Genomic DNA, 56309 nt, shown 5'->3' with positions numbered 1-56309 from the left:
CTGATCATGGGCGCTGGCCGCGTAGGCACCAGCGTGGCGGAGAACCTGGTGTCCGAACAGAACGACATCACGGTCATCGATTCCGATCCGGTCCAGCTCAAATACCTGCAAGAACACTTTGACCTGCGCGTCGTCCGGGGCGACGGCTCGCAGGTGTCGGTGCTTGAAAACGCCGGCGCCGCCGACACGGACCTGCTCATCGCCTGTGCGGCCTCCGATTCCGCCAACATGGTCGCGTGCAAGATCGCGCGCCAGCTTTTCAACATCCCCCGCCGCATTGCCCGCATCCGTTCGGCCGAGTTTCCCGAGCATCCGGAGCTCATGAGCGAAGAGGGCTTCTGCATCGACGCGCTCATCAGTCCCGAGCGCAGCGTCACCACCTACCTGCACAGCCTCATCGAGTTCCCCGAAGCCCTGCAGGTCGTCGAATTTGCCGAGGGCCGCGTCAGCGTCGTCACCGTGCGCGTGGGGCACGGCAGCCCGATGGCCCATTCGTCCGTCGACAAGCTGCGCGATGTCTGGCCCGACGTGAAGGCGCGCGTGATCGACGTGCTGCGTGGCGGGCGCCCGCTGCGGGCGGGCAGCGGCACGGTCGTCGCGCCGGGCGACGAAGTGGTGCTGGTGGTGGACTCGGACCATGCCCGCCGCGCCGTCAGGAAGCTGCGCGACGCCGAACGGGCGGTGCGCCGCGTGATGATCGCGGGCGGCGGCAATATCGGCCTGCGCCTGGCGCGCCAGCTCGCCGAGGAAAAATACAGCGTCCGCATCATCGAGCACGACCTGAAGCGCTGCGAATACCTGGCGACCCAGCTCCCGGACAGCGTGCTGATCCTGCACGGCAGCGGCACCGACGAGGCCCTGCTGGAGCGCGAAAACATCGAAGACATGGACACGTGGCTGGCGCTGACCAGCGACGACGAAGACAACATCATGTCGTCCCTGCTCGCCAAGCGGCTGGGCGCGCGCAAGGTGATCGCGCTGATCAACCGCCAGGCCTACGGCGAACTGATGCAGGGCAGCCATATCGACATCGCCGTGTCGCCCTCGCAGGCCACCATGAGCGAACTGCTGCGGCACGTGCGCCGGGGCGACGTGGTCGCGGTGCACCGGCTGCGCCAGGGCGTCGCGGAGGCGCTGGAAGCCATCGCCCACGGCGACCGCTCCACCTCCAAGGTAGTCGGCCGCGCGGTGGGACAGATCAGCCTGCCCAAGGGCGCCAGCATCGGCGCGCTGGTGCGTGGCGAAGAGATCATCCTGCCTGACGCCGACACCGTGATCGAAACCGACGACCACGTCATCGTCTTCGTGCCCTCGCGCCAGCAGATGCCGCGGGTGGAAAAGCTGTTCCAGGTCTCGGCGTCATTTTTCTGATGCGCCGCGTGCTCCCACCCATGCGCGGCCCCCGCGCAGCCGGCTAAGCCTCCATGAAGCGCGTACTGGCCACCTTGTACATCCTGGGCCTCACCATGGTGATGTTCGCCCTCACCATGCTGATTCCGGTGTTCATCGCCTATATGGGGGCGGATGGGGCGCGCGATGCCTTCCGCGACGGGTTCCTGATCTCGATTGGCATCGGCGGCGGCCTGGTCGCGTTGACGCGGCCCCATCGCAGCGAATTGCGGGCGCGCGACGGCTTTGTCCTGGTGTCGGCGGTGTGGGCCGGGCTGCCGTTGCTGGCCTCCATCCCGCTGATGCTCTACTTCCATCGCGCCGGGCTGCCGCTGTCGTTCACCAGCGCGTATTTCGAGGCCATGTCGGGGCTGACCACCACCGGCGCCACGGTGCTGACCAACCTGGACGCCTTGCCGCCGTCGATCAACCTGTGGCGCGCCACGCTGGTCTGGATCGGCGGCATGGGCATCCTGGTGCTGGCCGTGGCCATTCTGCCCCTGCTGGGCGTCGGCGGGCACCAGGTGGTCCGGGCGGAAACCCCGGGCCCCATGAAGGACGAGCGGCTGACGCCGCGCATCGCCAGCACGGCCAAGGCCCTGTACGCGGTGTATTTCGCGTTTTCGATCCTGTGCTTCCTGGCCTATCGGCTTGCCGGGCTGTCCTGGTTCGAGGCGTGGTGCCATATGGCCACCACCATGGGGCTGGGCGGCTTTTCCACCTGGGACGACGGCTTCGCGCATTTCGATTCCGTGGCGGTGGAAATGGTGGCCATGGTCTTCATGCTGATCGCCGGCATCAATTTCGCCACGCACTTCAACGCCCTGCGGCAGCGCAGCCCGCGCGCCTACTGGCGCTGTCCGGAATCCATTCCCTACCTGGTCATCGTGCTGGGGGCCGGCCTGGTCATCTCGGTCTTCCTGTTCTTCAAGGGGGTCTATGCCGACCCGCTGGAGGCGCTGCGCTATGGCATGTTCAACACCATCTCGGTGGCGACGACGACCGGTTACGCCAATACGGACTATGCGCAGTGGCCGCTGTTCGCGCCGCTGACGATGCTGCTCCTGTCGGGCTTCTCCACGTCGGCCGGGTCCACGGGGGGCGGGATCAAGATGATCCGCGCCATCCTGCTGGTCAAGCAGGCCCGCAATGAACTGGTGATGATGCTGCACCCGCATGCCGTCAGTCCGGTCCGGATCAGCGGAAGGGCGGTGGAGACGCGGACCATGTCGTCCGTGCTGGCCTTCATGCTGTTCTACGGGATGACCATCGCCGTGTTCACCAGCCTGCTGCTGCTGTCGGGCCTGGATCCCATCACGGCGTTCTCGGCCGTGTTCGCCACCGTCAACAACACCGGGCCGGGCCTGGGCCCCGTCGGGCCGATGGGCAGCTTTGCGGTGCTGTCGGATTTCCAGATCTGGGTCTGCACCTTTGCCATGCTCATCGGACGCCTGGAACTGATGACGGTGCTGGTGCTCTTCACGCCGATTTTCTGGCGCAAGTAAGCGCCGGTAGCCCCCCGGCAGCCTTGCCGGTGCCCCGCAATTTTGTAGGGGATAACCCTATAAAGGGTTATCCCACCCCGTCTCGAAACCCCCTTGCAGACTGGCCTGCGGCGCCTCGCCGCCCGGGAACCCGCGTCAATCCTGTGTTGTAAGCGCTTGCTCACTTTTCTTCAGAGGGCAAAACGGGATGATTCGCGATGTTGCACACAAATGTCACGATTTTCAATCGTTTTGCCACAAAGCTGCGGCTATCATGCGTTCACAAGCCGCCGTCTAGTGCCCCCCGGGAAGTTGCCGGGCTTCAAGGTCGAACGGCGCATACCCTCATCAAACATTCAAAGGAGTCCGAGATGGAACAGATCCCGTTCATTTCGTCGGCCCCCAACACCCTGGGCATCGAACTCGAGCTGCAACTGATCGACCCCCGCAGTTTTGACCTTGCTGCAGCCTCTGACGAACTATTGGCCCAGATGGCCAACCATCCCATTGCCGACCGCGTCAAACCGGAAATCACGCGGTCCATGATCGAACTGAACTCCTCGGTGCACGAGCACCCGATGGGTCTGCTGACCGAGATGCGCGAGATGCGCGATGCGCTGGTCGAAGCCGCCGATGCCGTCGGCGTTTCCGTGGCCGGCGGCGGCGCCCATCCCTTCATGCGCTGGCAGGAGCGGTCCATCTCGGATACCCCGCGCTTCCAGTACCTGGCCGAAATGTATGGTTACCTGGCGCGTCAATTCACGGTGTTCGGCCAGCACATCCACCTGGGCGTGAAGAGCGGCGACGATTCCATCAAGCTGCTGCGCCGCCTGTCGCCCTACGTGCCGCATTTCATTGCGCTGTCGGCCTCTTCGCCCTACTGCGAGGGCGTGGATACCCTGTTCTCGTGCTCGCGCCTGAACGCGGTCAACAGCTTCCCGCTCGCCGGCCACCTGCCGCCCGAGGTCAAGGACTGGTACCAGTTCGAAGCCCATATTTCGCAACTGCGCGCGTTCGGCCTGGCCGAAAGCATCAAGGACCTGTACTGGGACATCCGTCCCAAGCCCGAGTACGGCACGGTCGAGATCCGCGTCTGCGACACGCCGCTCACGGTCGAGCGGGCCTGCCAGGTGGCCGCCTTTGCGCAGGCGCTGGCCGTCCTGCTGATGCGCGAGGAAGACCCCGGCGACAGCGCCTGGCTGTCCTATCGCAGCAATCATTTCCAGGCCTGCCGCTTTGGCCTGCAGGGCAGCTACGTGATGCCCGATGGCCAGCGGGTGCGTCTGATGGACCATCTGCGGGCGCTGTTCCAGCGGCTGATGCCGGTGGCCGAAGAGCTGGGCACGGGCGACATGATCGCCGCCCTGCGCGACGACGCCATGCGGTCCGGCAACGATTCCCGCTGGCTGCGCAGCCAGTACCACCGGCTGCGCGACCTGCCGCTGGTGGTGGAAGCCATGTCGAACGCCTGGCGCGGCGTGGCGGCGCCGGTCGCGCCGCCGGCCGAGCCCACGGCAGTGCTGCGCCGCCGTATCCGGGCCACGTCGGAGCCCATGCAGAGCCTGGCGGCGTCCGAACCGGGCGTCAGCGTGCCCGAACGCCTGCACTAGGGGTCAGACCTCAGGTAGCAGGTATCCGGTCTGCCGGGCGCGGCCCCCTGTTCAGGGGGTTCCGCGCTGGCGGCCCCCGATCGCGCTGATGGACAGGCGGGTTTCGCCTGCCACGGTCCGGTGGGCCGCCGCCCTCCAGGCATGGCCGTAGGCCACTTCGATGCTCAAGGGGATGAGGCCGTCCGCGTTGCGTTGCGCTTCCAGCGCCGCGCACAGGCGGTCGCGCCAGTCCCGGCCCACCAGTGCGCCGCGGCGTCCTTCGGCGGGGTTGCCGCCCAGCGCGCGCACGTCCTGCAGCAGCTTTTCCGGGCTGCGGTAGGTCAGCGTGAGGATCTCCTGGTCCATGACCGGGTCCGCAAACCCGTTTTCCACCAGCAGGTCGCCGAAGTCGTGCATATCCACGAACGAGGGCGTGGCGGTGCGCAGGCCGGCGTCGGCCAGCGCCTGGCGCAATTCGCGCAGCGTGGCGGGCCCCAGACAGGAAAACATCGCCAGGCCGCCCACCTTCAGGATGCGGCGCCATTCGGCCAGCACGGCGTGCGGTTCGCGATGCCAGTGCATGGCCATGTTCGACCACACCAGTTCCAGCGATTCGGGCGCGAGGCCCGTGCGCGCCAGGTCTGCATTGACGAAGGTGGGCGCGGGCGGGCCGCGGCGCGCCAGCTTGCCGATCCAGGCCGAGAGCCCGCCGGGCGCATGGCGCTTGCGCGCGTGGTCGAGCAGGGGCTCGCAGTTGTCCAGGCCGGTGTAGGCCGCTTCGGGATAGCGTTCGCGCAGCAGCGGCAGGTTGTCGCCGGCGCCGCAGCCGGCGTCCAGCAGGGCCTGGGGCTGGACGCGGATGTACTGCAGGCGGCCGAGCATGCGGCGCGCCACTTCGCCATAGAGGAACTGGGCGTCGGCCAGGTCGCCGCGGCGCGCGAACTGGCGCGGCACGTCGGCGCTGACGAGGGGCAGGGAGGGGGGCGTTGCGGTTTCTGGCAGGGACATTTCGGTCGCGCCCGCGGGATCGCCCGGGGGCGGAGCATGGTGTGATGAGGGATGGCACACATTATTGCGCATCCCGGCGGCAGGTTCCGATTGCCCCTACTGGACATGGGGCGACGGCTGCTGTCGCGCGCGGGCGGCGACTGTCCCCTGTGCGGCGCCCGCGTGGCGGGGGCGCGGCTGTGCCCGGGGTGCCAGGCCGACATCCTGGCCGCCCCGTCGGGCGCCGGCGCGCGGTGTCCGAGGTGCGCGCTGCGTCTCCAGGCGGGCGGCTCGGCTTGTGCGGCGTGCCTGGCGCGGCCGCGAGCCTTTTGCCGCACGGTGGCCGCGTTCGACTACGCGCCGCCGGCCGACACGCTGATCCTGATGCTCAAGACGCAAATGCGGCTCAGCATGGCGCCCGTGCTGGCGCGGTTGATGGCCGAAGTGTTGATGGCCGATGTGTTGCGGGCCGATGTGTTGCGGGCCGAAGGCGCGCACGCCCTGTCGCCGCCCGGCCTGCTGCTCGTGCCCGTTCCCGCCAGCCGCGCGTCGCTGCGCCAGCGCGGCATGAATCCGGCCGCCGAGATCGCCCGCAGCCTGGCGGTCGAGCTTGCGCTGCCCCCGCCGCGCCACCTGCTGACGCGGCGGCGTGACACGCCTCGCCAGGCCACGCTCGATCGACGGGCGCGGCAGCAAGGCACGGCGGGCTTGTTCGTTTGTCCGCATCCGCTGCCCGGGCGCCATGTGGCGGTGGTGGACGACGTCATGACCACCGGCAGCACGGCCGACGCGGCGGCGGCCGCCCTTCGGGCCGCGGGTGCTGCCAGCGTGACGGTGCTGGTGGCGGCGCGCACGCCGTGAGGCGTCCGGGCGGGGCGGGCGGGGTGGGCGCACCGGCCGCGGCGCCCGCCGCTTCCGCTGCCACCCCGGCCGCTGCACAGGCATCCGCACTGGCCGCCGCACCGGCCGCCCCACTGGCCGCCGCCGGCAAATCGGCGACAATCACGCACCTGCGGCCGTTCCCTGGCCGCGGGCCATTTCACGTCTGCATCCGCCATGTTCCACGTCATTCTCGTCTGCCCGGAGATTCCTCCCAACACCGGCAATGCCATCCGCCTGTGCGCCAATACCGGGGCGCAGTTGCACCTGGTGCGTCCCTTGGGATTTGAACTGGATGATGCCCGCATGCGGCGGGCCGGGCTGGATTATCACGAGTGGCAGCCGGTGCGCGTGCACGACACGCTGCAGGAGGCGCTGGACGATACGGGGGCGGCCCCGTCCAGCATCTACGCGTTGACCACCCATGCCCAGCGCAGCGTGGCCGACGTCAGTTTCAAGCCGGGTGATGTGTTCGTGTTTGGCCGCGAAAGCGCCGGCCTGTCGGAGGAGCATCAGGCGATGTTCCCGCCCCAGCAGCGGCTGCGGCTGCCGATGCGCGCCGGCCAGCGCAGCCTGAACCTGTCCAACGCCGTGGCGGTCACGGTATTCGAAGCCTGGCGCCAGCAGGGCTACGAAGGCGGCGCGTAGACGCCGCCTCCGGTCAGGCGCGGGCCCGGGCTCAGTCCAGCGACAGCTGCAGCTTGTCGATCACCTGGTCCCAGCGCGCCTTTTCATTCTTGATGCGGGCGGTCAGGGCTTCCGGCGTGGACGCCGCGGGCGTGAAGTACTGCAGCGCGAACTGCTTGCGGACGGCGTCGCTGTTGATGATGCGCGCCATTTCGCTGTTGAGCCTTTCGACGATGGGCGTCGGCGTGCCGGCCGGCGCCAGCACGGCGTTCCACGAGATGGCTTCGAAGTCCGGGTAGCCTTGCGAGGCCATGGTCGGCACGCCGGGCAGGGCGTCGCTGGGCTTCAGGCTGGTCACGGCCAGGAGCTTCACCTTGCCGTCGCGCGCCTGGGGCACGGCGATGGCGGGCACCATGAAACCGGCCTGCACGTCCCCGCCGATGATGGCGGTGATGACCTGCGGAAAGCCGGAGTAGGGGATGTGGGCCAGGTCGACGCCCGCGCTCTCCTTGAACATCTCCATCGCCAGGTGGGCCGAGCTGCCGGGGCCGACCGATCCATAGTTCAGCGAGTTGCCGCGGCCTTTGACCAGCTTGACGAAGTCCTGGACGTTGTCGACCTTCAGGCTGCCCGGCACCACCAGCACGTTGGGGCTGGTGCCCACCAGCGAGACCGGCTCCAGGTCGTTGAGCGGATCGTAGCCCAGCGTCTTCTTGTAGAGCGTGGGCGCGGTGACCAGCGGGCCGTTGATCGTGTAGAGCAGCGTATAGCCGTCGGGCTTGGCCTGCGCCACGAGGCGCGTGCCGATGTTGCCGCCCGCGCCCGGCTTGTTGTCGATGACGATGGGCTGGCCCAGCGCCTGCGACAGCGGCTCGGAGATCGTGCGCGCCAGGATGTCGGGGGACGAACCCGGCGGGAAGGGCACGACCATGTGGATCGGCCGCTCGGGCCAGTCGGCATGGGCGGCCGCGGGCAGGATGGCGGCCAGGCTCAGGCACAGGCCACGCAGCAGCGGGCCGACCCGGAACTTGCGGGTTTGCGTCATGAAGGATGTCTCCTCGGGGTGGGTGTCGTGTCTTGTTGTCGGTAATGGATGAGAGGCGCGCCCGTCAGGCGGCGCCGGACGCCTGGTCCGAGCCGGACCCTTCGTAGCGGGCATCCCGCGCCAGCAGGGCCGAGACCGCCGTCATGGGCGCCACGCCCTCGAACAGCACGGCGCACACGGCTTCGGTGATGGGCAATTCGACGTTGATGGCGCGGGCGCGGTCCAGCGCGGCGCGCGCGCAGCGCACGCCTTCCGCCGTGACGCCGCTGGCCAGGATGTCGGCCAGCTTGCGGCCCGCGCCGATCTCCAGGCCCACGCGCCGGTTGCGCGAAAGGTCGCCGGTGGCGGTCAGCACCAGGTCGCCCAGGCCGGTCAGGCCGGCGAAGGTCTCGGCCTGCGCGCCCAGCGCCACGCCAAAGCGGGTCATTTCGGCCAGGCCGCGGGTGATCAGCGCGGCGCGGGCATTGGTGCCCAGCGCGAGGCCGTCGCAGATGCCGCAGGCGACGGCGATGACATTCTTCAGCGCGCCGCCAACCTCCACGCCGATGAGGTCCGTGCTGGCGTAGACGCGCAGCGCCGCGCCGTGGAAGGCGGCGGTGGTGGCGTCGCGCAGGGCGGGGCTGCTGCTGGCGACGGTCAGGGCGACGGGCAGGCCCTGCGCGACTTCGCGCGCGAACGACGGGCCCGACAAGGCGCCGCCGGTCGCGCCGGGCAGCGCCTCGCGCATGATTTCATGGGGCAGTCTGGCCGTGTCGGCTTCAAAGCCCTTGCACGTCCAGACGATGGGGGTGTCCTGGAGTCCCAGCGCGGGCAGCCGTTGCGACAGCGCCTCGCAGAGAGACGTGAGGCCCGCGACCGGCACGCCCAGCACGATCAGGCGGCGCGCGGCGTCGTCCTGCAGGGTGCGCAGGGTGGCGTCCAGGTCGGAGGAAAACTGCAGCGTCTTGGGCAGGGTGATGCCCGGCAGGTAGCGGGCATTCTCGTGGGTGGCGGCCATGGCGGCCGCTTGCGCGGCTTCACGCGCCCAGAGCTGGGTGGGGTGGCGGCGGCTTGCGGCCGCCGCCAGCGCGGTGCCCCAACTGCCCGCACCCAGGACGGCGACGCGCAGGCGCGGCTCGGCGGGTTGGTTCATGGGGCGCCGCGGCGTGCTTACTGGCGGGTGGCGCCGGGGGGCAGGATGATGCCCGAGTCGCCTGCGCTGCCGTTGGCGGCGCCAGCCTGCTGCTGTTGCAGTTCGGCGATGCGCTGCTCGTACAGGGCCTGGAAGTTCACCTCGGTCAGGTGCAGCGGGGGCATCGAGGTGCGGGTGATCGCATCGGCGATGTTGGCGCGCAGGTACGGATACAGCATCGTGGGGCAGACAATGCCCAGCAGCGGATCGAGCTGCTCTTCCGGAATGTTGGCCGCTTCGAAGATGCCGGCTTGCGTGCCTTCGACCAGGTACACGACCTTGTCGTTGATGCGCGTGGTGACGGTGACGGTGACCGTGGTTTCGAACACGGTTTCGGCCAGGCGCTGCCCGCCCACGGTGATGCTCACCTCGACCTGGGGCGCTTCCTGCTCCAGGAACACGTGGGGCGCGTTGGGCATTTCCAGCGAAAGGTCTTTCAGGTAGACGCGCTGCAGATTGAACGAGGGCGCGTCGTTGCCGCCTTCTTGCTGGGTGTTTTGGTCTTGATCAGCCATGAGTGTTTCCGTTGGTGGGAGGGCAAAAAGGGGCGATTAGCCGTTCAGCAGGGGCGTCAGTCCACCCGAGCGGTCCAGGGCCATCAGGTCGTCGCATCCGCCGACATGGGTTTCGCCGATGAAGATCTGGGGGACGGTGCGCCGGCCGGTTCGTTCGATCATGATGTCGCGTTGGGACGGCTCGCGGTCGATCTGGATGATTTCCAGATCGTCCACGCCGCGCTGCTCCAGCAGCGCCTTGGCGCGGGCGCAATACGGGCAATAGTCCTTGCTGTACATGACAACTTTGTTCATAGGGCGCTCCTGGGGGTTACAAGAAGAGGAAGATGGGGGCGAGTCGCCCCGATTCAACCCTTCTGGGTGACCGGCAGGCTGGCCGCCGACCAGGCGCGCATGCCGCCTTCGAGCGGCACCACGTCGGTAAAGCCCTGGGCGCGCAGCTTGGCGACGGCGCGGGCCGAGTCGCGGCCGTTGTCGCAGACCACCACGAGCGGCTTGTTCTTGGGCAGCGAGCTGGCCTTCTGCTCGATGTCGGCCGCCGGCACGTTTCGTGCCTGCGCGATGTGGCCGGCCTGGAATTGTTCGGCGGGACGCACGTCGACCCACACGGCATTGCGCTGGTTGACCATCTGGATGGCTTCATTCGTGCTGATGGCGGACCCCGTCCGGCCCTTGCGCAGGGCGGGAATGATCAGCATCACGCCGGAGACCACGGCGACGGCGACAATGAAAATGTTGTTTTTATCGAGCAAGAATTGCAAAAGATCCACGGGGTTTCCTGTAGTACGTCGGCCAGCGTACGTCGGCCAGCCTGGTAGGGGCGAACCCTGATGCGCCGCGTCCGGGAAGTGGACGCGGTGCGCCGGGGCAAAATCACGGGCAAAATCACTCAATTATAAAATGAGCGCATTCCTTAACCATCCTCCAACTTTAACCCGCGCGGCGGGCGCCCCAAACCATGCATAAACTCGTACTGATGCGCCATGGCGAAAGCCAGTGGAACCTGGACAACCGATTCACCGGCTGGACCGACGTCGATCTCACCGACACGGGCCGCGAACAGGCCCGCAAGGCCGGCGAACTGCTCAAGAAGGAAGGCTACACCTTCGACCTGGCCTACACCTCCGTCCTCAAGCGCGCCATCCGCACGCTCTGGATCGCGCTGGATGCCATGGACGCCATGTACACCCCGGTCGGCGTGAACTGGCGCCTGAACGAGCGCCATTACGGCGCCCTGCAGGGCCTGAACAAGTCCGAGACGGCCGCCAAGTATGGCGACGAGCAGGTGCTGATCTGGCGCCGCGCCTATGCCATCGCCCCGGAGCCGCTGTCGCTGGACGATGAACGCCACCCGCGTTTCGACAGCCGCTACGCCAAGATCCCGGCGGATCAGCTTCCCGCCACCGAGTGCCTGAAGGACACCGTGGCCCGCGTGCTGCCGTTCTGGAACGATTCCATCGCCCCGGCCATCCGCTCGGGCCGCAAGGTGCTGATCGCCGCCCATGGCAACAGCCTGCGCGCCCTGATCAAGCACCTGGACAACGTCTCGGACGACGACATCGTCAACCTGAACATCCCCACCGGCCAGCCGCTGGTTTATGAATTGGATGATGACCTGCGTCCCATCCGCCACTATTATCTCGGCGATGCCGCCGAGATCGAGGCGGCCATGGCCGCGGTGGCGGCCCAGGGCAAGGCCAAGAAGGACTGATATCTCTATGCGTCGCACGGCGGGGTTGTTGTTGGCGGTCATGCTGGCCGGAGCGGCGCTGCCTGCGCGCGCCGCGCCCAGCGACCTCGCCGGGCGCCAGTCCGACGCCGAAAAGCAGCAGGCCGCCTTGCGCGACCGCATCGAGAACCTGCAAAAAGACATCGACCAGCGCGAGGCCGCCCGCAAAGAGGCTGCCGACGCGCTCAAGCAGTCGGAATCGTCCATTTCCCGGATCAACCTGCGCCTGAAGGAACTGGCCGACGCCAACCGCCAGGCCACGGCGGACCTCGCGTCGCTGGAAAAGCAGATCACCGTGCAAGAGGCCGTGCTGGCCAAGCGCCGCATCGAACTGGCCGACCAGCTACGCACCCAATACACCAGCGGCCTGTCGCCCTGGACGGCGCTGCTCTCGGGCGACGATCCCCAGGTGCTGGGCCGCAACCTCGGCTATCTGGACTACGTGTCCCGCGCCCGGGCGGACGCCGTGAAGGCGCTGCGGGCCGACATCGACCGGCTGGCCGCGCTGCAGGCGCGCGCGGACGACCGCCGCGCCGAGATCGAAAAAGTGGTCGCCGAGACCTCCGAACAGAAAACCGCCCTGGTCGCGCAGCAGAAAGAGCGCGCGACCCTGCTGGCCCAGCTCGAGGGACAGATCGCCGCCCAGCGCGCCGAAGCCAACAAGCTGGGGCGCGACGACCAGCGCCTGTCTCGCCTCATCACCGATCTGGACGCGGCCATCGCCAAGCAGATCGAGGAAGCCCGCAAGGCCGAAGAAGCGCGCAAGCGAGCCGAGGAGGTCCGACGGGCCGAGGAAGCGCGGCGCGCGGCCGAAGAAGCCCGCCGCGCCGCCGAAGAGGCCAAGAAGCGCGCCGAGGCCGAACGCCGTGCGCAGGACGCCCGCCGCAAGGCCGAGGCGGACCGCAAGGCCGCCGAAGACGGCGTGCGCCGCGACAGCGAAGCCCGCGAGGCCGCCCAGGCGCGCGAGCAGGTCGAGGCGGCGGCCCGCCAGAATCGCGGCCCGGTGGCCGTGGCCGACCCCGACGCCGCCGGACTGCGTCCGGCCGAGCAGCGGCAGACCCGCATCGGCGGTCCGGCCGATACGCCGACTCAGGCAAAACCCGCTGATCCCCCCAAAAAGGTGGAACCGATCGAGGGCGGCGCCACTCCAACGCGCAGTGCTTCGTCGCAGCAGTCAGCCAAGGCGGCCCCCGTGGGCGCGGGCAACGGGCTGCGCCACGGCCTGGCCATGCCCGTCCGCGGGCAGATCCAGGGCAGGTTCGGGGTGGACCGTCCGGATGGCGGCGTGTGGCGGGGCGTGGTGCTGCGCGCGGCCGAGGGCACGCCCGTCAAGGTGGTGGCCCCGGGCACGGTGGTCTACGCCGATTGGCTGCGCGGCTTTGGAAATCTGATCATCGTGGATCATGGGCAGCAGTACCTGACCGTCTATGCTTACAACCAAAGCCTGCTCAAACGGGTGGGCGATGCGGTGGCGGGCGGCGATACTATTGCTACGGTAGGGGCAACCGGCGGCCAAGTGGAATCCGGCCTATACTTTGAAATTCGCCATCGTGGCGCTCCTGTGGACCCGGCCCAGTGGCTGGCGCAGTAGATTCACGCCGTCTGTCTCGACGCGGCCGGCAAATGATATGTCGTTGGTAAAAACCGTTGGTAAAAACCGTTGGCACATTGCCAAACCCATCGGCGAAAACACAATTCGGGAAGTGTGCATGGGCACTCGTAAGTTTCGCGGTTTCGGTCTGATTGCCATCGGTGCGGTGGCGGGTGTGTTGCTGAGTGTGGGCGTGACTGCGGTCGCCCAGCGCGGCAGTCCCCTGCCGCTGGACGAGCTCAGGCAACTGAGCAATGTCTTTGCCGCCATCAAGAACAACTACGTCGAAGCCGTCGACGACAAGACCCTGATCGACAATGCCATCTCCGGCATGGTGTCGAACCTGGACCCGCACTCCGCCTACCTGGATGCCGATGCGTTCCGCGAAATGCAGACCGCCACCCAGGGCGAGTTCGGCGGCCTGGGCATCGAGGTCGGCGCCGAAGACGGTTTCGTCAAGGTGATCTCGCCCATCGAGGACACGCCCGCCGCCCGCGCAGGCGTCATGGCCGGCGACCTCATCATCAAGATCGACGACACGCCCACCAAGGGCATGACGCTGAACGACGCGGTCAAGCTCATGCGCGGCGCGCCCAAGTCGCCGATCACCCTGACGATCATGCGCGCCGACCGCCCGCAGCCCATCGTGGTCAAGATCGTGCGCGACATCATCAAGGTGCGCAGCGTGCGCAGCAAGATGCTGGACAACGGCATCGGCTACGTGCGCGTGGCCCAGTTCCAGGAAAAGACCGGCGCGGACCTCGCCAAGCAGCTCAAGGAGCTGGGCGCGAAGGAACCGCCCAAGGGCCTGGTGCTGGACCTGCGCAACGACCCGGGCGGCCTCCTGACCAGCGCCATCGGCGTGTCCGGCGCATTCCTGCCGCCCGATACGCTCGTGGTGTCCACCGACGGCCGCACGCCGGACGCCCGTCACAAATACCTGGCGACGCCTTCGGAATACGCCCGCGGCGAAAGCAACTACCTGTCCGGCCTGCCGGCCTGGACCAAGACCGTGCCCATGGTGGTGCTGGTCAACGTGGGTTCGGCCTCGGCGTCCGAGATCGTGGCCGGCGCGCTGCAAGACCACAAGCGCGCCAAGGTGCTGGGCAACCGCACGTTCGGCAAGGGCTCCGTGCAGGTGATCCTGCCGCTGTCTGAAACCACCGCGGTCAAGCTCACGACCTCGCGCTACTTCACGCCCAGCGGCCGTTCCATCCAGGCAACCGGCATCGAACCGGACTACGTCGTGGCCGACACGGCCGATGGCGACCTGTTCCGCCTGCCGCGCGAAGCCGACCTGCAGCGCCACCTGTCCAACCAGCAGACCACCAACGAAGTCAAATCCAGCGCCGACCAGGACAACGTCGAACTGCCGGCCAAGGTCTTCGAATTCGGCGGCAAGGACGACTTCCAGCTGCAGCAGGCCCTGAACCTGCTGGCCGGCAAGCCGGTGCAGAAGGGCTCGGCCCGCGCCCAGGCCAAGGCTGACGCCAAGGCCGGCGGCGGAGCGCCCCAGCGCATGACGATCACGCCGACCGGAGTCGAGCCCAGCAAGAACAAATGAACGACGAGCAACTGCTGCGCTATGCCCGCCACATCCTGCTGGACGAACTCGGGATCGAAGGGCAGGAAAAACTCCTGGCGGCGCGTGTGCTCATCGTGGGGGCGGGCGGCCTGGGTTCGCCCGCCGCGCTCTACCTGGCCACCGCTGGCGTGGGCGACATCACGCTGGCCGACGACGACGTCGTCGAACTGAGCAACCTGCAACGCCAGATCCTGCACACCACCGCCAGCGTCGGCCGCCCCAAGGCCGAGTCCGGCCGCGACATGCTGCACGCCTTCAACCCGCAGACCCGGGTCCATGCCCGGGTCGAGCGCCTGAAGGACCAGGCCCTGTCCGATGCGGTCGCGCAGGCGGACCTGGTGCTCGACTGCACCGACAACTTCACCACCCGCCACGCGATCAACCGCGCGTGCGTGCAACACCGCAAGCCGCTGGTTTCCGGCGCCGCCATCCGCTTTGACGGCCAGGTCAGCGTCTACGACCTGCGCGACGACAACGCGCCGTGCTATCACTGCCTGTTTCCCGAGGCCGACGAGGTCGAGGAAGCCAACTGCGCCACGATGGGCGTGTTCGCCCCGGTGGTCGGCATCATCGGCAGCATGCAGGCCGCCGAGGCGCTCAAGCTGCTGTCCGGGGTGGGCGAAAGCCTGTCCGGCCGCCTGTTGTGGCTGGACGTGCGCACCATGCAATGGCGCAGCGTCAACGTGCAGCGGGACCCGGAATGCGCCGTTTGCGGCCATCGCGGACAGGCCTGAAACGCGGCCGTATTGCACTTGGGGACAATACTAAAGGCCTGAGATACCTGCTATAACGCCAGCCAGCCTACTGAAATCGGGTAGATGGCCATGGACATGACGGCGTGGATACAGGACTGAAGTTCAGCCTGCCCAAGTGGCGGCTCACGCGTTGGCTGACACATACCGGGCACGACACGCCGGCGGACATCCGCGCGGCCCTCATCGCCAGTCTCTTCGGCACGCTTCCCATTTTTGCCGGCGGGGTCATCAACACGCTGATGATCTCGGGCGTCGTCGCGTGGCGCCGCCCGGAACCGCTGTATGTCTCCTGGCTGATCCTGGAAGTCGTGCTCGCGCTCGTGCGCGTCACCATCCTGCGTGCCGCCCTGCGCGCGGCGCCCAAGGGCGGCAACACCCACACCGACATCTATATTCTTCTGGCCCTGGTGTGGGCGTTCAGCGTGGGCTATGGCGTCTTCGTCACCTTTCTGAACGGCGACTGGCTCGCCGCGACGCTGGCCGGCGTGTCCTGCGGCGCCATGGCCGGGGGCATCTGCTTTCGCAATTACGGCGCGCCGCGGCTGGTGGGCGTCATGATCTTCCTGAGCCTGGGGCCCATGTGCCTGGGCGCGCTCTTCACGGGCGAATGGGTGATGGTCATCGTCTTCATCCAGATTCCGTTCTACCTGATCAGCATGAGCATCGCCTCGCACCGGCTGAACCGCATCCTGGTGTCCACCATGCAGGCCGAACGGGACAGCGACCGGCGCGCCAGCGAAGACGCGCTCACCGGCCTGGCCAACCGCGCCGGCCTGCAGGCGGCGCTGGAGCGGGTGTGCTCCAGCGCGCGCGGCCACGACAGCGCGGCGGCGCTGCTCTACATGGACATGGACGATTTCAAGCGCATCAACGACAGCTACGGCCACGCCGCGGGCGATCTGGTGCTGCGGACCATCGCGGACCGCATGCGGGCGATGCTCCGGGTGGACGACGTGGCCGCCCGCATCGGGGGCGACGAATTCATCGTCCTGGTCACGGGCATCGACGCCACCGCCGCCCTGCGGCTGGGCGACCACCTGCTGCGCGACGCCTCCCAGCCCATCACCCTGGCCGATGGCACGCGGGTCTGCGTGGGCCTGTCCATCGGCATCTCCATCATGACGGGCGCCAACCGCACGCCGCAGGGGGCGCTGGACTCCGCCGACGCGGCGCTGTATCGCGCCAAGGCGCAGGGCGGACGCTGCTGCGTGGTGGACCAGGGTGCATCCTGCGACGTGAACGAGGACATGCCGGGCGCTTCAATGGCGGCTTGAGCGCAAGCGTCGCGGCTAGGCTGCGGCGCCGCTGTCCGAATCAGTCCGAAATAATCACACTGAACGAATAACTCCACCGTCCTCCGTAACAACAAAGTTATCAGATAACCTGAAAAATCTGCCTATAATCCGCCGATGTTGACCAAGCACCTCACCCTCACCGAGCAGGTCGCTCGCCAGCTCGCCAGCGAAATCGCGGACGGCGTCCATCCCGTCGGCGCCAAGCTGCCCGCGGGCCGTTTGCTGGCCGAGCAGTACGGCGTCAGCGCCGCCGTCATCCGCGAAGCGACGGAACGCCTGCGCGCGCAAGGGCTGATCCAGAGCCGCCAGGGTTCCGGCAGCACCGTCGTCTCGCGCACCGGGGCGCAAGGCTTCCAGGTGTCCTCCGGCATTGCCGTCAACCGCGAAAAACTGGCCAGCGTCTACGAACTGCGCATGGAACTGGAAGGCGGCGCCGCCGCGCTTGCCGCCGTCCGCGGTTCCGCAACGGATCTGCTGGCCATGGAAGAGGCGCTCGCTCGCCTGCAAGCGAACCTCGAGCATCCCGAACAGGGCGTCGAACACGACATCGCCTTTCACGTCGCCATCGCCGCCGCCACCCACAACAGCTATTACCAGGACCTGCTGCAATACCTGAACCTGCAGCTGCGCCTGGCCGTCAGCACGGCCCGTTCCAACAGCCGCCTGCAGGATGGCCTGACGCTCGCCGTGCATCAGGAGCACGTCGCCGTGTTCGAGGCCATCCGCGCGCGCGATCCCGACCGCGCCCGGCAGGCCGCCATCGGCCACCTGCGCCAGGCCGCCAGCCGCCTGCAACTCGATCTTCCCTTTCCCGCCGCAAACCACATCTCATGACTGCATCCGACTTTTCTCAACGGCTGGTCCAGGCCCTGGGCCCCGATACCGTCTTCACCGCCCCGGCGGACATCGCCCCGTGGCTGTCCGACTGGCGCGGCCTGTACAACGGCCAGGCCCAGGCAGTCGTGCGCCCGCGCACGACCGCGGAAGTGGCAACGTGCCTGGCGCTCTGCCAGCAGGCCGGCGTGCCCGTGGTTCCGCGTGGCGGCAACACCGGCCTGTGCGGCGGCGCCACGCCCGATGGCGGCGCGCACAACGTCGTCATCAGCCTGGACCGCATGAACGCCGTGCGCGCCATCGACACCGTGGCGAACACCCTGGTCGCCGAAGCCGGCGCCATCCTCGGCAACCTGCGCCGCGCCGCGCAGGACGCCGGCCGCCTGCTGCCGCTCAGCCTTGCCGCGGAAGACTCCAGCCAGATCGGCGGCAACGTGGCCACCAACGCGGGCGGCGTGAACGTCGTCCGCTACGGCATGGCGCGCGAACTCGTGCTGGGCCTGGAAGCGGTGCTGCCCACCGGCGAAATCTTCCACGGCCTGCGCACGCTGCGCAAAGACAACACCGGCTACGACCTCAAGCAACTGCTCATCGGCTCCGAGGGCACGCTGGGCATCATCACCGCCGTCGCGCTACGCCTCTTCCCGCGCACCGACGTGCGTTCGGTGGTGCTTGCCGCGGTCGAATCCCCGGCGCAAGCCCTGCAGTTGTTCGAAATCCTGTTCGAGCAATGCGGCGCGCGGCTGCAGGCCTTCGAGTTCTTCACGGGCGATTGCCTGGACCTGGTGCTCACGCACGCCGAGGGCGTGCAGGAACCCTTCGAGCAGCGCTACCCGGCCTACGTGCTGGTGGAACTGGCCGACACCGCCGACGAACAGGCCCTGAACGCACTGCTGGAAAACGTCATCGGCACCGCGCTTGAGCGCGGCCTGTGCCTGGACGCCGCGGTCTCGGCCTCGCTTGCCCAGTTGCAGACGCTGTGGAAGCTGCGCGAGGAAATCTCCGAAGCCCAGCGCGCCGATGGCCCTCACCTCAAGCACGACGTTTCGCTGCCCATCGAACGCATTCCCGACTTCATGCAATCCGCCGAAGCCCGCGTGCGCGCCATTTACCCTGACATCCGCCCCTTCATCTTCGGGCACTTCGGCGACGGCAACCTGCACTACAACCTGTCCCGTCCCGCCGGCGCGGACCGCAACTGGGTTGCCGAACATGGCGCGGCGATCACGGACGCGGTGCTGGACGAAGTCAACCGCTACGGGGGAAGCATCTCGGCAGAGCACGGGATCGGCCAGCTGAAGCGCGATCACTTCCTGCACAGCAAGGATCCGGTGGAGTTGCGGCTGATGCGGGAAATCAAGAAGGTCATGGACCCGGCGGGCATCATGAACCCCGGAAAACTGCTCTAGGCTGAACGCCGCCCGGCGTCACGCGACGCCGGACGCCCCGGCCCGGCGCTTCCGGCAGCCGGCCTCCCGGCCGTCGCCGGTCAGCCGGCGAGCTTCACGTCAGTACGCACTCGGACGCGTCGGGTCCACTCAGACGGACCCGGAACGCCCTCAGTTCGTCGTGCCGAAACACATGCACCGTCACGCGGTCCCCCGCCCGATACTGCGCGAGCAGCAGATCCAGCCCTGCCGGCGCATCCACGCGCAGCCCATCGATCGCGACCAGCACATCCCCCGCGGACAATCCGCCCTTGTGGCCGGCGCCGCCTTCCAGCACGGTTGCCAGCGTCAGCGAATCGCCCTGTTTGCGCGTGCGCACGTCCAGCGACGGAATGTGCGCCGAGGCCTTCCATTGCAGCGACACGCCATGGGGTTCAAGCAGCGCCGCCAGCGGCACATCCGCCGTCCCGTAGGCATGGCGGTCGATGAAGCGGCGCGTGTCCACGCCGGTTGCCTCCAGGATCAGCGCCGGTAATCCGTCTTCCGGCAGACCTTGCTGATTGCCGCGGTAGAAATCGCGGCCGTAGCGGTCCCACAGCAGCCGCATCACATCGTCCAGCGAATGCGCGCCGGAAGACGTCTGGCGGATCAGCAGGTCCAGCCCCAGGGCCACCAGCGCGCCCTTCGTGTAGTAGCTCACCAGCGCGTTCGGGGAGTTCTCGTCCTGCTTGTAGTAGCGCGTCCACGCATCGAACGAGCTCTCGGCCACCGACTGCTTGTGGCGGCCCGGCGTGCGCGCCACGCTGGTGATCGTCTTGGCCAAGAGGCGCAGATAATCGGCGCGCGCGATCACGCCAGAACGCAGCAGCAGCAGGTCGTCGTAGTAGGACGTGAAACCCTCGAACACCCAGAGCAGGCGCGTCAGGTCCGGCTGCGAAAGATCGTACGGCGCGAACGCGTCCGGCTTGATGCGCTTGACATTCCACGTGTGGAAATACTCGTGGCTCACCAGTCCCAGAAAGCCGCGATAGCCTTCGCCCTGGCCTTGCTGGCCCAGCACCGGCAGGTCCTTGCGCGCGGTCATCAGCGCCGTGCTCGCGCGATGCTCCAGGCCGCCGTAGCCGTCGCCCGTCACCATCGTCATGAAGACATAGCGGTCGGTACTGTCCAGGAACGGCGCGCGTTTGGTGCGGGGCTCGAAAAACGCGATCTGGGTTTCGCAGATTTTCTTCACGTCGTCGGTGATGCGCGCAAGATCCAGGTTCGGCGCGACGCCCGTGAATACCAGTTCGTGCTCCGCGCCATGCGCCTCGAAACGCGATACCTGCGGCGTGCCCATCTCGACCGGATGATCGATCAGCGCGTCATAGTCCGGGGCCAGGTACAAGCCAAAGCCGTGGCGGCGGGCCGCGCCCCGGTGGCCCACGGCTTCGGGCAGGCTCGTGTACACCTTCCAGCCCTCGATGCCGCGCGGCGGCGCCAGGTCCAGCAGGCAAGGCTCGAGCTCCTGGCCATGCACGCGCAGGAACACGCTGGTCCCATTGAAAAAGCCGTGCGTCTCGTCCAGGTGCGCGCCGCGCACCGACAGGTCCCACGCGTAGACCGTGTATTCGATGCGCAACGGGCCGTCGCAGGGCGCCGCCTGCCACGTGTGGTTATCAATTTTGTCGACATTCACGCGCCGCGACCCCACATAGGCGGCCACCGATTCGATCTGGCGCGAAAAGTCGCGGATCAGATAGCTGCCCGGTATCCAGGCCGGCAATGACAGGCGCTGGCCGGCGGGGGAGGGCGAGGCGACGGTAAGGGTTATCCGGTAGCGGTGTCCGGCGGGATCATGGGGCGCGAGGCGGTAAAGTATGGGAGGCACGTCATCATTTTTCTTCATGCTCATATCTTATTACCGGAGACATTCATGAGCGAGTCGTTTGTACTGGTCGAAACCCGAGGCCGAGTCGGCCTGCTGACGCTGAATCGTCCGAAGGCGCTCAACGCGCTGAACGATCAGCTCATGGACGAACTCGGCGCCGCGCTGCTGGCTTTCGAGTCCAATCCCGACATCGGCTGCGTCGTCATCACGGGCAGCGAAAAGGCCTTCGCGGCGGGCGCCGACATCGGCGCCATGAAGGATTGGTCGTACATGGACGTGTACGGCAGCGAATACATCACGCGCAACTGGGAGACGCTCAAGCGCATCCGCAAGCCCGTGATCGCCGCGGTGGCCGGCTACGCGCTGGGCGGCGGTTGCGAACTGGCCATGATGTGCGACATCATCATCGCGGCGGACACGGCCAAGTTCGGCCAGCCCGAGATCAAGCTGGGCGTGATCCCCGGCGCGGGCGGCACCCAGCGCCTGCCGCGCGCCGTCGGCAAGGCCAAGGCCATGGATCTCGCGCTGACCGCGCGCATGATGGGCGCCGAGGAAGCGGAACGCGCGGGCCTCGTGTCGCGCGTGGTCGCCGCCGACAAGCTGCTCGAAGAAGCCATGGACGCGGCCACGGTCATCGCCTCCATGTCGCTGCCTTCGGTCATGATGGCCAAGGAATGCGTGAACCGTGCCTTCGAGGGCTCGCTCAACGAAGGCCTGCTCTTTGAACGCCGCGTGTTCCATTCGCTCTTCGCCACCGAAGACCAGAAGGAAGGCATGGCCGCCTTCACCGAAAAGCGCAAACCCGACTTCAAACACCGTTAAGCCTTGTTACTCGCCGGCCTGCGCCCCACGCAGGCCCGCCAACGCCAGGCGCGCCCTATGAAGGCGCGCCTTTTTTCATGCATGCGCGCTGCAACATGCGGGTTTCGCCTTGAAACGTATGGCTAGCACCTTGTTGCAGACTTCGCCCCTATCCTGAATAAGCGTCATCCCGAGGTGCCGCGCCAGAGCGGCTTGCCCACGCTGGCAAGTCGCGCGGCGGCTCGCTCGCAAACAAAATCAAGAAGGAGCCTTGCATGCGTAAATCTACCGCTACCCGCCGGCTGTCCACGGCTGCGCTCGCCGGCGCGCTCAGCGTCTGCTTCCTCAATGTCGCCCAGGCTCAATCGCCGCAACCCACGCTGCGCCTCGTGTCCGAGACGCCGTACCCCGCCGCCCAGGCCGCCGCGCCGAGAATGAGCGAGCAGGAATTGCGCGACACAGCCATCGATGCCTATGTCTATGCCTACCCCATGGTGTTGATGGAGCTGGCGCGTCGCCAGGCCACCGCCGTGCAAAGCCCGCTGGACGGGAAGGCGCCGATGAACCAGTTCGGACACAAGGCGGCGTTCCCGGATCCGCGCGCGACCGATGCGCCGTGGCCCAGCGCCGACGCGCTGTACTCCAGCCTGTGGTTCGATGTCTCGCGCGCCCCGCTCATCATCAACCTGCCCGACACCGGCGGCCGCTACACCGTGCTCTCGGCCCTGGACATGTGGAGCGATGTCTTCGCGTCACGCGGCACGCGCACCAACGGGTCCGGCGCGCAGTCGTTCGCCATCGTCGGGCCGCACTGGCAGGGCAATCTGCCCGCGGGTGTCGACGTGATCCGAAGCCCGACGTCGATGGGCTGGCTCATCGGCTGGACGCAAGCGGGCGGTCCGCAGGACTACGCCGCGGTCAATCAGATCCAGGCCGGCATGACGGCGCGTCCCATGCTGGCGCCCGTGACGCCCATGACGGCGCCGCGCGGCCGCAATGCCGGCTCGGCCTATCCGCAGACCGGCGCGGGCGTCGGCACGGCGCCGATCGGCAGCAACCTGCCGATGCCCATGCCGGCCCCGGCCACCACGGTGCCCGACGGCACGCCCGCCGAACAGGTCGCGGGCATGGATGCCGCCAGCTTCTTTGCCGTGTTCTTCGACGCGCTGCGCAACAACCCGCCGCACGCCAACGACACGCCGATGCTCGACCGCATGCGCCGTATCGGCCTGGACGACCGCCAGCCGTTCTCGTATGGCCGCCTGAGCCCGGCCGTGCAGCAGGCGCTGACGGACGCGCAGCCGCTGGCCGGCCGCCGCATCGCCGACAACGTCTCGCGCCTGGGCACGCCGATCAACGGCTGGAACACGGTGCTGACGGGCATCGGCACCTACGGCACCGACTACACGCGCCGCGCCGCCATCGCCTATGCTGGCCTGGGTGCGCCGACGCCGGAAGACGTGCTGTATCCGGTCACGGTGTCCGATTCCAAGGGCCGCATGCTCGACGCCAGCGAAGACTACGTGCTGCACTTCGACAAGGGCCAGCTGCCTCCGGTCAATGCGTTCTGGTCGCTGCATGTCTACAACGACAAATACGGCTTCGCCGAAAACCCGGCCAATCGCTACGTGATCCGCAGCACCGACGGCCTAAAGTACAACGCCGACGGCTCGCTCGACATCTACGTCCAGCGCCGCGACCCGGGCGAGTCCAAGCGCGCCAACTGGGTCAGCACGCCGGCCGCCGACGGTCCGTTCGTGCTCAGCATGCGTCTGTATTCGCCGCAGAACACCGCCCTGGACGGGCAGTGGGCGCCGCCGCCGGTCAAGGAAGACTGAGACCAGGCGAGTGCACAGGGCGCGCGGTCCCCGGCAAGGGGCCGCGCGCCTTTTCATGGGCCGCGCAGGCAGATGCATGCGCCCCGGCGGCCCGCCCGGTCGTCCCCTTTTTCAACGCGCGGCAGGCGTTGTTGCCACCTTACAAACGGCCGAAAGTTCATTTGCTAGGGTAAAACGAATCAAGCTATACTCTGCGGGTTTGACGCTTGCGGGATAAGAACATGCGCCTAAAAAAGCGCGTCGGTTCCCTCAGGGGCCAAGCCCTTCGGGGGCACGTTTCCCTTAGGGGTCACGTTACCCTTACGGGCACGTTAGGCGGGGAAGTTTGATGCAGCAGAACTCCATGCAGCCACAGCAAAGCTTAGGGCCGCGCCCTGGGCAAAGTCTGGGGGCGGGTCTGGATCAGGATTCGATCGATCCGGATATGGTGGATAAGGTTCTGGTTCTCAGCGACGCGGATCGCGCGGCGCTGGATGCTCAGGCTAGCCGCGGGCTCCTGTTGGCATTGGCGGCGCAGGGCGCCATGGGGTTCGCAGCAGCAGTAATAGCGGGGGTTGTCGGAGGGGCGGCGGCTGGTTGGTCGGCGCTGGCGGGGGCAGGAGCGTATTTCATACCCAATGCGTTGTTCGCATTGCGCCTGGCTGTCAGCGTTCGGGCCGGTAAAGCCAGTCCCTTTACCTTTCTCTCTGGTGAGTTGATCAAGTTGTTCGCAACGGCGTTGCTGTTGTGGCTGCTTTCGCGTGTGACGCAGGACTGGCTTGTATGGCCCGCCGCGTTGCTCGGTCTGATACTCACATTGAAGGGCTATCTCCTGCTCCTGATGTTCCGCAGGCTGTCTTAGCGCCGAGTAAGTTGCGGCAAACGAAATCGTGGAATCGTCCGGTTCGCAAGGGCCGGGCATACAGCAAATAGGGTAGGATTCAAATGGCTGCTGCCAGCGACGTGTCGCCTCAATCCGCGTATATTCAGCATCACCTGGTGCATCTGAACAATACCGGTGAGAAACAGAGCGCTATTGCTCAGTTCGACATCATCAATTACGACTCGTTGTTCTGGTCCGGCCTGATGGGCCTGATCGTCATTTTCTTCCTGTGGCGCGCCGCGCGCCGCGCCACCAGCGGCGTTCCTTCCCGCTTCCAGGCCTTCGTGGAAATGATCGTCGACATGGTCGACGACCAGGCCAAGGGCATCGTCCACAACGCCAAGAGCCGTCTTTTCATCGCCCCGCTGGCCCTCACCGTGTTCCTCTGGATCATCCTGATGAACGCGCTGGACCTGCTGCCCGTTGACCTGCTGCCGTCCATCTGGCGCCTGACCGGCCTGGGCGCCGAGCACGGCGATCCGCTCTACTACCACCGCATCCTCCCGACCGCCGACCTGAACGTGCCGATGGGCATGTCGCTGGGCGTGCTGCTCCTGATGTTCTACTACGGCATCAAGATCAAGAAGCCGGGCGGTTTCGTGAAGGAACTGTTCACTGCGCCGTTCCATGCGCATGGCCTGGGCGCCGTCGTCCTGGCTCCGTTCAACCTGCTGCTGAACCTGATCGAATACGCCGCCAAGTCCGTGTCGCTGGGGATGCGGTTGTTCGGCAACATGTTCGCCGGCGAACTGATCTTCATGCTGATCGCCCTCCTGGGCGGCGCCTGGACCGGCTTCAACGGCGCCAGCATCGGCTTGGGCTTCGGCCACATCCTGGCTGGCTCGATCTGGGCAATCTTCCACATCCTGATCGTCCTGCTCCAGGCCTTCATCTTCATGATGCTGACGCTGGTGTATCTCGGCCAGGCTCACGAAGGCCACTGATCCCCCGAATTTCCAGCGCCGGCCACCCGGCCGGCGCGGGATAGCAAGATTATCTTGCATTGAGCTGTACCTCTTATTTTTCAATTTTTGACTTCAGATTTCTAACCAAGGAGTTGTCATGACCAACGTCGCTTTCGTTGCCCTCGCTTGCGGTCTTATCATCGGTCTGGGCGCTATCGGCGCTTGCATCGGCATCGCACTGATGGGCGGCAAGTATCTGGAAGCTTCGGCTCGTCAGCCTGAACTGATGAACGCTCTGCAAACGAAGATGTTCCTGCTGGCTGGCCTGATCGACGCGGCATTCCTGATCGGCGTGGGTATCGCCATGCTGTTCGCCTTCGCCAACCCGTTCGTCGGCTAAGGCACCGCCCGCCGGCAAATAGGTGGGTCATGACGCTGGCGGCGATGAGAGCAACGGCTCCATCGCCGATCAGCAAAGTATCGAGTGCTCCGCGACGCCCCTTTCCGGGAGCGGTCGGAGCCGCAAGGTGTTAAAGGAACGACCGTGAATCTGAACGCGACGATCATTTTCCAGATGCTCGTGTTCTTCGTTCTGGGCTGGTTCACGATGAAATTCGTGTGGCCTCCCCTGACGAAGGCGATGGACGAGCGCCGCCAAAAAATCGCCGACGGCCTGGCCGCCGCCGAGAAGGGCAAAGCCGACCTGGCTCAAGCCCAGGCGCGCGTCAGTCTGATCGAGGCTTCTGCCAAGTCCGAAAACCACGCCCGCATCATCGAGGCCGAGAAGCAAGCCGCCTCCCTGATCGAGCAGGCCCGCCGCGAAGCGGAAGCCGAACGTGCCCGCATCGTGGCGCAGGCTGCCCAGGATGCCGCGCAGGAAGTCCAGCGCGCCCGTGAAGCACTGCGCGACGACGTTGCCGCGTTGGCCGTCAAGGGTGCTGAACAGATCCTCAAGCGCGAGGTTGACGCCCGCGCACACGCCGAGCTGCTGAACCAGCTCCGCGCGCAGCTCTAATCCGGGACCGTCATGGCTGAACTTTCCACTGTTGCCCGGCCCTACGCTGAAGCCCTCTTCAGCGCAGCGCGCGACGACAAGGCCGGTCTGCCGGCGTGGGCCGACCTGGTCAGCGAAATGTCGCAGGTCGCCTCCAACCCCGACGTGCGCGAGGCCATGGCCGACCCGCGTCTGGGCGACAAGCAGCGCGTCGACCTGTTTACCGGCCTGATCAAGGCCGATTTGCCGCAAGCCGCCCGCAACTTCATCGAGCTGCTGGTCGAAAACGACCGGCTGCTGCTGCTGCCCGAGATCGCCTCGCAATTCGTCGCGCTGCGGAATCGTCACGAAGGCACGGCGCAGGCGGAAATCACCAGCGCGTTCGAGCTGAGCGATGCCCAGGTCAAGGACCTGATCGTCGCGCTCGAACAAAAATTCGGCCTCAAGCTCAAGCCCAGCGTTACCGTCGACCCGTCGCTGATCGGCGGCGTGCGCGTGGCCGTCGGCGACCAGGTGCTCGATACTTCCGTACAAGCCCAATTGGTCCGCATGCGCGATCAGCTCGCCGCTTAAGGCTACTAACAGGATTCCAGGAGTCAATATGCAACTCAATCCCTCCGAGATCAGCGAACTGCTCAAGAGCCGCATCGAGGGCCTGGGCGCTTCGGCTGATGTCCGTACTCAGGGCACCGTCGTGTCCGTGACCGACGGTATTACCCGCATCCACGGCCTGTCGGACGTGATGCAGGGCGAAATGCTCGAATTTCCCAACAACGTTTTCGGTCTGGCGCTCAACCTCGAGCGTGATTCCGTCGGCGCCGTGATTCTGGGCGACTACACCGGCGTTTCCGAAGGCGACCAGGTCAAGACGACCGGCCGCATTCTGGAAGTCCCGGTCGGTCCGGAACTGAAAGGCCGCGTGGTCAACACGCTGGGCGAGCCGATCGACGGCAAGGGCCCGGTCAACGCCAAGGCCACCGACATCATCGAAAAAGTGGCGCCTGGCGTTATCGCCCGCCGCTCGGTGTCGCAGCCGCTGCAAACCGGCATCAAGGCTATCGACTCGATGGTTCCCATCGGCCGTGGCCAGCGCGAACTGATCATTGGCGACCGCCAGACCGGCAAGACCGCCGTGGCCGTCGACACCATCATCAGCCAGAAGGGCAAGGGCGTCACCTGCGTGTACGTCGCCATCGGCCAGAAGGCTTCGACGATCAACAACGTGGTCCGCAAGCTCGAAGAGCACGGCGCGATGGAATACACCATCGTCGTGGCTGCCTCGGCTTCCGACTCCGCCGCCATGCAGTACCTGGCCGCCTACGCCGGCTGCACGATGGGCGAATACTTCCGCGATCGCGGCGAAGACGCCCTGATCGTCTATGACGACCTGACCAAGCAAGCCTGGGCTTATCGCCAGGTCTCGCTGCTGCTGCGCCGTCCGCCGGGCCGCGAAGCCTACCCGGGCGACGTGTTCTACCTGCACTCGCGCCTGCTCGAGCGTGCTGCTCGCGTCAACGAAGAATACGTCGAGAAGTTCACCGAAGGCGCCGTCAAGGGCAAGACCGGCTCGCTGACCGCGCTGCCGATCATCGAAACCCAGGCAGGCGACGTGTCGGCCTTCGTTCCGACCAACGTGATCTCGATCACCGACGGCCAGATCTTCCTGGAAACCGACCTGTTCAACGCCGGTGTCCGCCCCGCCATCAACGCCGGTATCTCGGTGTCGCGCGTCGGTGGCGCTGCCCAGACCAAGGTCGTCAAGAAGCTGTCCGGCGGTATCCGTACCGACCTGGCGCAGTACCGTGAACTGGCCGCCTTCGCGCAGTTCGCTTCCGACCTGGACGACGCGACCCGTCGCCAGCTGGAACGCGGCAAGCGCGTGGTGGAACTGCTCAAGCAGCCGCAATACCAGCCGCTGCAAGTGTGGGAACTGGCTGTCACGCTGTACACGGTCAACAACGGCTACCTGGATGACGTGGACGTGGCCCAAGTGCTGTCGTTCGAGAAGTCGCTGAAGGATCAGTTGAAGGCCAAGCACGCTGCCCTGATCCAGCGCATCGAAGACACCAAGGAACTGTCCAAGGACGACGAGGCCGAACTGGCTTCGACCATCCAGGAATTCAAGAAGCACGGTGCTTTTTAAGAAAGTGATGGGTTAGGCGTCCGCGACGCCTCGCCCATCCTTACCGGATGGATGAGGCGCCAGCGGAACCCATCGGCCAGTCTTCACAGGAAAGCGCAATGCCCGGAATTAAGGAAATCCGAACCAAGATCAAGAGCGTGCAAAACACGCGCAAGATCACCAAGGCGATGGAAATGGTCGCCGCATCCAAGATGCGCAAGGCGCAGGAACGGATGCGTGCCGGCCGTCCGTACGCCACCAAGGTGCGCGAGATTGCTGCGCACCTGATGCAGGCCAATCCCGAGTACAGCCACCCGTACCTGGTCGAACGCGAAATCAAGGCGGTCGGCGTGGTCATGGTGACGACCGACAAGGGTTTGTGCGGCGGCTTGAACACCAACATCACCCGCGTGACGTTGGCCAAGCTGAAAGAGTTCGAGAAAAACGGCGTCGCCGTGCAAGCGACCGCTTTCGGCAACAAGGGCGTGGGTGTGCTGACCCGTATCGGCGCCAAACTGGTTTCCCAGGAAGTGCAACTGGGCGACAAGCCGCAACTGGACCGCCTGCTGGGCGCGATCAAGGTGCAGCTGGACGCCTACCTGGAAGGCCGCATCGACGCGCTGTACGTGGCCTCGACCCGCTTCGTCAACACGATGAAGCAAGAGCCCCTGTTCCTGCGTCTGCTGCCCCTGGCCAGCGGTTTGGAAGATCCGTACCAGACGGGCGCCGAAAGCCTGGCCAAGACCTCGGAAGTGAAGTCGGAATACAGCTGGGATTACATCTACGAACCCGACGCCCGTAGCGTGATCGACGACCTGCTGCAGCGTTACGTTGAAGGCCTGCTGTACCAAGCCGTGGCCGAGAACATGGCTTCGGAGCAGTCGGCCCGGATGGTCGCCATGAAGGCGGCGTCGGACAACGCCAAGAAGGTCATCGGCGATCTGCAACTGGTCTACAACAAGACCCGTCAGGCCGCGATCACCAAAGAAATTTCGGAAATCGTAGGGGGCGCTGCCGCCGTTTGAGGCAGGCAGCATCCCGTCAAAAGCTATCAAGCAAGGAATCGACATGAGCAACGGAACCATCGTTCAGTGCATCGGCGCCGTGGTGGATATTCAGTTCCCCCGCGATCAAATGCCCAAGATCTATGAAGCGCTTACTCTGGCCGACGAGGGTTCCTCGTTCGCCGAAAAGGGTCTGACGCTGGAAGTGCAGCAACAGCTGGGCGACGGCGTGGTGCGTACCATTGCGCTGGGCTCCAGCGACGGCCTGCGCCGCGGCATGAAGGTCACCGGCACGGGCGCCCCGATCTCGGTGCCCGTCGGCACCGGCACGCTGGGCCGCATCATGGACGTGCTGGGTCGTCCCATCGACGAAGCCGGCCCGATCCAGCACGACGAAAAGCGTGGCATCCACCAGCCCGCTCCCCGTTTCGACGAACTGTCGCCGTCGGTGGAACTGCTGGAAACCGGCATCAAGGTTATTGACCTGGTTTGCCCGTTCGCCAAGGGCGGCAAGGTCGGCCTGTTCGGCGGCGCCGGCGTGGGCAAGACCGTCAACATGATGGAACTGATCAACAACATCGCCAAGCAGCACAGCGGCTTGTCGGTGTTCGCCGGTGTGGGTGAGCGTACCCGTGAAGGCAACGACTTCTACCACGAAATGGAAGAGTCGAACGTTCTGGACAAGGTCGCCATGGTGTTCGGTCAGATGAACGAACCCCCGGGCAACCGTCTGCGCGTGGCGCTGACCGGCCTGACGATGGCCGAGAAGTTCCGCGACGAAGGCCGCGACATCCTGTTCTTCGTGGACAACATCTACCGCTACACGCTGGCCGGTACCGAAGTGTCCGCACTGCTGGGCCGTATGCCGTCCGCCGTGGGTTACCAGCCCACGCTGGCCGAAGAAATGGGCAAGCTGCAAGAGCGCATCACGTCGACCAAGACGGGCTCGATCACCTCGATCCAGGCCGTGTACGTCCCTGCGGACGACTTGACCGACCCGTCGCCTGCCACGACCTTCCAGCATTTGGACTCGACCGTCGTGCTGTCGCGTGACATCGCCGCCCTGGGTATCTACCCGGCCGTGGACCCGCTGGATTCGTCCAGCCGCCAGCTCGACCCGCAAGTCGTCGGCGAAGAGCACTACGCCGTGGCCCGTGGCGTGCAGCAGACGCTGCAGCGCTACAAGGAACTGCGCGACATCATCGCGATTCTGGGCATGGACGAACTGTCGCCGGAAGACAAGCAGGCCGTGGCCCGCGCGCGCAAGATCCAGCGCTTCCTGTCGCAGCCGTTCCACGTTGCTGAAGTGTTCACCGGCTCGCCCGGCAAGTACGTTCCGCTGGCTGAAACCATCCGTGGTTTCAAGATGATCGTGAACGGCGAATGCGACGCGCTGCCGGAACAGGCTTTCTACATGGTCGGTTCGATCGACGAGGCCTTCGAGAAGGCCAAGAAACTGCAATAAGGAACCGATATGGCTACCCTGCATGTGGATGTGGTCAGCGCAGAGGAAGCGATCTTCACCGGCGAGGCGAAGTTCGTGGTTCTGCCTGGCGAGTCGGGTGAGCTGGGCATTCTGCCCGGCCACACCCCGCTGATCTCGCGCATACGCCCCGGAACGGTCAAGATCGTTCGTGCCGACCAAGGCGAGGAAAACATCTTCGTCGCCGGGGGTATCCTGGAAGTTCAGCCGGGCAGCGTGACGGTCCTGGCCGACACGGCTATCCGTGCCGCCGACCTCGACGAAGCCCGCGCCCTGGAAGCGCGCCAGAAGGCCGAACTGGCCCTGGCCAACGCCAAGGACAAGGCTGACATCGCTGTCGTCGAAGCCGAGCTCGCCATGCTGGCTGCGCAAGCCATCGCGGCGCGCAAGCTGCGCCAAGGCGGCCGCTCGCACTAAGCGGCAAGATGCTCTCCGGGCGCGCGTCCCGGACCTGGAAAAAGCGGCCTGCGGGCCGCTTTTTTCATGCCTGGAGAAAGCGCGGCAGGGCCGCCGCGCAGCATCGCCGCGCTGGCGCGGCCCGCCGCAATGCGTTCACTACGAATAGCCGGGCGCGGCCTGCAAAAGTAGCCTGCAGTTTTGCGATGCAGACGAGGAAGGCATGCGAGACGTGCTGGATTGCGGGGTGCTGCTGGCGCCCGGCCACGAAAAGACGATGGGCGCCTGGGTCACTGGCCATCAGGCGGTGCTGACGCGCGTGCGGCTGCATCCGGTGCCGTTGCCCTCGGCGCCGCCACGTTCGGTGCCGCCACGTACAGTGCCACCCCATCCGGTGCCGCCGGGCATTCGTCCTGATGACGACGGCGGCGCCGACGCCGCGCCGCCGCCCGATGCGCTCGCCCGCATCGCGTTGTCGCTGCGGCGTTTCGACGGTTGCATCCTGCCTGTGGCGCCGTGCTCGCTCGCCTGGGCCCGCATGGCGCTGCAGCAAGCGCGGGACGCGCTGACGACGCCCATCCTGCTCCTCATCCACGACGTCAAGGCGCCCGCGATCCTGGACCTGCTGAGCCTGGGCGCCGCGGACTTCATCGGCCAGCCGGTCTGCCTGGAAAGCATGCGGGTGCGGCTGGCCCGCCTGGCCCGCCCGGGCGCCGCCCGGCCAGGCAGCGTGGCGGGCGGGGTCCACGAACGTCAGGTCAGCTACCTGGGCGCCCCAGCCGAGGCGGACCGGGCCATGCCTGCCTTGGCGCCGGCCCATGCGATGGGTGCCGGCCGCGCGGCGGGGGCCGTCCCGACGCCCTGGGCCGCCGCGCCGCATGCGCGGCCCCGGGTGCCCGCCGACATCGTCGAGCAGGCGTTGAACACCATGCGCCATCAATACAGAAGATCCGCCCCGGAGACATTCCGCGCGGCCAAGGCGCAGGTCGTGAACGGCTTCGAGCGCGAATACATCCGGCACGCGCTGTCGCGCCACGGGGGCAACGTCGCGCAGGCGGCGCGCGCCTGCGCCAAGCACCGGCGGGCATTCTGGGCGCTGATGCGCAAGCACGGCATCGACGCCGCGCCATATCGCCAGGCCGCGCTGGCAGTGGGGCGCGTCAGCATGGAGGACTGACACGGGGTCGCCGCGATACCGACCGCTGCGTCCGGCACCGTCACGTGCGACCGCATTAGGCCCCCGCCGCGCGCCCGCGGCACATCATGCCGCCCGGCCCCGTTGCGCCCGGTCAAGCTGGCCATGGCGGGTTCGGCCGCCTTGTCAGCCAGGGGAAGTAAACTCACGGCTTCCGATCGTCGAGGTTAGCCGTGTCTGCTCCCCGTTTGAAGAACGATGTGTTCCTGCGCGCCCTGATGCGCGAACCCGTGCCGTATACCCCTATCTGGCTCATGCGCCAGGCGGGTCGCTATCTGCCCGAGTACCGCGAAACGCGCGCGCGCGCGGGCTCCTTCATGGGCCTGGCGCAGAACCCGGACTACGCCTCGGAAGTCACGCTGCAGCCGCTGGAACGCTATGACCTGGACGCGGCCATCCTGTTTTCCGACATCCTGACGGTGCCTCACGCCATGGGCCTGGGCCTGGACTTCGCCGAAGGCGAGGGCCCGCGCTTTGCGCATCCCATTCGTACCGAAGAGGACGTGGCGCGCCTGGCCGTGCCCGACATGGACAAGCTGCGCTATGTCTTTGACGCGGTTAGCGTGATCCGCCGCGATCTGGACGGCAAGGTGCCGCTGATCGGCTTTGCCGGCAGTCCCTGGACGATCGCCTGTTACATGGTCGAAGGCAAGGGCAGCGACGACTACCGCTTGATCAAGACCCTGCTGTATTCGCGCCCCGATCTGCTGCACCGCATCCTCGAGATCAATGCCGAAGCCACCCTGCAATACCTGAACGGCCAGATCGCCGCGGGCGCCCAGGCCGTGATGCTGTTCGATAGCTGGGGCGGCGTGCTGGCTGACGGCCTGTTCCAGCAGTTCTCGCTGGCGTACACCCGCAAAGTCGTGGCGGGCCTGACGCGCGAGCATGAAGGCCGGCGCGTGCCGGTCATTGTGTTCACCAAGGGCGGCGGCCAGTGGCTCGAAGACATTGCGGCCTGTGGCAGCGACGCGGTCGGCCTGGACTGGACGGTGGACCTGGCGGCAGCCCGCCGCCGTACCGGCGACTCGGTCGCGTTCCAGGGCAATCTGGATCCGATGGCGCTCTTTGGCGGCGCAAGCGCCATCCGCGCGGAAGCGCGCCGCGTGCTGGACGCCTTCGGGCCGGTGGGCAAGGGCGGCCATGTCTTCAATTTGGGGCACGGCATTTCCCGCTTCACTCCGCCGGAAGCCGTAGCTGAATTGGTCGATGAAGTCCACCAGTACAGCCGCGCCCTCCACGCGTAAGTAAGTGAACGCTTCGGTCCCAAGGGCCGGAGCAAGTGGGCCCCGCGGCCGACTTGTGCACAATAAATTCAGGGCCAGGGAAAACCCTCTCTAAGCTGGCTTACAATCTTGAAACTTGCTTCAAGTGCTTGTTTTAAATAGGAAAATGCGGTTTATCAACAAGGGTGCAATAGTTTGTGCATTCTTGCCATATTCCATTTTCTGATGTTGCTCTGGCCTTTTCCCCAAAGTTATCCACAGGAGCCGGTGGAAGATTGGCGCTCCGACAAGCGACACTCCTGCCATCCCGGTCCTGCCGCTCCTCATTCTTTCGGCTAGTCCTTTTTCAGTAGATGCATGTCCCCATCCCCCATGCCTGACGCAGACGCGAACCCGGATACCACAGCGGTGTGCTGGGTGCGCGTGGCGTTGGACGTGCCCTTGCCCGGCCCCTTCGATTACCGCAGCGACGCGCCGATTGCCGCCGGCCTGCGGGTGATCGTTCCGTTCGGCCGGCGCAAGATGATCGGCGTGGTGGTGGACAATCCGGCCGAACCGTCATTCGACCCCAAGCAGATCCGCCCCATCGAAGCCGTGCTGGACGACCTGCCGCCCTTTGACGCGGCCTGGCTGCGCATGGCGCGGTTTGCCGCGGACTATTACCAGCGCCCCTTGGGCGAGGTGATGCTGCCCACGCTGCCGCCGCCGCTGCGCAAGCCCACGTCATACCAAGGCAAGCGATCCGGGCAAGGGCCGGTGGCGCGCATGGATGCCCGCAAGCGCAAGACGCCGCGCGCCCCGGCCACGCCCGACCAGCCGCCGCCGCTGAACGACGCCCAGCACGCCGCCGTGGAGGCCATCGCCGCGCTGGGCGGTTTCAAGCCCGTGCTGCTGCATGGCGTGACCGGCAGCGGCAAGACCGAGGTCTATCTGCGGGCCGCCGAAAAGGTCCTGACGGCCGGACGGCAGGTGTTGCTGCTGGTCCCGGAAATCAACCTGACCCCGCAGCTCGAAGCCGCGCTGCGGGCTCGCCTGGAGTCGCTGGTGGGGCCGGAGGGCCTCGCGGTGATGCATAGCGGACTGTCGGATGGCGAACGCCTGCAAGCGTGGACGCGCGCCCACCGTGGCCAGGCCCGGATGCTGCTGGGCACGCGCATGTCGATTTTCGCGCCGCTGTCCGAACTGGGTCTTATCGTCGTCGACGAAGAACACGATGCGTCCTACAAGCAGCAGGACGGCCTGCGCTATTCGGCGCGCGACCTCGCGGTGTGGCGGGCGCATGACCTGGACATTCCGGTGGTCCTGGGCTCGGCCACGCCGTCCCTGGAAACCTGGCAGCACGCCGAGCGCGGCCGCTACCTGCGCCTGACGCTCCCGGGGCGAGCGCGTTCAAGCGAATTGCCCGCGATCCGGCTGGTGGACACGCGCCGTCTGCAGCTAAAGCAAGGCCTGTCGCCCCAGCTCATCGACGCCGTTGCCCAACGGCTCGAGCGCAAGGAACAGTCGCTCATTTTCCTGAACCGCCGCGGCTATTCGCCCGTGTTGCACTGCCAGTCCTGCGCCTGGGTCAGCAACTGCCCCCGCTGCACGGCATTCACCGTGCTGCATCGCACGGATGGCCGCGGACACCGCCTGCAGTGCCATCACTGCGGCTACCAGGCCCCGGTGCCGCGTGCGTGCCCCGAGTGCGGCGACCAGGATCTGGCGCCCATGGGACGCGGCACGCAGCGCGTCGAGGAACATCTGGCCGAGCTGTTCCCCGAGGCGCGCATCCTGCGCATCGATGCGGACAGCACGCGCAAGAAGGGTAGCGCCGAAGCGCTGTTCGCGTCGGTCCATGCGGGCGAGGTCGACATCCTGGTGGGCACGCAGATGGTGGCCAAGGGCCACGACTTCGCGCGCCTGGGGCTGGTGGGCGTGCTGAACGCGGACTCCATGCTGTTCGCCCACGATTTCCGCGCGCCCGAACGCCTGTTCGCGCAGTTGATGCAGGTGGCCGGCCGCGCCGGACGCCATCAGGGCAATGGCGAAGTGCTGATCCAGACGGGCTACCCCGAGCAGCCCGTCTACCAGGCCCTCTTGCGCCACGATTACGCCGGCTTCGCGCGCCACGCGCTGCACGAACGCGAAAGCACCGGCCTGCCGCCTTTCGTCTACCAGGCGTTGCTGACCGCCGAGGCGCGCGAGCTCAAGGTCGCCCAGGCGTTCCTGGAGCAGGCCCGGTCGCTGCCCGAGGGGGAATGGGCGGCCGACTTTCCGGGCATGGACGCGATCATGCTATATGACCCCGTGCCGTTGCGCGTGGTGCGCGTGGCCAACATCGAGCGCGCCCAGCTGCTGGCCGAAAGCAGCAGCCGGCCGGCCCTGCAGGCGTTTCTGGCGTCCTGGTCGCGCCATCTCCCGTACCTGGCCAACGAGGCCCGCGTGCGCTGGCAACTGGAAGTCGATCCGCTGGAGATCTGATCGTGTCGGAGCGCCGGTGCGCCATCGATCCGATTGTTCTATGATCGTCTTCCTCTATCGCGCCGGCGCGGCAGACCCGCTGCGGCGGCTGCGCCCGTCCCCTTTTTTTTCGCGTTTTTCCGGCCTGCTCGCGGGCGGCGGCAAGGCTTTTGCCTGCCGGCCGCCATGGCATGGCCGCCGCGACGCACGCATGACCACCTGACTCTCCAATGTCCGCAAGCGAACCGATTGGCCACGGCATGAATCCCGCGCAACGGGAGGCGACGCTCTACCTGGACGGCCCCTGCCTGGTGCTGGCCGGCGCGGGCAGCGGCAAGACGCGCGTCATTACGCAGAAGATTGCCTACCTGCTGCGCGAATGCGGCTACATGGGCCGCAACGTCGTGGCGCTGACCTTCACCAACAAGGCCGCGCGCGAAATGGACGAGCGTGTGAAGACGCTGGTGGACCGCAAGCTGTCCAAGGGCCTGATCATCAGCACCTTCCACTCGCTGGGTGTGAAGATGCTGCGCGAAGAAGCGCGCAACGCGGGCCTGAAGCCCACGTTTTCCATCCTGGATGCCGACGACGCCATGGCGATCATCCAGGAACTGCTGGCCACCACCGACAAGGCGCGCCTGCGCCACGTGCAGGGCATCATCTCGCTGTGGAAGAACGCGCTGCTGGAGCCGGACGACGCGGCGCGCGAGGCCATCACGCCGGGCGACGTCGAAGCCGCCAACGTCTACCGCAGCTATGCCGCGACGCTGGCCGCCTACCAGGCCGTGGATTTCGACGATCTCATCCGCATCCCCGCGCAGCTGCTGGCCAGCAACGAAGAGGTGCGCACGCGCTGGCAGAACCGCGTGCGCTATCTGCTGGTGGACGAATACCAGGACACCAACGTGTGCCAGTACCGGCTCGTGCAGCTGCTGACGGGGCCGCGTGCGATGTTCACCGCGGTGGGCGACGATGACCAGGCCATCTACGCCTGGCGCGGCGCCACCATCGAGAACCTGGCCAAGCTCACGACCGACTACCCCAACATCAAGCTCATCAAGCTCGAGCAGAATTACCGCTCGGTGCAGCGCATCCTGGCGGCCGCCAACCAGGTCATCGAAAAGAATCCCAAGCTCTTCGAGAAAAAGCTCTGGTCGGAACTGGGCGTGGGAGAGCCCATCACGGTGTCGCCCATGGACGGGGAAGAACACGAGGCCGAATCCATCGCCATGAAGGTGTCGGCCTCGCGCTTCGAGCGCCAGGCGCAGTGGAAGGATTTCGCGATCCTGTACCGCAGCAATCACCAGTCGCGCATCCTGGAGCAGGCGCTGCGCAACCTGAAGATCCCGTACACCATCTCCGGCGGACAGAGCTTTTTCGACAAGGCCGAGGTGCGCGACATCCTGGCCTACCTGCGCCTGCTGGCCAACGACGATGACGACCCCGCCTTCATCCGCGCGGCCACCACGCCCAAGCGCGGCATCGGCCAGGCAACGCTGCAGGCGCTGGGCCAGTACGCGGCCAGCCGCGAGCTCTCCTTGCTGGCGGCGGTGGCCGAGACCGGCCTGGAAAGCCAGCTCGCGCCCCGCCAGATCGAGCAGCTTCGCACCTTTGCGGAGTTCATCCGGCGCATGCAGTGGCGCGCCGGACGCGGCGCGGCCTCGGGCAAGGACGCCGCGCCCGCCGAACCCGCCGGCGCGATCCTGGACGATCTGCTCGAAGCAATCCAATACGAGCGCCATCTGTTCGAACTGTTCGACGAACGGCCGGCGCAGACGCGCTGGCAGAACGTGCTCGAATTGACCGGCTGGCTCAAGCGCAAGGCCGAGGAAGACAACATGACGCTCTTTGACCTCGTCCAGCACGTGGCCCTGGTCACGATGCTCGAGCGCGGCGAGGAAGAAGAGCCCGACGCCGTGAAAATGTCGACCCTGCACGCGTCCAAGGGCCTGGAGTATCCGCACGTCTACCTGGCGGGCGTGGAAGAGGGGCTGCTGCCGCACCTGGGCAAGGACGACGAAGTCGGCGACCCGGCGCGCGCCGCCGAGAACCTCGCCACCCGCATCCAGGAAGAACGCCGCCTGATGTACGTCGGCATCACGCGCGCGCAGCGCACCCTGCACCTGAGCTGGTGCAAGCGCCGCCGGCGCGCGCGCGAAGACCTGGTGCGCGAGCCCTCGCGCTTCATCGAGGAAATGGGACTGGGCGACGTGCGCATCCAGGAAGACGACGCCACGGCCGCCATGAGCCCCAAGGAGCGCATGGCCATGCTCAAGGCGCTGCTGAACAAGTAGGCAAGCAGGCAAGCAGGCAAACAGGCAAACAGGCAAATTGCCGCATCGGCGGGCCGGGGCGCGTCGCGCGCAGGCTTGAAGAATCGCACCGGTCGCTCCTACACTGGCCTGTCCGGATCGAAGGAGCGCATCATGTGCCGTTGGCTGGCTTACACCGGTAGTCCCCTGCAAATGGAGAGCGTGCTGTTCAAGGCCAAGCACTCGCTCATCGAACAAAGCCTGCATTCCCGGCTGGGCGCCACCACCACGAACGGGGACGGGTTCGGGCTGGGTTGGTACGCCCGTCACGGCGAAGGCCGGCCCAGCGAACCGCCTTTCCGCTACCGCAGCGTGCATCCGGCATGGAACGACCGCAACCTGCGCGAGGCGGCCCGCGCCATCCATTCGCCCCTGTTCGTCGCGCATATCCGCGCCGCCACCGACACGCCCGCGCAGGAAACCAACTGCCATCCGTTCCGCCACGGGCAATGGCTGTTCGTCCACAACGGACTCATCCGCGACTATCCCCTGATGCGCCGCGACCTGATGCTGATGATCGCGCCGGCGTATTTCGGGTCGCTCGAAGGCTCCACGGATTCCGAGGTGATGTTCCTCTTGGCGCTCACGTTCGGGCTGGACGAGGACCCCATCGGCGCGATCGCGCGCATGGTCGGCGCCGTCGAAGAGTCCGGACGGCGCCATGGCGTGACCCATCCCATCAACATGACCGTGTGCGCGCTGGACGGCGAGCGCCTCATCGCGGTGCGTTATTCCAGCGAGGGCGACTCGCGCACGCTGTTCCACAACACCTGCGTGCGCCACCTGCGCGAGCTCTATCCCGACAACGCGCAGATCGCGGCGCTGGACGACGACGCGTTCCTGCTGCTGTCCGAGCCGCTGTCCGACATGGACGGCGTATGGGAAGAAGTGCCCGAGGCGACCGCCATCATCGCGGGTCACGGCGATGTCAGCCACCATCGGTTCACGCCGATTCCGCCGGGCGCCTGAAACGCCTGCAATACGCTAAATAAGGGTCATCAAGCACGTATTTCGCATATAGGGGAGAATACGGATCGCATGACTTTGCGACGTCCTGGGCCGCGAAAGCACCCCAACTCAATAAGGAAGTTGCATGACTGATAGCCAAACCCCGCAGGCCACTGACGCATTCGCGGTGTTTACGCGCACGGGGAGCGCCCCGGATAGCTTTGAATTGCACGAAAACGGCGTTGTCAGCCAGCAAGGCGGCACCCGCATCTACACCGCGTTCGCGGACATCCAGGATCTTTGCCTGTACCCGTCCACGCAGGACAACACGGCGGGCCCGGCCGACAGCCTGGCTTATCGCAGCCGCACGGACAGCGCCTGGACCGTGGCGTCGGGCGTCAACGAATTCAGCAAGTTCATGGACGCGTTCCGTTCCCGCTATGTCGCCCAGCGGCTGCCGGTGCTGGAAGCGCTGACCGAACAAGGCGACCGCGTCACGTTCCGCTATATCGTCGGCGGCCAGTTTCCGGACCTGGAAACGCGCGAGTTGTCGCTGTCGTCGCAGGGACTGCACATTGACGGCGCCACCTGGCCCTACGAGTCGCTCCGTCCCATCGACCTCGATGACTGGACCGACAGCGTCAGCCTGCAGGACGAGAACGGCAAGACGGTTTTCTCATGCCAGGTCGCGCGTATCCTGAGTTCAGACCTGTTCGTCAACCTGGTCTACGACCAGTTGGGACAGACCGCGGAATACGCCTGACGCGGCTGCGGCGGCGGGTTCAATGGCCTGAGTGCAGTGCCGGATTCAGCGTTCCCCAGGCCGCGGTGCGCACCAGCGTCTCCACGGCGCCGGTCTGGGAATTGCGGCGGAACAACAGCCCATGCTGGCCCGCCAGCGACACCGCCTTCACCACCGCGCCTTCCGGCGTCAGCACCCGCGTGCCGGCGGTGACGTAGCAACCGGCTTCCACCACGCAGTCATCGCCCAGCGAAATGCCCAGGCCCGAATTGGCGCCCAGCAGGCATCGCTTGCCGATCGACACCACCTGCTTGCCGCCGCCCGACATGGTTCCCATGATGGACGCGCCGCCGCCGATATCGGTGCCGTCGTCCACCGTCACGCCCGCGCTGATGCGTCCTTCGACCATCGACGCGCCCAGCGTGCCGGCATTGAAATTGCAGAATCCCTCGTGCAGCACGGTCGTGCCCGGCGACAGGTGCGCGCCCAGCCGGACACGCGCCGTATCGGCAATGCGCACGCCGCTGGCCACGACGTAATCCGTCATCCGGGGAATCTTGTCCACGCCCCGGATCTCCAGCACCTGTCCAGTGGCACGCAGATGCCATCGCAACGCGTCCACCTGATCCACCGCACACGGCCCCACCGAGGTCCACGCGACATTGGCCAGCACGTTGAAGAGGCCGTCGAGATTGGCGCCGTGCGGGCGGATCAGCCGGTGGCTGAGCAGATGCAGCCGCAGGTAGGCGTCATGCGCATCGACGGGCGGTTCGTCGAGCGACGCAATGGCGGTGCGCACCGCCACGATATCCACCTTGCGGCGCGTGTCCCGCACCAGCGCCGTGGCCACATGTTCCCCCAGCGCGGCGCGGGCCTCTTCCGGGGTCAGATGACGGGTTCCGGTGGCCGGCAAGTTGTCGGCCAGGGAAGGACGCGGATACCAGGTATCAAGAATGGTGCCGTCGGCGGCAAGGGTGGCAAGGCCGTATGCGATGGCGCTGGTGGGCGTGTGGGACATGGGAATTGCGGGTGGGGATGTCGAGTGGGCGACATTCTAGGCGAATGTTTTGGGGTGTTGGTGGTATTGCGATAGTGGTTATTTTGATTACGAATGTGGTTATTTTGGTGGTGCGGCTGCATCAGATCTTCGTAGGTCGCCCGACGCCGCGGTCGCCGGGGCCGCGAGCGCCCACGATTGCGGTCCGGAGCCTTCGCTCCGGACTTCCCCGTCGTCATCTTCGTCCAGGCCTTCGGCCTTCCCTTCAGATTCCCTCGGGCGCATCGACGGCGCTCGCGTCCCCGGCGACCGCGACGCCGTGCTGCGAGCGTCTGGGTATGGGGCGCTACAAGACCTGTGGTCAGGGTAGGGGATTTGCGGGGTCGCCGACGAGCTGCCGCGCGGGCGGCGGCTCGCCGGCATTTGAGCGTCTGGACGTCGAGGCGGGGGGCGCTTGCGCGCGGGTCACGAGGAGCTTGCTGATGGCAGGGGAGTGCCAGCCTCGACAAAAACCCAGATACAGCGCAGCCACGCGCGAAGCGTCAAAGCAACGACGCAAGACACCGCGTAAGCCCCCAAAGGCCGCCCGCGCGGCCTGCCGGGGGCGGGCCCCGCAAGACGCTCCAACACCCAACCAGCGCAGGCAAGAACCTAAAGAACCCACCTCGTCCCAGCGCCGGCAAAGCTGAAACCACCCGAGCCCGGTGTGGCGTGGGCCTGGGGTGGGCGGGGCGTTTAGGTGCGCCCGGCGGAATCCGAAGGCAGCCGCCGGAGGCGGCAACGAGGATGAGCACGGGGCAGTCCGGAGCGAAGGCTCCGGACCGCAACCGGAGCCCCGCCCGCCCCAGGCCCACGCCGCGCCGGGCGTCAAAAGAACCCAGAACAGCCCCAGCCCAAAAAGAACCTAAGCCAATTCCCGCAACAACAATTCCCAGAACTTCAACCGCTGCTCCAACGTAGACACCAGAATGTATTCATTCAACGTATGCGCCCCATCCCCATCAGCCCCCAGCCCGTCCAGCGTGGGAATCCCCATCGCCGACGTGAAGTTCGCATCGCTGCCGCCACCGGTCATCGGCGCGTCCTCGAGCAGGAACCCCGCACGGTTCGCATAGCCCTGCACCAGTGCCAGCAAGGCGGCAGCGGCCTCGGTCTTGACCATTGGCGGACGGTTCAGCTCAACGTCGATGTCGAGTTCGACGTCCGGCCCCACCGCGCACAGCTCGCGCATCCGGCGCAGCACGTCCTGTGCAGCGCCCATGTCCGGCACGCGGAAATCCACCACGCAGCGGCACAGGGCCGGCACGGTGTTGGTCACGGTGCCGCCCGCGATGGTGCCCACGCTCACGGTGATGCCGCGTTCGTAGTCGGTCATGGCTTCCAGCGCCAGCACCTGGTGCGCCATCTCGCGGATCGCGCTGCGGCCCTTCTCGTGCTGCATGCCCGCGTGCGCCGGGCGGCCCTTCACGTTCAGGTTCAGCATGCCCGTGCCCTTGCGCGCCGTCACGCACTTGCCGCCGTTGGGGCGGGCCGGTTCGCAGACCAGGGCGTACTTCGCGTTGGCGGCGAAGCGCTCGATGTGCGCGCGGGACGCGTGGCTGCCGGTTTCTTCGTCGGGCACCACCAGGAAGTCCACCGGCAATTGCGTCGCGCCCGGACGCGCCACGCCGGCCAGGGCGGTCAGCGCCAGATAGATGCCCGCCTTCATGTCATAGCTGCCGGGACCGTAGAGACGATCGCCCTCGATGCGCACGGGATTTTCCAGCAGCGTCCCCACCGGATGCACGGTGTCCATGTGCGCCAGGATCAGGATGCCCGGGCGCGTATCGCCCGGCGCGCGGTTGGTCGCATACAGCAGCGGGCCCGTCGTGGGGCCCAGCGACGACAGCTCCACCGTCAGGCCGGCGGCGGCCGCATAGTCGGCGATGATGCGCGCCATCGCGGCGATGCCTTCCGGGAAGTTCGACGGCGATTCGCATTGCAGCCAGCCTTGGATGCCGGCGACGATCTGTTCAGTGCTCTGGGTAGTGGACATGGCGGTATCGGAGTTCAGCAACGGGAAAAAATCAGGCGACCTGCTGGCCGGCGAGACGTGCGAGTTCGGCGTCGTCCGGCATCTTGCCGTCGAACCACAGGCTGGCGCAGACGGCCGACATGGCGCGGCCGTCGTGGCCGATGCCGGGCACCACCTGCAACGTCCAGCCGAACGGCACGCCGCGGCGCTCCGCTTCCTTGCGGCCGAATTCGTAATAGTGCTGCGCGCGGGCAAAGCGGTGCGGACCCTGGCGCATCGCCGCGGGTTCGGACGGCAGATTGGGATCGTCCGTCGCAATGTCCTTGTCGCCCGCCAGGATGGTCATCGGATACGCCAGCAGCTTCACCAGGTGATCCTCGGTCAGGCCGACGCCGTCCATGCCTTCCGGGAACGGATAGTCGAAGGTCGGCAGCGTGTACCAGCCGGGGTTGCCGGCCGCCACCGCCTTGAACGGCGCGTGCGACTGGCTGCTCATCAGCCGGTGCACGAACTGGCCGCCAGCGCTGTGCCCGAACAGGTAGACGTTCTGGCCGTCGGTGATCTCGCCGGCGATCAGGTCCTTGATCACATTGCCCACCAGCGCATAGGTCCAGCCGTCGATGTGACGCGGATTGCCGCCAGCCGTGAACACCCGGCCATTGTTGTAGCTTTCGACGCCCGGCCAGATCTCGTTGGAGAACGTCAGCGCCACGATCAGCAGCTTGTGCTTGTCGGCGGCCTCGACCCAGAAATCGCGGTACTCATCGCCATTGCGCAGCACGCCGTGCTGCACGATGACCACCGGGCGGTCCGGCGTATAGCCGTAGGGGCGATAGGTCTGCAGCTTGAACGGACGGTCCGAATTGCGGTCCTCGTCCACGTACAGGATGGCGTTGCGGCCGGCATGGCCTAGCTCGATGGCGATGCGGTCGACGTTGGACATCTCGGAGGGTTTCATCAGGCGCTCGCTTCGTTCAGGTGGCAGGCCGACCAGTGGCCCGCCGAGATTTCTTTCAGGACCGGCGCCTGCTCGCGGCAGCGCGGCATGGCGTGGGGGCATCGGGGGTTGAAGGTGCAGCCGGGCGGCGGGTTCAGCGGCGACGGGATCTCGCCCTTGATGGGCGTGAACTTGCGGCCGCGGCGCGCCACGTCGGGCACTTCAGCCATCAAGGCCTGAGTGTACGGGTGATTGGCCCGCGCGAAGATCTCGGCCGACGTGGAGATCTCCACGATCTTGCCCAGGTACATGATCGCGACGCGGTCGGAGATGTGCTTGACCACGCCCAGGTCATGGCTGATGAACAGGTACGTGAAGCCGTGCTGTTCGCGCAGGTCCATGAACAGGTTGATCACCTGCGCCTGGATCGACACATCCAGCGCCGCCACGGGTTCGTCGCAGACCAGGAACTTGGGCGCCACCATCAGCGCGCGGGCGATGCCGATGCGCTGGCGCTGGCCGCCCGAGATCTGGTGCGGGAAGCGGTCGCGGTACTCCGGGTCCAGGCCCACTTCCCTGAGCGCCTGGTCGATGCGGCCGGGAATCTCGGCCGGGGGCGCCAGCTTGTGGACCTTGAGCGACTCGCCCAGGATCTGGCGCAGGCGCTGGCGCGGGTTCAGCGAGGCCTGCGGGTCCTGGAAGATCATCTGCACGCCCAGCGTGTAGGCCAGCTTGTCGGCGCCGCGCAGGCGGTTCGCGTCCGCGCCCTGGTACAGCAGCTCGCCCTCGGTCTGGCGATGCAGGCCGGCCACGACGCGGCCCAGCGTGGACTTGCCGCAACCGGACTCGCCCACCAGACCCACGACTTCACCGCGCTGGATGGACAGGTCCACGCCATTGACCGCGTACACGGTGCGGCGGTCGATGGGGCGGCCGGTCAGGGCGAGGATGCGTTGGGCCAGGTCGGGCCGCTGCTCGAAGCGCTTGTGGACGTTCTTGAGCTCGATGACGGGGGTATCGGCTTGGCTCATTGCTTACTGTGCCTCGCGGGCTATCGGCACGTAACAGCGATAGCTGCGCGGACCTTCGGTGGTGACGGAGGGGGCTTGCTCGGTGCAGCGCGTGACCGCATGGGTACAGCGCGGCCGGAATGCACAGCCCGACGGACGGCCGGCCAGGCTGGGCGCCATGCCGTTGATCTGGTGCAGGCGCGCGCCGGGCTGCGTGGCGCCGGGCATGGAGTCCAGGAGGCCCCGGGTGTAGGGGTGGCGCGGCGCGTCCAGCACCTGTTCGACCGGACCGCTTTCGACGATACGCCCCGCGTACATGACCGCCACGCGGTCCGCCAGTTCGGCGACCACGCCCAGATCGTGGGTGATCCAGATCAGCGCGGTGTTGTGCTCGCGGCAGATCTGCTGCATGCGGTAGAGGATCTGGCCCTGGATGGTCACATCCAGCGCCGTGGTGGGCTCGTCACAGATGATCAGATCGGGCTTGTTCAGCATCGCGATGGCGATCGCCACACGCTGGCGCATGCCGCCCGAGAACTCGTGCGGATAGCTCTTCAGGCGCTTTTCCGGCGACGGAATGCCCACCATCGCCAGCGCCTCGCGGCAGCGCTCCTCGGCCTGGGCGCGCGGCACGTCCTCGTGCGTGAGGATCGCCTCCATCATCTGCTCGCCGATGCGCAGCACCGGGTTCAGCGTCATCAGCGGGTCCTGGAAGATCATGGCGATGCGGTTGCCGCGCAACTGGCGCATCTGCTCCTCGGACAGCTTGCGCAGGTCCGAGCCCTTGAACTTCACCTCGCCGTCCACGACTTCGCCCGGCGGGTCGATCAGACCCAGCAGCGAAAAGCCCGTGACGGATTTGCCGGAACCCGATTCGCCGACGAGACCCACGATCTCGCCGCGGCGCACGGTCAGGTCGACGCCGTCGACCGCCAGCCAGGCCCCGGCTTCGGTATGGAATGCGGTGCGCAGGCCGCGCACGTCAAGAAGAATGTCGCTCATGCTCGTCGGGGGTCCAGGCTTTCGCGCAGGCGGTCGCCCACGATGTTGATGGAGAGAATGAGAACCAGGAGCGCGATGCCCGGGAACAGGCTGATCCAGTAGTCGCCCGACAGCAGGTACTGAAAGCCGTTGGAGATCAACAGGCCCAGCGACGGTTCGGTGATGGGCACGCCCACGCCCAGGAACGACAGCGTCGCTTCCAGCGCGATCGCCGTGGCGATCTGGATGGTGGCGAACACCATCACGGGGCCCAGGCAGTTGGGCAAGAGGTGGAACAGCATGATGCGCCAGGCCGGAAAGCCCAGGTTGGCGGCGGCCTCGACATATTCCTTGCGGCGTTCCTGCAGGGCGCGGCTGCGCATGATGCGCGCGTAATGCCCCCACTGCACCAGCACCAGCGCCAGGATCACCTTGTCGACCCCGCGCCCCAGCACCACCAGCAGCACCAGCGCCACCAGAATGGTCGGAAAGCCCAGGATGAAGTCGACGATGCGCATCAGCACCGTGTCGACCCAGCCGCCCACATAGGCGGCCACCAGGCCGATCGCGCCGCCGATGGCCGTTGCCAGCACCACGGCGGACAGGCCCACCATCAGGCTGATGCGCAGGCCGTACAGAATGGCGCTGAGCATGTCGCGGCCCTGGTCGTCGGTGCCCAGCCACGCGATGCTGCCGTCCATCAACGCCTGGCGCGGCGCGAGGCGTCCGTCCATGATCGACAGGCCGGCAAGGTCGTACGGGTTCTGCGGCGCGAAGAAGGGCGCAAAGACCACCAGGATCACCAGGATGGCCAGCGCGATGACGGAGCCGCGCACCGTCGGGCGGGCGTGCAGTTTCTTGAGGATGGCGGCGCGCCGCGGCGTCTCGGCCAGGGGCTGGACGGTGCGGGTGCGGCCAGGATTCGGAGTATTTGCCATGGCGGTTTATTGAGCGGGGGCCACGAGCTGCACGCGCGGGTCGAGCGCGGCGTACAGGATGTCCACAACCAGATTGATGACGACGAAGATCAGCGTGACCAGCATCACGTAGGCGACGACGACGGGGCGGTCGAGCTGGTAGACGCTGTCGATCAGCAGCTTGCCCATGCCGGGCCACGCGAACACGGTCTCGGTGATGGTGGAATAGGCGATCAGCGTGCCGAACTCCATGCCGATCACCGTGACCACGGGGATCAGGATGTTGCGCAGGATGTGGCGGCGCACGATGCGGCCCGGCTTGACGCCCTTGGCGCGCGCGAACTTCACGTAGTCCTGGCTGCGCGCTTCCACGACGCCCGAGGCCGTCATGCGCAGCACCAGCGCGATATTGGCCAGCGCCAGGTTGACGGCCGGCATGATCAGGTGCGACCAGCCGTCGGCGGTCAGGATGGACAGGCGCACGCCCAGCACGTCGACCGTGTCGCCGCGGCCCGTGGCCGGCAGCCAGCCCAGCCACACCGCGAACAGCAGGATCAGCATCATGCCCTGCCAGAAATTCGGCAGCGAAAAGCCCAGCACCGACGACGCCATGATGCCGCGGCCCAGGTACTCGTCGCGGTACAGGCCGGCGACCAGCCCCAGCGGAATGCCGATCACACAGGTCAGCAGGATGGCCACGACCACCAGTTCGAACGTGGCGGGGATGCGCTGCACGATCAGTTCGATCGCCGGGATGCCGTGCACGAAGGACGTGCCCAGGTCGCCGTGCAGCGCGCGCCACAGGAATCCGGTGTATTGCTGCCACACGGGCAGGTCCAGGCCCAGGCGGGCGATCATCGCCTCGCGCGCGGCCTGGCTGGCTTCGGGGCTGACCAGCAGCTCGATCGGGTCGCCCACGGCGTAGACCGCGAAAAAGACCACGACCGACACGGCCAGCAGCACGAACAGACTCTGTATCAGTCTGCGTAGGATGAACAAGGCCACGTGATGATTTCCTTGGTGGGCTCAGGGGTTGGGAAGGCCGCGCATCGATCGGGCGGCGGCGTTACTTGACGGGGCCGCGCAGTCTCACACGATGGGCTGCGCCAGGCGCACGACCGTGACGCCCGGCCGCACGTTGGCGGTGGACGGCATGATCAGCACGCAGTTGTCATAGGGCGTGGTGACGGGCTCGCCTTCGGACCAGCCGATCACCGTGCCTGCCTCGCCCAGCGTCTCCAGGCCTTTCCAGGGCTGGGCGAAACGGAAGTCGGCACTCTTGGCGGCGATGGCGTGGGTGACGCGCAGCGCGCGCTGCATGGGCGCGCCCGGCGCAAACCACGCGGCGGGTATGTCGCTGCGGTCGATGGCGCCGGCATGGACCAGAAAGCGCGCCATCTGGTCGACCGCCACGCCGCGCGCTTCGGGCGCGCCATGAAAGCCGCATTCGATCAGCAGGGACCGGGTGCCATTGTCGCCGGCCTCGCCGAAACGGCCGTAGTCGCGCATGCGCACGCCGGCGGCATGGCCGGCGTCGGCGATGATGGTGGCGGGATTGCCCAGGGCCAGCGCCAGGTCGATGTTGCGCTGTTCCAGGCCGGTCAGTTGCAGCGGCACGTCGGAATTGCTCATCGAATGGAAGTCCAGCAGCCAGTCCGCCTGCTCCACCCAGGGACGAAGCTCGGCCGCGCGGCGGCGCTCCTGGCTGGTGGGGACGGAAAGCTTTTCCTCGCTCCAGACACGGTTCATGTCTTCGTCGACGAAGCGCGCCGGCGCATAGTTGCGGGCGTCGAACCGGTCGAAGGCGGCCAGGTTGCAGAAGGCCAGCGTCAGCGAGCCGCGGCGCGGCCGCAGGCCCGCCGCCAGCAGGTCCTTCAGCGCCCAGGCGCCGCACAGCTCATTGCCGTGGATCAGCGCGGTCAGCATCACCCGCTTGCCGGGGGAGCCGGAATCGAAGTGCCAGACGCCCGGGGTATCGGTGTTGCCCACGCGCTCCGCCGACAGGTCCGGACAGGCCAGAAGGAACGGACGAAGGCTGGATGGGGGAGAAGACGGAGGCAAAGACGTGGGCATGGCAATTCCGATGAAGCGGGAAGATTGTATAGGGGTTGCGGCCAGGGGCTGCGCGAAACCGGAGGGCGCGCTGCGCCACAAGGCAAAACGGCTGCGCGAGGCAGCCGTTTTTTCTTCACTCAGCCCTGCCTGCTCACTTCGCGTCGGGCTTGACCGAGGTGGCCAGGGTGTACTGGTCGCGGCGGCCTTCGTACGTAATGCCCTTGCGGAAGGCCCAGATGCTGCTTTCGAAGTGCAGCGGGATCAGCGGCACGTTGTCCAGGGCGATCTGGGTGGATTCCTGCAGCAGCTTTTCGCGCTTGGCGGGGTCGACCGTCACGATGGCCTGCTTGTAGACCTTGTCGAAATCGGCATTGGAGAAGCCGCCGTAGTTGCTGGTGCCCAGGCTCTTGGGCGAATCCAGCGAGGCAACCCACAGTTGGAACAGTGCCGAGGCTTCACCCGTTTCCGCCGGCCAGCCGCCCATCGAGAAGCTGAATTCGCGCTTGGCGCGCTTGGGGAAGTAGATGGAGGCCGTCATGGCGTCCACATTGGTCTTGATGCCGACGCGCGACAGGTACTGGGCCACGGCCTGGGCGACCTGGCCGTCGTTGACGTAGCGGTCGTTGGTGGACGACAGCGTCAGTTCAAAGCCGTTGGGGTAGCCGGCTTCGGCCAGCAGCTTCTTGGCGCCTTCCGGGTCGTACTTGATTTCCGGGGCCTTGGGCAGGGCGCCGAACATGCCGTCGGGCATGTATTGGAAGGCCGGGGTGGCCATGCCGTCCATGATGCGGGCGGTGATGGTCTTGCGGTCGATGGCCATGTTGATGGCCTTGCGCACGCGCAGGTCCTGCAGCGGGTTCTTGCCGTCGGCGCTCTTGACGAACGGGCTCGGGTTGCGCGCCACGTCCGGCTGGAAGAACACCAGGCGGGTGGACGGCGTGGCCACGAAGCCGAACTTCGGGTTGTCCTTCAGGCGCGGCAGGTCACGCGCGGCGGGGTTCTCGATCATGTCGAAGTCGCCGGACAGAAGGCCCGTCAGGCGCGGACCGGCGGCGGGCACCGGCACGAACTTCACTTCCTTCCAGTGCGGCTTCTCGCCCCAGTAGTTTTCGTTGCGCACCAGCTCGATGCCGGTGCCCTTGACGTAGGACTTCATCAGGTACGGGCCGGTGCCGATGGCGTCCTTGCCGTTGTTGAAGTCCGCCACGGTGGGCCAGGCGCCCGTCACGCCGCAGCCCTTCTTCGGGTCGAACGTCAGCTTGCCGTGCTCGACGATGCCGTTCCAGATGATCGGCAGCGAGCGGGCCAGTTCGGCCGGCATCAGGGGGAAGGGTTCGTCCGTCTTGATGATCACGGTGTGCGCATCCGGCGTCTGGACTTCGGTGATGCGCTTGGTCATGTCCATGTAGGACTGCGACACGTTGGTTTCGTTGTTCAGCGTGCGGCAGATCGTGAACAGCACGTCCTCGGACGTGAACGGCTTGCCGTTGGAGAACTTGACGTCGTCGCGCAGCTTGAATTCCCAGGTCTGGTCATCCAGGGTTTTCCAGGAGGTCGCGAGCTGGGGCACCAGCTTCATGTCGGCGCTGCGGCCCACCAGCGAGTTGTAGACGTGCGCGGAGAACGCGTCGTTCTGCGTCATCTTGTGGTAGTGGGGATCCGCCGAAGTGGGCTCGGCCGACAGGCCGATCTTCAGCGACTGGGCTTGGGCGGCTGCCAGGGGAATGGCGGCGGCCACAAGGGCCAGGGTGGTGCGCAACTTCATGGTGACAACTCCGGATGGGGAACGAACCGGATCGTGCTTGATGGCGTGTCGCGACCAGGGGACGGCAGTGTCGTCCAGCGGGCTCGCGGGGAATTCGTCGCCAGGCACGACGGCAAGGGGCCGATTATCGGTAGGGGCTTCGCGCGCTGTCAATGCGCAGCGGCGAACGAGGCGCTAGGGAAAACGCCGAGAAGGGGAGAGAGAGGGCGCCGCGCGGCCCCTCCTGGGGCCTTACGCGGCGCGATGGCGCCGGAGAGGGAGCGGGGACGCCGAAGCGTTGCGACGGGCGCGTGCCGAGGGGCAGGCGGGCGGCGCAACGGCAGCGCGCCGGGCTGATTCGCGGGAGATCTGTCGCGAATCAGCCCGGCGCGGCTGTTGTTACCACTGCGATCCGGAGAAGCGCGAGCTGGCGGCGCGTGCCTTGTTCATCGATTCGTTCACTTCGTCGATGAACGCGAACACGGCGGCAACGGCTGCGATCACGGATTGGCCGGCCTTCTTCAGGCTGGTCAGCGGGTGGGAATTGGGTTGGTTTTCGAGGGCGCCGCGGAGCAGGTCGCGCTCCAGCGCGTCGGTCAGGCGGGCAGTGTTGTTCAAGGTCAGTTCGCTCATGGTTTGCTCCAGTCCGTTTCGTCTTGGGGTAAACCATTATAGGGATAACCCTAGAGCAAAAGCAATGCGCTTTTCAGGGAAAACCCTAGTATGTTGTAAAAATGTTTGTGCGACATAGACTTAGCCGCCGTTGCGCAGTGCGCGGGCCGCATCCGCCAGTTCGCTGGCGGTCAGGCCGATGGGGCCGATGCCCCGGGCGACGAGCGCATCGGCCGCCGCGCCGTGCAGCCAGACGGCGCCGGGGACGGCCTGGTCGAGCGGCAATTTCTGGGCGAGCAGGGAGCCCAGCATGCCGGCCAGCACGTCGCCGGTGCCGGCGGTGGCCAGCCCCGGATTGCCGCTGGTGTTCACGCGCAAGGCACCGTCGGGGGCGCAAACCACCGTGCCGGCGCCCTTGAGCACCAGCCAGGCCTGGTAGCGGCGGGCCAGTTCGCGGGCGGCGGCCGGGCGGTCGCGCTGAACCTCGGCCGTGGCGACCCCGAGCAGGCGGCCGGCTTCGGCGGGGTGGGGCGTCAAGACGACGGGCCCCGCGCCCCACGTCGGACGGATCTCGCCCTGGGCCAGCAGGTTCAGGCCGTCGGCGTCCAGCACCAGCGGATTTCCGCGCCGCAGCACGAACAATTCCGACAGGGCGTTCGCGGCGAGCGCGCCCGTGGCGATGCCGCAACCGGCGACCCAGGCGGTGACGCCCCAGTCTTCTTCGAGCAGGGAGCGGAAGTCGCGCAGCATCAGTTCGGGCTGCATCGGGTCGCAAGGCAGGGGCGGGGTGTCCTGGACAAACCCCACCAGCACCTTGCCGGCCCCGGTCTTGAGGGCGGCGCGGGCGGCGAGCAGGGCGGCGCCCGTCATGCCCGGGCCGCCGCCCACCACGCCGACGGTGCCGAAGCTGCCCTTATGCGTGTCCTGGGCGCGCGGGGCGAACAGGGCGGGCAGCGCGGCGCGGTCAATGGGGGCGGCGGGGGTGTTCATGGGCTGAGGCTCCGGGAGGAATCGTCGTGGCGGGGGTGGCGTATCCACTATAGTGCGCAAAAACGCGGCTGCCGTGGGCGGTTTGCCGAACAACCAAGAGACGATCCGGAGCAGACAATGACCGACATTACGCTGGAACACTATTCAGCCTATGAATCCCTGAAGCTGCGCCGCCACCCCGGCGGCGTGCTGGAGCTCATCATGGGGACCAAGGGGGGCCTGCCCGGCAAGCTGTCCACGGCCGACGACCGGATGCACCGCGAGCTGGCCGATATCTGGCGCGACATCGACACCGATCCGGACACGCGGGTGGTGGTGATCCGGGGCGAGGGCAAGGGATTCTCGGGGGGCGGCGACCTGGAGCTGGTGCAGCAGATGGCGGACGACTTCGACGTGCGCACCCGCGTCTGGCGCGAGGCGCGCGACCTGGTCTACAACATCATCAACTGCAGCAAGCCCATCGTGTCCGCCATGCACGGCGCGGCGGTGGGGGCGGGGCTGGTGGCGGGCCTGCTGGCCGACATCTCGATCGCGGCGCGCGATGCCCGGATCATCGACGGCCATACCCGACTGGGCGTCACGGCGGGCGATCACGCCGCCATCGTCTGGCCGCTCCTGTGCGGCATGGCCAAGGCCAAGTACTACCTGATGCTGTGCGAAACGGTGTCCGGCGAGGAGGCCGAGCGCATCGGCCTGGTGTCCTTGTGCGTGGACGAGGCCGAACTGGTCGCCAAGGCGTTCGAGGTGGCCAACAAGCTGGCGGCGGGGTCCCAGACCGCCATCCGCTGGACCAAATATTCGCTGAACAACTGGCTGCGCATGGCCGGACCGACCTTCGATACGTCGCTGGCGCTGGAATTCATGGGCTTTGGCGGCCCGGACGTGCGCGAGGGCATCAATTCCCTGCGCGAACGCCGGGCGCCGAACTTCCGGCCCGATTCGCCGTTCTGACGCGCTACTTCTTGAAGAACCTGGCGAACGCCGCCTGCGCCTCTTCGGTCTGCAGGCGGGCGCGGAACTGCTGCGCTTCGTAGTCCAGCGTTTCCTGGATGGCCTGGCGGTCCGCCCGCTTCATCATGGCCTTGGTGAGTCGCAGCGCGGTGGGGGGCTGGCTGGCCAGGTCGGCGGCGGTGGCCTGGGCGGCGTTCAGCGCCTGGCCCTTGGGCGTGACCGAGGTGGCCAGGCCGGCTTCCAGGGCGTCCTGCGCCGTGAACGCCTTGCCCTGCATCAGCCACTGCGCCGCCCGGCGGCCGGCAAGGCGCGGCATCAGCAGGCTGGATGCGCCCTCCGGGCACAAGCCCAGCGCGACGAACGGCATGCGCAGGGTGGCGCCTTCCCCGATGTGGACAAAATCGCAGTGCTGCAGCAGGGTGACGCCGATGCCGATGGCGTAGCCTTCGACCGCGGCGATGACCGGCACGTCGGCGGTGGTCAGCGCCCGCAGGAAGGTCAGCCCCGCGCTGTCGCCCGTCCCGCGTTCGGCCTGGAAGTCGCGCAGGTCGTTGCCCGCGGTGAAGTGTTCGCCGGCGCCGGTCAGGATGACCGCCGAGACCGCCACGTCCGCGCTTGCCAGTGAGATCTGCTCGGTCAGCGCGGCATAGGTGGCGGTGTCCAGGGCGTTGCGACGGTCCTGGCGGTCGATGACCAGCGTGAGGACGGCGCCCTCCCGCTGAACCTTCAGGCCGGCGCTCATGCGTGCGGTCCCGCCGCCAGGCGGGCTTTCGCCTCGGCGTATTCGCGCCGCAGGGTGTCGACGATGGTGCGGGTCGGTTCGACGCTGGCGATCCCGCCCACGCCCTGGCCCGCGCCCCAGATGTCCTTCCAGGGTTTGACGCGGGTGGAGCCGAAGTTGGAAGCGCCGCTGTCCGGCGCGGGCAGGTTGGCCGGGTCCAGGCCGGCGGCGGCGATGCTGGCCTTCAGGTAGTTGCCCGGGATGCCCGTGAAGAAGGGCGTGTACAGGATGTCCGACGCGCTGGCCTCGACGATGGCGCTTTTGTAGCCTTCGCTGGCGTTGGCTTCCTCGCTGGCGATGAAGCGCGTGCCCATGTAGGCGAAGTCGGCGCCCATGGCCTGCGCCGCCAGGATGTGCGCGCCGGAGGTGATGGCGCCGGACAGGATCAGGGGGCCGTCGTAGAAGCGGCGCACCTCGGAGATCAGGGCGAAGGGGCTCAGGGTGCCGGCGTGGCCGCCCGCGCCCGCGCACACGAGGATCAGGCCGTCGACGCCCGCTTCCAGCGCCTTTTCGGCATGGCGGATCGTCGTCACGTCATGGAAGACCTTGCCACCCCAGTCGTGCACGCCCTTCACCAGGTCGCCGGGGGCGCGCAGGCTGGTGATGATCAGGGGCACTCGGTGGCTGGCGCACACGGCCAGGTCCTGTTCCAGCCGGTCGTTGGACTGGTGGATGATCTGGTTGACGGCGAACGGCGCGACGCGGTCGCCCGGGTTGGCTTCGCGGTGCGAAGCCAGGCCCGCCTGGACCTCGTCGAGCCAGTCGGTCAGCAACGTCTGCGGCCGCGCGTTCAGCGCCGGAAACGATCCGACGATGCCGCTCGTGCACTGGGCGATGACCAGCTTGGGGTTGGAGACGATGAACATCGGGGCGCTGATGACCGGCAGGGACATCTGGCCATACAAATCAGTCACGAGGGGATGGGGCATGGGCGTCGTCTCGTCGTAGTTTTTGGAGTATATTAATTACCTACCGACCGTCCGGTAATTAATTAATCTTTATTTAACGGCATGCGCGGAACGGCTGTCAATGGCGGTTCGCCAGAACCCCCCGGGCCCCGCGCCGCCCCTCCAAAGGCTGTCATGGCGATCACCGCCCCTCCCGCCCAGAAACGCGCCCGCGCCGGCCGGCCCCCCACGCTGGCCGCCCCGCGCGAACGCATCCTGGAAGAAGCCGCCAAATTGTTTGCCCGCAGCGGCTACGACGGCAGTTCGATCTCGGACCTGGCCGCCGCCCTCGGCGTGTCCAAGGCGGCCATCTATCACTATTACCCGACCAAGCAGGACATCTACGACGCCATCATTCTTGAGGTGTTGAACGGACTGACCCAGACCGTCGGCCGCGACGTGGCCGGCGCCGAGGGCGGCGTGGCGCGCCTGCGCGCGTTCATGGTGGGCCACGCCCGGTATTTCGAGCAGCACCACGCCGAGTTCGTGACCATGCTGGTCGGCTATTCCGGCATGGCGCTGTCCGAACGTGAGGACGCCGCCCGACTGCGCGACAGCTACGAAAAGCGCCTGCGCGCGGTCATCGCCCAAGGCGTGGCCGAAGGCGCGTTCCGTGCGCAGGACGTGGCCGCCACGGGCCGCGCGGTGCTCTCGATGCTGAACTGGATGGTGCGCTGGTACAAGCCCGGGCAGGGCGACAGCGCCGAAACCATCGCCGCCGGCTACTTCGATCTGCTGGTGGGCGGCATGCGCGCCTGAACGCGCCGCCATACCGATCCTCGACCCGAATCCGCATACAACATAGTGAGACTTCCATCATGGCCCTCGATACCGAAACCCTGAATCTTCTGATCGACGCCGTGCGCCGCTTCGTGCACGAGCGCCTCATTCCCGCCGAAGACGAACTGGCCGCCAGCGGCCAGGTGCCGCCCGACATCGTCAATGAAATGCGCGACCTGGGCCTGTTCGGCCTGTCCATCTCGCCGGACTTCGGCGGCCTGGGCCTGACGATGGAAGAAGAGGTCCGCGTCGTGTTCGAACTGGGCCAGACCTCGCCCGCGTTCCGTTCGCTGGCCGGCACCAACATCGGCATCGGCTCGCAGGCCATCGTGCTGGCCGGGACCGACGAGCAGCGTGCGCGCTATCTGCCCAAGCTGGCGAGCGGCGAGCTGATCGGGTCGTTCGCCCTGACCGAGCCCGACGCCGGCTCCGACGCCATGTCGCTGCGCGTGTCCGCCGAGCGCGACGGCGATTTCTACGTGCTCAACGGCACCAAGCGCTACATCACCAACGCGCCGATCGCGGGCCTGTTCTCGGTCATGGCCCGCACCGCGCCCGAGCGCCGGGCCAATTCCATCTCTTGCTTCCTG

At 66.8% G+C, this 56309-nt stretch carries 53 protein-coding genes (2 of these 53 only partly in view); 33 read left to right on the top strand and 20 right to left on the bottom strand.

The features are described 5' to 3' along the window. The 3 genes from trkA to ACZ50Q_RS26485 form a co-directional block, all read left to right on the top strand. On the top strand, positions 1-1371 hold the 3' portion of the coding sequence (gene trkA, locus ACZ50Q_RS26495; RefSeq protein ID WP_076518564.1) for a Trk system potassium transporter TrkA. The gene continues 9 nt to the left of window position 1, outside the view; only the last 1371 of its 1380 coding nucleotides appear in the window; its start codon lies beyond the left edge, outside the window; the stop codon is at positions 1369-1371. 53 nt (positions 1372-1424) lie between these two features. Further along, entirely contained in the window at positions 1425-2894 is a 1470-nt protein-coding gene (locus tag ACZ50Q_RS26490; RefSeq protein WP_464080003.1) for a TrkH family potassium uptake protein, read from the top strand. Positions 2895-3244: 350 nt separating this feature from the next. Next, complete coding sequence (locus ACZ50Q_RS26485; protein WP_464080002.1) at positions 3245-4483, top strand: YbdK family carboxylate-amine ligase; 1239 nt, start codon at positions 3245-3247, stop codon at positions 4481-4483. 51 nt (positions 4484-4534) lie between these two features. Here ACZ50Q_RS26485 and ACZ50Q_RS26480 read toward each other — a convergent pair whose 3' ends face one another. Continuing rightward, positions 4535-5470 carry a methyltransferase domain-containing protein gene (locus ACZ50Q_RS26480; RefSeq protein ID WP_464080001.1) on the bottom strand — a complete coding sequence of 312 codons (936 nt, stop codon included), beginning with the start codon at positions 5468-5470 and terminating at the stop codon, positions 4535-4537. 90 nt (positions 5471-5560) lie between these two features. Between ACZ50Q_RS26480 and ACZ50Q_RS26475 the strand changes: the two genes are divergently transcribed. Both ACZ50Q_RS26475 and ACZ50Q_RS26470 read left to right on the top strand, forming a co-directional pair. After that, entirely contained in the window at positions 5561-6310 is a 750-nt protein-coding gene (locus ACZ50Q_RS26475) for a ComF family protein (protein ID WP_464080000.1), read from the top strand. Between the two features lie 195 nt (positions 6311-6505). Then, the gene (locus ACZ50Q_RS26470; protein ID WP_464079999.1) at positions 6506-6976 is read left to right on the top strand and encodes a tRNA (cytidine(34)-2'-O)-methyltransferase; all 471 of its coding nucleotides are present in this window, start codon (positions 6506-6508) and stop codon (positions 6974-6976) included. A gap of 31 nt (positions 6977-7007) precedes the next feature. Here ACZ50Q_RS26470 and ACZ50Q_RS26465 read toward each other — a convergent pair whose 3' ends face one another. The 5 genes from ACZ50Q_RS26465 to ACZ50Q_RS26445 form a co-directional block, all read right to left on the bottom strand. Further along, entirely contained in the window at positions 7008-8000 is a 993-nt protein-coding gene (locus tag ACZ50Q_RS26465) for a Bug family tripartite tricarboxylate transporter substrate binding protein (protein WP_464079998.1), read from the bottom strand. A 64-nt stretch (positions 8001-8064) separates the two neighbouring features. Further along, entirely contained in the window at positions 8065-9132 is a 1068-nt protein-coding gene (locus tag ACZ50Q_RS26460; protein ID WP_464079997.1) for an NAD(P)H-dependent glycerol-3-phosphate dehydrogenase, read from the bottom strand. Positions 9133-9149: 17 nt separating this feature from the next. Continuing rightward, positions 9150-9686 (bottom strand): protein-export chaperone SecB, encoded by a 537-nt coding sequence (secB, locus tag ACZ50Q_RS26455; protein ID WP_076518572.1) that lies wholly within the window; start codon positions 9684-9686, stop codon positions 9150-9152. Between the two features lie 36 nt (positions 9687-9722). Next, positions 9723-9980 carry a glutaredoxin 3 gene (gene grxC, locus ACZ50Q_RS26450; RefSeq protein ID WP_092579180.1) on the bottom strand — a complete coding sequence of 86 codons (258 nt, stop codon included), beginning with the start codon at positions 9978-9980 and terminating at the stop codon, positions 9723-9725. Between the two features lie 53 nt (positions 9981-10033). Continuing rightward, positions 10034-10456 (bottom strand): rhodanese-like domain-containing protein, encoded by a 423-nt coding sequence (locus ACZ50Q_RS26445; RefSeq protein ID WP_076518574.1) that lies wholly within the window; start codon positions 10454-10456, stop codon positions 10034-10036. Between the two features lie 188 nt (positions 10457-10644). On the opposite strand from ACZ50Q_RS26445, the gene gpmA reads away from it, so the two are divergent. From gpmA to ACZ50Q_RS26410, 7 genes are all read left to right on the top strand, one after another. Continuing rightward, the gene (gene gpmA, locus ACZ50Q_RS26440; protein WP_464079996.1) at positions 10645-11397 is read left to right on the top strand and encodes a 2,3-diphosphoglycerate-dependent phosphoglycerate mutase; all 753 of its coding nucleotides are present in this window, start codon (positions 10645-10647) and stop codon (positions 11395-11397) included. Between the two features lie 7 nt (positions 11398-11404). Further along, complete coding sequence (locus ACZ50Q_RS26435) at positions 11405-13006, top strand: murein hydrolase activator EnvC family protein (protein ID WP_464079995.1); 1602 nt, start codon at positions 11405-11407, stop codon at positions 13004-13006. Positions 13007-13124: 118 nt separating this feature from the next. Further along, positions 13125-14570 (top strand): S41 family peptidase, encoded by a 1446-nt coding sequence (locus ACZ50Q_RS26430; protein ID WP_464079994.1) that lies wholly within the window; start codon positions 13125-13127, stop codon positions 14568-14570. Next, positions 14567-15325: a HesA/MoeB/ThiF family protein gene (locus ACZ50Q_RS26425; RefSeq protein ID WP_076518578.1), complete on the top strand. Its 759-nt coding sequence runs from the start codon at positions 14567-14569 to the stop codon at positions 15323-15325. The genes ACZ50Q_RS26430 and ACZ50Q_RS26425 overlap by 4 nt, the downstream gene beginning before the upstream one ends. Positions 15326-15429: 104 nt before the next feature. Further along, the gene (locus tag ACZ50Q_RS26420) at positions 15430-16620 is read left to right on the top strand and encodes a diguanylate cyclase domain-containing protein (RefSeq protein WP_464079993.1); all 1191 of its coding nucleotides are present in this window, start codon (positions 15430-15432) and stop codon (positions 16618-16620) included. A gap of 135 nt (positions 16621-16755) precedes the next feature. Further along, positions 16756-17475, top strand: coding sequence for a FadR/GntR family transcriptional regulator (locus ACZ50Q_RS26415; protein ID WP_464079992.1), 720 nt, complete (start codon positions 16756-16758; stop codon positions 17473-17475). Continuing rightward, positions 17472-18884: an FAD-binding oxidoreductase gene (locus ACZ50Q_RS26410; RefSeq protein WP_092579174.1), complete on the top strand. Its 1413-nt coding sequence runs from the start codon at positions 17472-17474 to the stop codon at positions 18882-18884. Before ACZ50Q_RS26415 ends, ACZ50Q_RS26410 begins: the two co-directional genes overlap by 4 nt. A gap of 94 nt (positions 18885-18978) precedes the next feature. On the opposite strand, the gene ACZ50Q_RS26405 is transcribed toward ACZ50Q_RS26410, so the two are convergent. Beyond that, entirely contained in the window at positions 18979-20751 is a 1773-nt protein-coding gene (locus ACZ50Q_RS26405) for a M61 family metallopeptidase (protein ID WP_464079991.1), read from the bottom strand. Between the two features lie 27 nt (positions 20752-20778). Between ACZ50Q_RS26405 and ACZ50Q_RS26400 the strand changes: the two genes are divergently transcribed. From ACZ50Q_RS26400 to ACZ50Q_RS26315, 18 genes are all read left to right on the top strand, one after another. Then, complete coding sequence (locus tag ACZ50Q_RS26400; RefSeq protein WP_076518582.1) at positions 20779-21555, top strand: enoyl-CoA hydratase; 777 nt, start codon at positions 20779-20781, stop codon at positions 21553-21555. 254 nt (positions 21556-21809) lie between these two features. Then, positions 21810-23372, top strand: a complete 1563-nt coding sequence (locus ACZ50Q_RS26395) for a DUF1254 domain-containing protein (protein ID WP_092579172.1) — start codon at positions 21810-21812, stop codon at positions 23370-23372. Positions 23373-23799: 427 nt separating this feature from the next. Further along, positions 23800-24213, top strand: coding sequence for an ATP synthase subunit I (locus ACZ50Q_RS26390; RefSeq protein ID WP_369825611.1), 414 nt, complete (start codon positions 23800-23802; stop codon positions 24211-24213). An 83-nt stretch (positions 24214-24296) separates the two neighbouring features. Continuing rightward, entirely contained in the window at positions 24297-25178 is an 882-nt protein-coding gene (atpB, locus tag ACZ50Q_RS26385) for a F0F1 ATP synthase subunit A (protein ID WP_008167481.1), read from the top strand. A gap of 118 nt (positions 25179-25296) precedes the next feature. After that, positions 25297-25539 (top strand): F0F1 ATP synthase subunit C, encoded by a 243-nt coding sequence (atpE, locus tag ACZ50Q_RS26380; RefSeq protein WP_003815363.1) that lies wholly within the window; start codon positions 25297-25299, stop codon positions 25537-25539. Between the two features lie 144 nt (positions 25540-25683). After that, positions 25684-26154, top strand: a complete 471-nt coding sequence (locus ACZ50Q_RS26375) for a F0F1 ATP synthase subunit B (RefSeq protein WP_008167494.1) — start codon at positions 25684-25686, stop codon at positions 26152-26154. 12 nt (positions 26155-26166) lie between these two features. Further along, a complete protein-coding gene (locus ACZ50Q_RS26370) occupies positions 26167-26706 on the top strand; it encodes a F0F1 ATP synthase subunit delta (protein ID WP_076518584.1) in 540 nt (179 codons plus the stop codon). Positions 26707-26734: 28 nt separating this feature from the next. Then, complete coding sequence (atpA, locus tag ACZ50Q_RS26365; protein ID WP_092579170.1) at positions 26735-28276, top strand: F0F1 ATP synthase subunit alpha; 1542 nt, start codon at positions 26735-26737, stop codon at positions 28274-28276. Between the two features lie 98 nt (positions 28277-28374). Continuing rightward, entirely contained in the window at positions 28375-29280 is a 906-nt protein-coding gene (gene atpG / locus ACZ50Q_RS26360) for a F0F1 ATP synthase subunit gamma (RefSeq protein ID WP_076518586.1), read from the top strand. Positions 29281-29323: 43 nt separating this feature from the next. Continuing rightward, complete coding sequence (gene atpD / locus ACZ50Q_RS26355) at positions 29324-30724, top strand: F0F1 ATP synthase subunit beta (protein WP_042795567.1); 1401 nt, start codon at positions 29324-29326, stop codon at positions 30722-30724. 9 nt (positions 30725-30733) lie between these two features. Next, the gene (locus ACZ50Q_RS26350) at positions 30734-31159 is read left to right on the top strand and encodes a F0F1 ATP synthase subunit epsilon (RefSeq protein WP_056327609.1); all 426 of its coding nucleotides are present in this window, start codon (positions 30734-30736) and stop codon (positions 31157-31159) included. 202 nt (positions 31160-31361) lie between these two features. Continuing rightward, a complete protein-coding gene (locus tag ACZ50Q_RS26345) occupies positions 31362-32315 on the top strand; it encodes a helix-turn-helix domain-containing protein (RefSeq protein WP_464079990.1) in 954 nt (317 codons plus the stop codon). A 191-nt stretch (positions 32316-32506) separates the two neighbouring features. Next, entirely contained in the window at positions 32507-33580 is a 1074-nt protein-coding gene (hemE, locus tag ACZ50Q_RS26340) for a uroporphyrinogen decarboxylase (protein ID WP_076518587.1), read from the top strand. 351 nt (positions 33581-33931) lie between these two features. Further along, on the top strand, positions 33932-36022 hold the full coding sequence (locus ACZ50Q_RS26335; RefSeq protein ID WP_464079989.1) for a primosomal protein N': 2091 nt from the start codon (positions 33932-33934) through the stop codon (positions 36020-36022). Between the two features lie 40 nt (positions 36023-36062). After that, positions 36063-36224 (top strand): hypothetical protein, encoded by a 162-nt coding sequence (locus ACZ50Q_RS26330; RefSeq protein ID WP_464079988.1) that lies wholly within the window; start codon positions 36063-36065, stop codon positions 36222-36224. 7 nt (positions 36225-36231) lie between these two features. After that, positions 36232-38295, top strand: a complete 2064-nt coding sequence (locus tag ACZ50Q_RS26325; protein WP_464079987.1) for a UvrD-helicase domain-containing protein — start codon at positions 36232-36234, stop codon at positions 38293-38295. A 132-nt stretch (positions 38296-38427) separates the two neighbouring features. Continuing rightward, positions 38428-39282, top strand: a complete 855-nt coding sequence (locus tag ACZ50Q_RS26320; RefSeq protein ID WP_464079986.1) for a class II glutamine amidotransferase — start codon at positions 38428-38430, stop codon at positions 39280-39282. A 124-nt stretch (positions 39283-39406) separates the two neighbouring features. Beyond that, positions 39407-40024 carry a hypothetical protein gene (locus ACZ50Q_RS26315; RefSeq protein ID WP_092579163.1) on the top strand — a complete coding sequence of 206 codons (618 nt, stop codon included), beginning with the start codon at positions 39407-39409 and terminating at the stop codon, positions 40022-40024. Between the two features lie 19 nt (positions 40025-40043). Here the strand turns inward: ACZ50Q_RS26315 and dapD are convergent, their stop codons facing one another. The 11 genes from dapD to ACZ50Q_RS26260 form a co-directional block, all read right to left on the bottom strand. Beyond that, positions 40044-41021: a 2,3,4,5-tetrahydropyridine-2,6-dicarboxylate N-succinyltransferase gene (dapD, locus tag ACZ50Q_RS26310; RefSeq protein ID WP_464079985.1), complete on the bottom strand. Its 978-nt coding sequence runs from the start codon at positions 41019-41021 to the stop codon at positions 40044-40046. Between the two features lie 883 nt (positions 41022-41904). Continuing rightward, the gene (locus tag ACZ50Q_RS26305) at positions 41905-43035 is read right to left on the bottom strand and encodes a M20 family metallopeptidase (protein ID WP_464079984.1); all 1131 of its coding nucleotides are present in this window, start codon (positions 43033-43035) and stop codon (positions 41905-41907) included. Positions 43036-43066: 31 nt separating this feature from the next. Beyond that, complete coding sequence (locus ACZ50Q_RS26300; protein ID WP_464079983.1) at positions 43067-43972, bottom strand: prolyl oligopeptidase family serine peptidase; 906 nt, start codon at positions 43970-43972, stop codon at positions 43067-43069. Further along, entirely contained in the window at positions 43972-44982 is a 1011-nt protein-coding gene (locus ACZ50Q_RS26295; protein ID WP_464079982.1) for an ABC transporter ATP-binding protein, read from the bottom strand. The genes ACZ50Q_RS26300 and ACZ50Q_RS26295 overlap by 1 nt, the downstream gene beginning before the upstream one ends. A gap of 3 nt (positions 44983-44985) precedes the next feature. Further along, on the bottom strand, positions 44986-45963 hold the full coding sequence (locus ACZ50Q_RS26290; protein ID WP_092579161.1) for an ABC transporter ATP-binding protein: 978 nt from the start codon (positions 45961-45963) through the stop codon (positions 44986-44988). Beyond that, the gene (locus ACZ50Q_RS26285; RefSeq protein ID WP_076518596.1) at positions 45960-46880 is read right to left on the bottom strand and encodes an ABC transporter permease; all 921 of its coding nucleotides are present in this window, start codon (positions 46878-46880) and stop codon (positions 45960-45962) included. Before ACZ50Q_RS26285 ends, ACZ50Q_RS26290 begins: the two co-directional genes overlap by 4 nt. Positions 46881-46886: 6 nt before the next feature. Continuing rightward, on the bottom strand, positions 46887-47864 hold the full coding sequence (locus tag ACZ50Q_RS26280) for an ABC transporter permease (protein ID WP_464079981.1): 978 nt from the start codon (positions 47862-47864) through the stop codon (positions 46887-46889). An 84-nt stretch (positions 47865-47948) separates the two neighbouring features. Beyond that, a complete protein-coding gene (locus ACZ50Q_RS26275; protein WP_464079980.1) occupies positions 47949-48932 on the bottom strand; it encodes a M14 family metallopeptidase in 984 nt (327 codons plus the stop codon). 133 nt (positions 48933-49065) lie between these two features. Next, the gene (locus tag ACZ50Q_RS26270) at positions 49066-50679 is read right to left on the bottom strand and encodes an ABC transporter substrate-binding protein (protein WP_464079979.1); all 1614 of its coding nucleotides are present in this window, start codon (positions 50677-50679) and stop codon (positions 49066-49068) included. Between the two features lie 378 nt (positions 50680-51057). After that, on the bottom strand, positions 51058-51291 hold the full coding sequence (locus tag ACZ50Q_RS26265; RefSeq protein WP_076518600.1) for a hypothetical protein: 234 nt from the start codon (positions 51289-51291) through the stop codon (positions 51058-51060). Between the two features lie 120 nt (positions 51292-51411). After that, complete coding sequence (locus ACZ50Q_RS26260; protein ID WP_464079978.1) at positions 51412-52260, bottom strand: NAD(P)H-hydrate dehydratase; 849 nt, start codon at positions 52258-52260, stop codon at positions 51412-51414. 117 nt (positions 52261-52377) lie between these two features. On the opposite strand from ACZ50Q_RS26260, the gene ACZ50Q_RS26255 reads away from it, so the two are divergent. After that, the gene (locus tag ACZ50Q_RS26255) at positions 52378-53211 is read left to right on the top strand and encodes an enoyl-CoA hydratase/isomerase family protein (protein WP_076518602.1); all 834 of its coding nucleotides are present in this window, start codon (positions 52378-52380) and stop codon (positions 53209-53211) included. 4 nt (positions 53212-53215) lie between these two features. Here the strand turns inward: ACZ50Q_RS26255 and ACZ50Q_RS26250 are convergent, their stop codons facing one another. Both ACZ50Q_RS26250 and ACZ50Q_RS26245 read right to left on the bottom strand, forming a co-directional pair. Beyond that, positions 53216-53953: an enoyl-CoA hydratase-related protein gene (locus ACZ50Q_RS26250; protein ID WP_464079977.1), complete on the bottom strand. Its 738-nt coding sequence runs from the start codon at positions 53951-53953 to the stop codon at positions 53216-53218. Next, on the bottom strand, positions 53950-54921 hold the full coding sequence (locus ACZ50Q_RS26245) for an NAD(P)H-dependent flavin oxidoreductase (RefSeq protein ID WP_076518604.1): 972 nt from the start codon (positions 54919-54921) through the stop codon (positions 53950-53952). Before ACZ50Q_RS26245 ends, ACZ50Q_RS26250 begins: the two co-directional genes overlap by 4 nt. Positions 54922-55074: 153 nt before the next feature. Between ACZ50Q_RS26245 and ACZ50Q_RS26240 the strand changes: the two genes are divergently transcribed. Both ACZ50Q_RS26240 and ACZ50Q_RS26235 read left to right on the top strand, forming a co-directional pair. Then, positions 55075-55698, top strand: a complete 624-nt coding sequence (locus ACZ50Q_RS26240) for a TetR/AcrR family transcriptional regulator (RefSeq protein WP_076518605.1) — start codon at positions 55075-55077, stop codon at positions 55696-55698. A 59-nt stretch (positions 55699-55757) separates the two neighbouring features. Next, on the top strand, positions 55758-56309 hold the start of the coding sequence (locus ACZ50Q_RS26235; protein WP_464079976.1) for an acyl-CoA dehydrogenase family protein. It continues 597 nt past the right edge of the window; the window shows 552 of its 1149 coding nt (coding positions 1-552); the start codon lies at positions 55758-55760; the stop codon falls past the right edge of the window.

The sequence above is a fragment of the Achromobacter sp. T5-5 genome (genome assembly GCF_055397965.1).
This window is presented reverse-complemented; position numbering and strand designations above follow the sequence as displayed.

Bases quoted from the DNA above. Each gene is read 5' to 3' on its own strand.
- ACZ50Q_RS26465 (WP_464079998.1), bottom strand. From the start codon at position 8,000: ATGACGCAAACCCGCAAGTTCCGGGTCGGCCCGCTGCTGCGTGGCCTG.
- ACZ50Q_RS26265 (WP_076518600.1), bottom strand. From the start codon at position 51,291: ATGAGCGAACTGACCTTGAACAACACTGCCCGCCTGACCGACGCGCTG.
- ACZ50Q_RS26430 (WP_464079994.1), top strand. From the start codon at position 13,125: ATGGGCACTCGTAAGTTTCGCGGTTTCGGTCTGATTGCCATCGGTGCG.
- ACZ50Q_RS26330 (WP_464079988.1), top strand. From the start codon at position 36,063: ATGATCGTCTTCCTCTATCGCGCCGGCGCGGCAGACCCGCTGCGGCGG.
- ACZ50Q_RS26370 (WP_076518584.1), top strand. From the start codon at position 26,167: ATGGCTGAACTTTCCACTGTTGCCCGGCCCTACGCTGAAGCCCTCTTC.
- ACZ50Q_RS26285 (WP_076518596.1), bottom strand. From the start codon at position 46,880: ATGGCAAATACTCCGAATCCTGGCCGCACCCGCACCGTCCAGCCCCTG.
- ACZ50Q_RS26315 (WP_092579163.1), top strand. From the start codon at position 39,407: ATGACTGATAGCCAAACCCCGCAGGCCACTGACGCATTCGCGGTGTTT.
- dapD (WP_464079985.1), bottom strand. From the start codon at position 41,021: ATGTCCCACACGCCCACCAGCGCCATCGCATACGGCCTTGCCACCCTT.
- ACZ50Q_RS26335 (WP_464079989.1), top strand. From the start codon at position 33,932: ATGCCTGACGCAGACGCGAACCCGGATACCACAGCGGTGTGCTGGGTG.
- ACZ50Q_RS26415 (WP_464079992.1), top strand. From the start codon at position 16,756: ATGTTGACCAAGCACCTCACCCTCACCGAGCAGGTCGCTCGCCAGCTC.
- ACZ50Q_RS26405 (WP_464079991.1), bottom strand. From the start codon at position 20,751: ATGAAGAAAAATGATGACGTGCCTCCCATACTTTACCGCCTCGCGCCC.
- ACZ50Q_RS26325 (WP_464079987.1), top strand. From the start codon at position 36,232: ATGTCCGCAAGCGAACCGATTGGCCACGGCATGAATCCCGCGCAACGG.
- ACZ50Q_RS26255 (WP_076518602.1), top strand. From the start codon at position 52,378: ATGACCGACATTACGCTGGAACACTATTCAGCCTATGAATCCCTGAAG.
- ACZ50Q_RS26320 (WP_464079986.1), top strand. From the start codon at position 38,428: ATGTGCCGTTGGCTGGCTTACACCGGTAGTCCCCTGCAAATGGAGAGC.
- ACZ50Q_RS26485 (WP_464080002.1), top strand. From the start codon at position 3,245: ATGGAACAGATCCCGTTCATTTCGTCGGCCCCCAACACCCTGGGCATC.
- ACZ50Q_RS26275 (WP_464079980.1), bottom strand. From the start codon at position 48,932: ATGCCCACGTCTTTGCCTCCGTCTTCTCCCCCATCCAGCCTTCGTCCG.
- gpmA (WP_464079996.1), top strand. From the start codon at position 10,645: ATGCATAAACTCGTACTGATGCGCCATGGCGAAAGCCAGTGGAACCTG.
- ACZ50Q_RS26425 (WP_076518578.1), top strand. From the start codon at position 14,567: ATGAACGACGAGCAACTGCTGCGCTATGCCCGCCACATCCTGCTGGAC.
- ACZ50Q_RS26270 (WP_464079979.1), bottom strand. From the start codon at position 50,679: ATGAAGTTGCGCACCACCCTGGCCCTTGTGGCCGCCGCCATTCCCCTG.
- ACZ50Q_RS26260 (WP_464079978.1), bottom strand. From the start codon at position 52,260: ATGAACACCCCCGCCGCCCCCATTGACCGCGCCGCGCTGCCCGCCCTG.
- ACZ50Q_RS26435 (WP_464079995.1), top strand. From the start codon at position 11,405: ATGCGTCGCACGGCGGGGTTGTTGTTGGCGGTCATGCTGGCCGGAGCG.
- atpA (WP_092579170.1), top strand. From the start codon at position 26,735: ATGCAACTCAATCCCTCCGAGATCAGCGAACTGCTCAAGAGCCGCATC.
- atpD (WP_042795567.1), top strand. From the start codon at position 29,324: ATGAGCAACGGAACCATCGTTCAGTGCATCGGCGCCGTGGTGGATATT.
- atpG (WP_076518586.1), top strand. From the start codon at position 28,375: ATGCCCGGAATTAAGGAAATCCGAACCAAGATCAAGAGCGTGCAAAAC.
- ACZ50Q_RS26245 (WP_076518604.1), bottom strand. From the start codon at position 54,921: ATGCCCCATCCCCTCGTGACTGATTTGTATGGCCAGATGTCCCTGCCG.
- atpE (WP_003815363.1), top strand. From the start codon at position 25,297: ATGACCAACGTCGCTTTCGTTGCCCTCGCTTGCGGTCTTATCATCGGT.
- ACZ50Q_RS26250 (WP_464079977.1), bottom strand. From the start codon at position 53,953: ATGAGCGCCGGCCTGAAGGTTCAGCGGGAGGGCGCCGTCCTCACGCTG.
- ACZ50Q_RS26395 (WP_092579172.1), top strand. From the start codon at position 21,810: ATGCGTAAATCTACCGCTACCCGCCGGCTGTCCACGGCTGCGCTCGCC.
- ACZ50Q_RS26490 (WP_464080003.1), top strand. From the start codon at position 1,425: ATGAAGCGCGTACTGGCCACCTTGTACATCCTGGGCCTCACCATGGTG.
- ACZ50Q_RS26345 (WP_464079990.1), top strand. From the start codon at position 31,362: ATGCGAGACGTGCTGGATTGCGGGGTGCTGCTGGCGCCCGGCCACGAA.
- grxC (WP_092579180.1), bottom strand. From the start codon at position 9,980: ATGAACAAAGTTGTCATGTACAGCAAGGACTATTGCCCGTATTGCGCC.
- ACZ50Q_RS26305 (WP_464079984.1), bottom strand. From the start codon at position 43,035: ATGTCCACTACCCAGAGCACTGAACAGATCGTCGCCGGCATCCAAGGC.
- ACZ50Q_RS26290 (WP_092579161.1), bottom strand. From the start codon at position 45,963: ATGAGCGACATTCTTCTTGACGTGCGCGGCCTGCGCACCGCATTCCAT.
- ACZ50Q_RS26480 (WP_464080001.1), bottom strand. From the start codon at position 5,470: ATGTCCCTGCCAGAAACCGCAACGCCCCCCTCCCTGCCCCTCGTCAGC.
- secB (WP_076518572.1), bottom strand. From the start codon at position 9,686: ATGGCTGATCAAGACCAAAACACCCAGCAAGAAGGCGGCAACGACGCG.
- ACZ50Q_RS26460 (WP_464079997.1), bottom strand. From the start codon at position 9,132: ATGAACCAACCCGCCGAGCCGCGCCTGCGCGTCGCCGTCCTGGGTGCG.
- ACZ50Q_RS26240 (WP_076518605.1), top strand. From the start codon at position 55,075: ATGGCGATCACCGCCCCTCCCGCCCAGAAACGCGCCCGCGCCGGCCGG.
- ACZ50Q_RS26410 (WP_092579174.1), top strand. From the start codon at position 17,472: ATGACTGCATCCGACTTTTCTCAACGGCTGGTCCAGGCCCTGGGCCCC.
- ACZ50Q_RS26300 (WP_464079983.1), bottom strand. From the start codon at position 43,972: ATGAAACCCTCCGAGATGTCCAACGTCGACCGCATCGCCATCGAGCTA.
- atpB (WP_008167481.1), top strand. From the start codon at position 24,297: ATGGCTGCTGCCAGCGACGTGTCGCCTCAATCCGCGTATATTCAGCAT.
- ACZ50Q_RS26350 (WP_056327609.1), top strand. From the start codon at position 30,734: ATGGCTACCCTGCATGTGGATGTGGTCAGCGCAGAGGAAGCGATCTTC.
- ACZ50Q_RS26470 (WP_464079999.1), top strand. From the start codon at position 6,506: ATGTTCCACGTCATTCTCGTCTGCCCGGAGATTCCTCCCAACACCGGC.
- ACZ50Q_RS26295 (WP_464079982.1), bottom strand. From the start codon at position 44,982: ATGAGCCAAGCCGATACCCCCGTCATCGAGCTCAAGAACGTCCACAAG.
- ACZ50Q_RS26400 (WP_076518582.1), top strand. From the start codon at position 20,779: ATGAGCGAGTCGTTTGTACTGGTCGAAACCCGAGGCCGAGTCGGCCTG.